The sequence below is a fragment of the Fluctibacter halophilus genome (assembly GCF_020687825.1).
GTDB classification, from domain to species: domain Bacteria; phylum Pseudomonadota; class Gammaproteobacteria; order Enterobacterales; family Alteromonadaceae; genus Fluctibacter; species Fluctibacter halophilus.
The window spans coordinates 633,449-683,788 of record NZ_JAJEWP010000001.1; the positions used below are offsets into that span (position 1 = coordinate 633,449).

The 50,340-nt window shown below is 53.2% G+C and carries 42 protein-coding genes and 6 tRNA genes (1 of these 48 running past the window's edge); 29 read left to right on the top strand and 19 right to left on the bottom strand.

Features of this window, described 5'->3' with window-relative positions; all coding sequences use genetic code 11:
* Positions 1–266 carry the 5' portion of a stress response translation initiation inhibitor YciH gene (yciH, locus tag LJ739_RS02940; RefSeq protein WP_229157108.1) on the bottom strand. Its footprint begins 55 nt before the window's first position, so only the first 266 of its 321 coding nucleotides appear in the window; its start codon is at positions 264–266; its stop codon lies beyond the left edge, outside the window.
* A 172-nt stretch (positions 267–438) separates the two neighbouring features.
* Here yciH and LJ739_RS02945 point away from each other — a divergent pair, with 172 nt between their 5' ends.
* The 6 genes from LJ739_RS02945 to LJ739_RS02970 are packed head-to-tail and all read left to right on the top strand — an operon-like array spanning position 439 to position 6,647.
* A complete protein-coding gene (locus LJ739_RS02945) occupies positions 439–744 on the top strand; it encodes an STAS domain-containing protein (RefSeq protein ID WP_229157109.1) in 306 nt (101 codons plus the stop codon).
* Between the two features lie 12 nt (positions 745–756).
* Positions 757–2,400, top strand: a complete 1,644-nt coding sequence (locus LJ739_RS02950; RefSeq protein WP_229157110.1) for an ATP-binding SpoIIE family protein phosphatase — start codon at positions 757–759, stop codon at positions 2,398–2,400.
* Between the two features lie 46 nt (positions 2,401–2,446).
* Entirely contained in the window at positions 2,447–2,899 is a 453-nt protein-coding gene (locus LJ739_RS02955; protein ID WP_229157111.1) for a GNAT family N-acetyltransferase, read from the top strand.
* A gap of 57 nt (positions 2,900–2,956) precedes the next feature.
* Positions 2,957–3,958: a Fe(3+) ABC transporter substrate-binding protein gene (locus tag LJ739_RS02960; protein ID WP_229157112.1), complete on the top strand. Its 1,002-nt coding sequence runs from the start codon at positions 2,957–2,959 to the stop codon at positions 3,956–3,958.
* A 6-nt stretch (positions 3,959–3,964) separates the two neighbouring features.
* Complete coding sequence (locus LJ739_RS02965; RefSeq protein ID WP_229157113.1) at positions 3,965–5,620, top strand: ABC transporter permease; 1,656 nt, start codon at positions 3,965–3,967, stop codon at positions 5,618–5,620.
* Position 5,621: 1 nt separating this feature from the next.
* Positions 5,622–6,647, top strand: coding sequence for an ABC transporter ATP-binding protein (locus tag LJ739_RS02970; RefSeq protein ID WP_229157114.1), 1,026 nt, complete (start codon positions 5,622–5,624; stop codon positions 6,645–6,647).
* A 53-nt stretch (positions 6,648–6,700) separates the two neighbouring features.
* Here LJ739_RS02970 and LJ739_RS02975 read toward each other — a convergent pair whose 3' ends face one another.
* Positions 6,701–9,361 carry a TonB-dependent receptor gene (locus LJ739_RS02975; protein WP_229157115.1) on the bottom strand — a complete coding sequence of 887 codons (2,661 nt, stop codon included), beginning with the start codon at positions 9,359–9,361 and terminating at the stop codon, positions 6,701–6,703.
* A 391-nt stretch (positions 9,362–9,752) separates the two neighbouring features.
* Here LJ739_RS02975 and LJ739_RS02980 point away from each other — a divergent pair, with 391 nt between their 5' ends.
* From LJ739_RS02980 to LJ739_RS02995, 4 genes are all read left to right on the top strand, one after another.
* The gene (locus LJ739_RS02980) at positions 9,753–10,967 is read left to right on the top strand and encodes an acyl-CoA dehydrogenase family protein (protein WP_229157116.1); all 1,215 of its coding nucleotides are present in this window, start codon (positions 9,753–9,755) and stop codon (positions 10,965–10,967) included.
* A gap of 45 nt (positions 10,968–11,012) precedes the next feature.
* Positions 11,013–11,987 (top strand): NADPH:quinone oxidoreductase family protein, encoded by a 975-nt coding sequence (locus LJ739_RS02985; RefSeq protein WP_229159385.1) that lies wholly within the window; start codon positions 11,013–11,015, stop codon positions 11,985–11,987.
* An 81-nt stretch (positions 11,988–12,068) separates the two neighbouring features.
* Entirely contained in the window at positions 12,069–13,007 is a 939-nt protein-coding gene (locus LJ739_RS02990; protein ID WP_229157117.1) for a hypothetical protein, read from the top strand.
* A gap of 19 nt (positions 13,008–13,026) precedes the next feature.
* Positions 13,027–13,458, top strand: a complete 432-nt coding sequence (locus tag LJ739_RS02995; protein WP_229157118.1) for a hypothetical protein — start codon at positions 13,027–13,029, stop codon at positions 13,456–13,458.
* A gap of 126 nt (positions 13,459–13,584) precedes the next feature.
* Here the strand turns inward: LJ739_RS02995 and LJ739_RS03000 are convergent, their stop codons facing one another.
* The 3 genes from LJ739_RS03000 to LJ739_RS03010 all read right to left on the bottom strand — a co-directional run bounded on the left by LJ739_RS03000 (position 13,585) and on the right by LJ739_RS03010 (position 16,635).
* Positions 13,585–13,980, bottom strand: a complete 396-nt coding sequence (locus tag LJ739_RS03000) for a DUF3718 domain-containing protein (RefSeq protein WP_229157119.1) — start codon at positions 13,978–13,980, stop codon at positions 13,585–13,587.
* 208 nt (positions 13,981–14,188) lie between these two features.
* Entirely contained in the window at positions 14,189–15,844 is a 1,656-nt protein-coding gene (locus tag LJ739_RS03005) for a long-chain-fatty-acid--CoA ligase (protein ID WP_229157120.1), read from the bottom strand.
* Between the two features lie 26 nt (positions 15,845–15,870).
* Entirely contained in the window at positions 15,871–16,635 is a 765-nt protein-coding gene (locus LJ739_RS03010; protein WP_229157121.1) for an SDR family NAD(P)-dependent oxidoreductase, read from the bottom strand.
* A gap of 298 nt (positions 16,636–16,933) precedes the next feature.
* Between LJ739_RS03010 and LJ739_RS03015 the strand changes: the two genes are divergently transcribed.
* The 4 genes from LJ739_RS03015 to LJ739_RS03030 are packed head-to-tail and all read left to right on the top strand — an operon-like array spanning position 16,934 to position 23,017.
* The gene (locus tag LJ739_RS03015; protein ID WP_229157122.1) at positions 16,934–19,057 is read left to right on the top strand and encodes a 3-hydroxyacyl-CoA dehydrogenase NAD-binding domain-containing protein; all 2,124 of its coding nucleotides are present in this window, start codon (positions 16,934–16,936) and stop codon (positions 19,055–19,057) included.
* Positions 19,054–20,235, top strand: coding sequence for an acetyl-CoA C-acyltransferase (locus tag LJ739_RS03020; protein WP_229157123.1), 1,182 nt, complete (start codon positions 19,054–19,056; stop codon positions 20,233–20,235). The genes LJ739_RS03015 and LJ739_RS03020 overlap by 4 nt, the downstream gene beginning before the upstream one ends.
* A 42-nt stretch (positions 20,236–20,277) precedes the next feature.
* On the top strand, positions 20,278–22,077 hold the full coding sequence (locus tag LJ739_RS03025; RefSeq protein WP_229157124.1) for an acyl-CoA dehydrogenase C-terminal domain-containing protein: 1,800 nt from the start codon (positions 20,278–20,280) through the stop codon (positions 22,075–22,077).
* 43 nt (positions 22,078–22,120) lie between these two features.
* Positions 22,121–23,017: an alpha/beta fold hydrolase gene (locus LJ739_RS03030; RefSeq protein WP_229157125.1), complete on the top strand. Its 897-nt coding sequence runs from the start codon at positions 22,121–22,123 to the stop codon at positions 23,015–23,017.
* Between the two features lie 74 nt (positions 23,018–23,091).
* Here LJ739_RS03030 and LJ739_RS03035 read toward each other — a convergent pair whose 3' ends face one another.
* Positions 23,092–23,487: a DUF3718 domain-containing protein gene (locus tag LJ739_RS03035; RefSeq protein ID WP_229157126.1), complete on the bottom strand. Its 396-nt coding sequence runs from the start codon at positions 23,485–23,487 to the stop codon at positions 23,092–23,094.
* Between the two features lie 309 nt (positions 23,488–23,796).
* Positions 23,797–24,699, bottom strand: coding sequence for a LysR family transcriptional regulator (locus LJ739_RS03040; RefSeq protein ID WP_229157127.1), 903 nt, complete (start codon positions 24,697–24,699; stop codon positions 23,797–23,799).
* 163 nt (positions 24,700–24,862) lie between these two features.
* On the opposite strand from LJ739_RS03040, the gene LJ739_RS03045 reads away from it, so the two are divergent.
* The 5 genes from LJ739_RS03045 (at position 24,863) to LJ739_RS03065 (ending at position 29,598) form a co-directional block, all read left to right on the top strand.
* On the top strand, positions 24,863–25,318 hold the full coding sequence (locus tag LJ739_RS03045; RefSeq protein WP_229157128.1) for a MaoC family dehydratase: 456 nt from the start codon (positions 24,863–24,865) through the stop codon (positions 25,316–25,318).
* A 343-nt stretch (positions 25,319–25,661) separates the two neighbouring features.
* Positions 25,662–28,337: a TonB-dependent receptor plug domain-containing protein gene (locus LJ739_RS03050; RefSeq protein WP_229157129.1), complete on the top strand. Its 2,676-nt coding sequence runs from the start codon at positions 25,662–25,664 to the stop codon at positions 28,335–28,337.
* A gap of 145 nt (positions 28,338–28,482) precedes the next feature.
* Entirely contained in the window at positions 28,483–28,788 is a 306-nt protein-coding gene (locus LJ739_RS03055; RefSeq protein WP_229157130.1) for a 4a-hydroxytetrahydrobiopterin dehydratase, read from the top strand.
* Positions 28,789–28,966: 178 nt separating this feature from the next.
* Positions 28,967–29,043, top strand: a tRNA-Met gene (locus LJ739_RS03060).
* Between the two features lie 300 nt (positions 29,044–29,343).
* Positions 29,344–29,598, top strand: a complete 255-nt coding sequence (locus LJ739_RS03065) for a hypothetical protein (RefSeq protein WP_229157131.1) — start codon at positions 29,344–29,346, stop codon at positions 29,596–29,598.
* A 107-nt stretch (positions 29,599–29,705) separates the two neighbouring features.
* Here the strand turns inward: LJ739_RS03065 and LJ739_RS03070 are convergent, their stop codons facing one another.
* Positions 29,706–31,103: a M20/M25/M40 family metallo-hydrolase gene (locus LJ739_RS03070; RefSeq protein ID WP_229157132.1), complete on the bottom strand. Its 1,398-nt coding sequence runs from the start codon at positions 31,101–31,103 to the stop codon at positions 29,706–29,708.
* 114 nt (positions 31,104–31,217) lie between these two features.
* Positions 31,218–32,120 (bottom strand): alpha/beta hydrolase, encoded by a 903-nt coding sequence (locus tag LJ739_RS03075; protein ID WP_229157133.1) that lies wholly within the window; start codon positions 32,118–32,120, stop codon positions 31,218–31,220.
* A 408-nt stretch (positions 32,121–32,528) separates the two neighbouring features.
* Here LJ739_RS03075 and rimP point away from each other — a divergent pair, with 408 nt between their 5' ends.
* The 6 genes from rimP to rpsO all read left to right on the top strand — a co-directional run bounded on the left by rimP (position 32,529) and on the right by rpsO (position 38,997).
* A complete protein-coding gene (rimP, locus tag LJ739_RS03080) occupies positions 32,529–32,987 on the top strand; it encodes a ribosome maturation factor RimP (protein ID WP_229157134.1) in 459 nt (152 codons plus the stop codon).
* A gap of 58 nt (positions 32,988–33,045) precedes the next feature.
* Positions 33,046–34,539, top strand: a complete 1,494-nt coding sequence (gene nusA / locus LJ739_RS03085; RefSeq protein ID WP_229157135.1) for a transcription termination factor NusA — start codon at positions 33,046–33,048, stop codon at positions 34,537–34,539.
* 28 nt (positions 34,540–34,567) lie between these two features.
* Positions 34,568–37,177: a translation initiation factor IF-2 gene (gene infB, locus LJ739_RS03090; RefSeq protein WP_229157136.1), complete on the top strand. Its 2,610-nt coding sequence runs from the start codon at positions 34,568–34,570 to the stop codon at positions 37,175–37,177.
* 69 nt (positions 37,178–37,246) lie between these two features.
* A complete protein-coding gene (gene rbfA / locus LJ739_RS03095) occupies positions 37,247–37,663 on the top strand; it encodes a 30S ribosome-binding factor RbfA (RefSeq protein ID WP_229157137.1) in 417 nt (138 codons plus the stop codon).
* 4 nt (positions 37,664–37,667) lie between these two features.
* Positions 37,668–38,612 (top strand): tRNA pseudouridine(55) synthase TruB, encoded by a 945-nt coding sequence (gene truB, locus LJ739_RS03100; protein WP_229157138.1) that lies wholly within the window; start codon positions 37,668–37,670, stop codon positions 38,610–38,612.
* Between the two features lie 115 nt (positions 38,613–38,727).
* On the top strand, positions 38,728–38,997 hold the full coding sequence (gene rpsO / locus LJ739_RS03105) for a 30S ribosomal protein S15 (protein WP_229157139.1): 270 nt from the start codon (positions 38,728–38,730) through the stop codon (positions 38,995–38,997).
* Positions 38,998–39,052: 55 nt separating this feature from the next.
* Here rpsO and LJ739_RS03110 read toward each other — a convergent pair whose 3' ends face one another.
* The 10 genes from LJ739_RS03110 to LJ739_RS03155 all read right to left on the bottom strand — a co-directional run bounded on the left by LJ739_RS03110 (position 39,053) and on the right by LJ739_RS03155 (position 47,584).
* Entirely contained in the window at positions 39,053–39,397 is a 345-nt protein-coding gene (locus LJ739_RS03110) for a hypothetical protein (RefSeq protein WP_229157140.1), read from the bottom strand.
* Positions 39,398–39,524: 127 nt separating this feature from the next.
* Positions 39,525–41,831 carry a PilZ domain-containing protein gene (locus tag LJ739_RS03115; protein ID WP_229157141.1) on the bottom strand — a complete coding sequence of 769 codons (2,307 nt, stop codon included), beginning with the start codon at positions 41,829–41,831 and terminating at the stop codon, positions 39,525–39,527.
* A gap of 208 nt (positions 41,832–42,039) precedes the next feature.
* Entirely contained in the window at positions 42,040–42,255 is a 216-nt protein-coding gene (locus tag LJ739_RS03120) for a DUF3820 family protein (RefSeq protein WP_229157142.1), read from the bottom strand.
* A gap of 1 nt (position 42,256) precedes the next feature.
* Complete coding sequence (locus tag LJ739_RS03125; RefSeq protein WP_229157143.1) at positions 42,257–44,050, bottom strand: ABCB family ABC transporter ATP-binding protein/permease; 1,794 nt, start codon at positions 44,048–44,050, stop codon at positions 42,257–42,259.
* A gap of 23 nt (positions 44,051–44,073) precedes the next feature.
* On the bottom strand, positions 44,074–44,472 hold the full coding sequence (locus tag LJ739_RS03130) for a VOC family protein (RefSeq protein WP_229157144.1): 399 nt from the start codon (positions 44,470–44,472) through the stop codon (positions 44,074–44,076).
* The gene (locus LJ739_RS03135; RefSeq protein ID WP_229157145.1) at positions 44,469–46,103 is read right to left on the bottom strand and encodes a tetratricopeptide repeat-containing response regulator; all 1,635 of its coding nucleotides are present in this window, start codon (positions 46,101–46,103) and stop codon (positions 44,469–44,471) included. The genes LJ739_RS03130 and LJ739_RS03135 overlap by 4 nt, the downstream gene beginning before the upstream one ends.
* Positions 46,104–46,214: 111 nt before the next feature.
* Positions 46,215–46,290, bottom strand: a tRNA-Val gene (locus LJ739_RS03140).
* A 22-nt stretch (positions 46,291–46,312) separates the two neighbouring features.
* A tRNA-Val gene (locus tag LJ739_RS03145) sits at positions 46,313–46,388 on the bottom strand.
* A 159-nt stretch (positions 46,389–46,547) separates the two neighbouring features.
* Positions 46,548–46,874, bottom strand: coding sequence for an AzlD domain-containing protein (locus LJ739_RS03150; RefSeq protein WP_229157146.1), 327 nt, complete (start codon positions 46,872–46,874; stop codon positions 46,548–46,550).
* Positions 46,871–47,584: an AzlC family ABC transporter permease gene (locus LJ739_RS03155; RefSeq protein WP_229157147.1), complete on the bottom strand. Its 714-nt coding sequence runs from the start codon at positions 47,582–47,584 to the stop codon at positions 46,871–46,873. Before LJ739_RS03155 ends, LJ739_RS03150 begins: the two co-directional genes overlap by 4 nt.
* Before the next feature lie 144 nt (positions 47,585–47,728).
* On the opposite strand from LJ739_RS03155, the gene gltX reads away from it, so the two are divergent.
* The 4 genes from gltX (at position 47,729) to LJ739_RS03175 (ending at position 49,860) form a co-directional block, all read left to right on the top strand.
* Positions 47,729–49,138: a glutamate--tRNA ligase gene (gene gltX / locus LJ739_RS03160; protein ID WP_229157148.1), complete on the top strand. Its 1,410-nt coding sequence runs from the start codon at positions 47,729–47,731 to the stop codon at positions 49,136–49,138.
* A 91-nt stretch (positions 49,139–49,229) separates the two neighbouring features.
* A tRNA-Ala gene (locus LJ739_RS03165) sits at positions 49,230–49,305 on the top strand.
* Positions 49,306–49,381: 76 nt separating this feature from the next.
* A tRNA-Glu gene (locus LJ739_RS03170) sits at positions 49,382–49,457 on the top strand.
* Between the two features lie 327 nt (positions 49,458–49,784).
* Positions 49,785–49,860, top strand: a tRNA-Glu gene (locus LJ739_RS03175).
* The last annotated feature ends 480 nt before the right edge of the window (positions 49,861–50,340 follow it).

Below are 50,340 nucleotides of genomic sequence, written 5' to 3' on the forward strand. Positions count from 1 at the left end.
ACCTCGCGATGGTCACCTTGAATTTCGATGATATTTTGTTTCAATGCACCACCGGTCCCACAACGTTGCTTCAGGGCTTTGGCCAGTGCTTTTAATTCCTCGCCTTGCAGTGGAACGCCGGAAATGGTGGTGACACCTTTGCCTTTACGGCCTTTGGTTTCTCGACGAATACGAACGATACCGTCTGTTTCAGGCGCTTGCGCTTGCGGTGTTGTGGGCTTTATCCGCCCGCCATCGGTACTGAATACCAGGGGATTGTCAGACATAATACTTCTTTTGTTGTGTCCAAGAATGCTGATTGTAGACAAAAAAAATGCAGACATAAAAGCCTTTCAGCGGGATCTGCGCGTTGTCTGTTTCAGGCAAAAGTATAATTTGCGAAATTTACCCACTGTGCCACATTATAGAAGCGAACAAAGGCCGACGAGGAACGTATCAATGAGTTTGGAAACCCGCTACAACGATGACCAGTCGCACCTGACCATTTTCATGGATGAAAAATTCGATTTTGGTAAAGTGCAGGACTTTCGACAAAGCTACGGCGACTTGCCAGCTTCGGTGAAAACCATAACCGTTGACCTTGCCAATACCGAATACATGGACAGCTCGGCGCTCGGCATGTTACTCAATATGCAAAAGAGCCTGCAAGGGAAGGTCAGTAACTTTGCCATCAGCCATTGCCGTCCTCAAGTGGCAAAAATCCTCAAAATCTCCCGCTTCGATAAAAAATTCTCTATTTCCTGAGGTCGCGTCGCCGTGCGCATACTGATCGTTGACGATGAACCGCTGAACCGTTTCCTGCTGCTGCACATGTTGGAGGAAACCGGCTATACCGATTGTTACGAAGCTGAATCGGGGCGGGAAGCCATCCAGTTGGCGCAGCGTATTGACCCAGACCTCGTGCTGCTCGATGTTGTAATGCCCGACATCAGCGGTCTGGACGTGGCACCCCAATTAAAAGAATTGGCCGGTGATCTGTATCTGCCAATCATTTTTATCACCGCTTTGGACGATCAGGAAAGTCTGGCCCGTTGTCTGGAAGCCGGTGGTGATGATTTTGTGTCGAAACCCTTCGATAAAACCATACTCACCGCCAAGATACGCGCCCACGCCCGCACCCGGCAATTGAGTCGGAAAGCCACAGAGCAGAACCGTGAGCTGACGTATTTTCGCAATGGCGTGGAACGGGAACATGCCATTGTTGAGCACATATTTGCCAACGCGTTAAGCCTTGATCCGACGGTGACCCGTTTTATCGATTACCGACTGGCACCGGCCAGCAGCTTCAATGGCGATTTGTTGCTGGCCGAACCGAGTCCCAGTGGCGGACTCTACGTGCTGATGGGCGATTTTACCGGTCATGGTCTGGCATCGGCAATCGGCGCGTTGCCGGTGGCTAGAGCATTTCAGGCCATGGCGTCAAAAGGTGTGCCGGTCGGCGAAATGGCCAGTACCATTAACCACACGCTGCTGCCATTGCTGCCTGATGACATGTTTTTCGCCGCGGTGATCCTGGAAATCAATCAACAGGGTAACCAGATAACCCTGTGGAATGGCGGGATGCCGGATGTGCTGCTGATAGAACCAAGCGGTCGGGTAAAACGCCGGTTTGAGTCGCAGCATATGGCGTTGGGAATTTTGTCGGTCAGTGAGTTTGCCGATGATGTCAGTTTTTGTGAAGCGCAGACCGGTGACCGTTTGCTGGGCTATTCCGACGGTGTGGTCGAGTCGGTCAATCAGGCTGACAGGATGCTTGGTGAGGAAGCGCTGATTGGATGGTTGTCACGTCAGCCGGACCTGTCGGTACAAGCGCTATCTGAGCGACTGGAGTCTTTCCGTGGTGAAGCAGAGCAGCAGGATGACATCACCTTGTTGTCCATCCCGTTGGCCCCGATTGAGGGCCTGAGGCGCGAGCAACAATCGGCAGTTACGCCTTTTCAGGTCTCGGTGGTGCTTAACGCCCGCGAACTAAAATCGATCGATCCGATCCAGGACATTGTGCGCATGGTCGTTAGTCAACTGGGGATGGAACGGATTCGTTCAGATCTCTCCACAGTACTCAGCGAACTGTTTAACAATGCACTGGACCACGGTGTGTTAAAACTGTCGTCGGGGTTAAAGCAAACCACCGACGGTTTTTTTGCCTACTTTGAGCAGCGGATGCAACGGCTTGAGGAGCTGGTAGTCGGGCAGGTAACCATCGATGTCATTTTCAACCCAGACGCACGGGAGCTGCGACTGGTGGTGTTTGACAGCGGAGACGGGTTTGACTGGCAATCATTACATGCCCAATCCGACAGCCAGACCTTTGGTCGGGGGGTGCCACTGATCCGGGAAATCTGTCAATCCCTCGAATATTCCCACGGCGGTCGTTGTGCCACTGTGATCTTCAGGGTATAAACCGCACACACCTTTTATACATTTTCAAGACTGACGGGAAAAACCGATGCACATTCGCAAGGCTGTCTCAGCCGATCTTAACGCTCTTGTTCAATTCAATCAGGCCATGGCCCTGGAAACGGAAAATAAGCAGCTTGATAATGCCTGCCTGACCGCGGGCGTCAGGGCGGTGTTGGACAGTCAGGATAAAGGTTTCTATTTGGTCGCTGAAGTGGCGGGGGAGATCGTTGGCAGTCTGATGGTAACGTTCGAATGGAGTGATTGGCGCAATGGCACATTCTGGTGGGTGCAGAGTGTCTACATCGTGCCAGAACATCGCCGCAAGGGCATCTACTCAGCGCTTTATCGTGAAGTGCAGACCCTGTCAGAGGATCAACCAAACGTCTGTGGCTACCGCCTGTACGTTGAAAAGGACAATCTCACCGCACAGCGCACCTATCAGGCACTGGGGATGGAAGAGACCCATTATTTGATGTTTGAAGCGTCGAAAAGCAATTGAGAACGATTTGCGTTTGAAGTAAGCTCTGCGCCTGACGATTGAATCGATGGAGTAATCATGAAATACGCGCTGTTGCTGTTGATGTTAGTCACTCATTCCGTGCTGGCACAAGAGGTCAATGTCTATTCAGCCCGCAAAGAAGCATTGATAAAACCGCTGTTGGACGAGTTTTCCGCCCAGACCGGCATTAAGGTCAATCTTGTCACCGGTAAAGCGGATGCGTTGTTGAGCCGTATTCAGAATGAAGGGGAGTTCAGCCCCGCTGATTTGCTGCTGACCACCGATGTTGGCCGTCTGGTGCGCGCCAAAGCGCTGGGCTTGACCCAGGCCACAGATATCCCCGAAGTGGCAGCGGTTGTACCCGCCAATCTGCGCGATGAACAAGGCCACTGGGTGAGCCTGACATTGCGCGCCCGGCCAATCATGTATGCTGCAGATCGGGTTGATCCGGCAGCATTGTCGCGCATGGAAGATTTGGCCAAGCCTGAATGGAAAGGACGGGTCTGTGTGCGTTCATCCAACAATATCTACAATCAATCACTGGTGGCGGCAATGCTAAGCCAGGTGGGTGAACAGCAGACGTTGCAGTGGGCCAAAGGGCTGGTGAGTAATTTTGCCCGTGACCCCAAAGGCGGCGATCGGGACCAAATTAAGGCGGTTGCTGCAGGGCAGTGTGATGTGGCAATTGCCAATACCTATTACCTCGCCGGTATGCTGACGAGTAGCGACAGTACTGCCCGTGAACTGGCCCAGCAGGTCAAGGTCCTGTGGCCAAACCAACAGGATCGTGGTGCACACATTAACGTGTCGGGTGCCACGGTGCTGAAACACGCACCCAATGCAGCGCTGGCCCATCAACTGCTGGCCTTTATGCTGACCGAAAACAGTCAGGCCTGGTATGCCACCGCCAATCACGAATACCCGGTGCGCGAGGGCGTCGAGTGGAGTGATGTACTGCAGTCTTTTGGCACCTTCAAAGGCGAAGAGATTGCCTTGCCAGAGGTAGGAGAGCGCAACGCTCAGGCGGTTACCTTGATGGACAAGGCCGGTTGGAGATAAGCCCCGTTGTCTAGCACGCCTTCGCGTGCCCTTGTTAGGTTAAATCCATGGCGGCTGCTGCTGCAGCTGCTGTGCGTCGTACTGTGCCTGCCGTTTGTGACATTGCTGCTCAGTTGGGCAGTTCCTCAATGGTCGCTTTGGCAACACCTCAGTGAACATGTGTTGTGGGACTACATCAGTACCACACTGTTGCTGGGCTTTGGGGTAGGGATCGGTAGCCTCACGTTGGGTGGTGCGGCTGCCTGGTGTATTGCCCGCTACCGGTTTGTTGGCCACGGCGTGTTGTCGTGGTTATTGCTGTTACCGCTGGCCATGCCAGCGTACATTATTGCCTATACCTATACAGGCATGTTGGATGTCGCAGGGCCTGTGCAAGCGGCATTGCGAAATCTTACCGGTTGGCAGCTGGGCGGTTATTGGTTCCCGGATATACGTTCTCTCAGCGGTGCAGTCATCATGCTGTCACTGGTGCTGTATCCCTATGTTTACCTGCTGGCCCGCAACGCGTTTGCCGATCAGGCCGCCTCCCTTGCTGAGGTAAGCCGCAGTCTGGGTTTATCCCAGTGGCAGACCTTCTGGCGGGTAACCGTCCCTCTGGCCCGACCGGCGTTGCTGGCGGGTACAGCGCTGGCCATGATGGAAGCCTTTGCTGACTACGGCACTGTTCAATACTTTGGCCTCAACACCTTTACTACCGGTATTTTTCGCACCTGGTTTGGGATGGGCAATACCTGGGGGGCAGCGCAACTGTCGTCGCTGCTCGGTGTGTTCGTGTTATTGCTGCTGCTGTGGGAGCGTCATTCCCGACGTCACCTGACCGTCTATCAGAGTCGCGCCACCGGGCGCAAAGTGGCACCGCTGGTATTGTCGGGCTGGCGAGGGGTTGGGGTTGCCTGTCTGTGTGCATTGTTACCCGCAGTTGGCTTTCTGATCCCCGCCGTACAACTGGCCAGTTGGGTGTGGCAGTCCCATCAACAATGGCAATGGCAGGACTTTACAACGCTGGCGTTGAACAGCGTCATGCTGGCCCTGGCCAGTGCGATGCTGATTGTCACTCTGGCGCTGGCATTGGCCTACGGACGGCGACTGTTCGCGACCAAGGTGTATCGGGCGCAACTGCAACTGACCGTGTTAGGGTATGCGTTGCCCGGCACCGTGTTGGCCGTTGGCGCCTTGTTGCCATTGGGCATGGCGGATCGGGGCATCAATCACATCTGGCGTTATGTCACCGGCGATACTGTGGGCTTGGTATTATCCGGTACGCTGTTTGCGCTGATATTGGTGTATACCGTGCGTTTTATTACCGTGGCGTTCCACAATGTTGACACCGGCTTAAATCGTATCACGCCGGACATGGACAGAGCGGCCCGTTCCCTCGGTCATGGTCCGTTGTCGGTGCTGCGCAGGATCCACTTACCGTTGTTGCGCAACAGTGTATTGGCCGCCTTACTGTTGGTGTTTGTGGATGTACTCAAAGAGCTGCCTGCCACCCTGATCCTGCGCCCGTTTAATTTTAATACCCTGGCGGTGAAGGCCTATGAACTGGCCTCTGATGAGCGTCTGACCCAGGCTGCACTGCCGGCTTTGACGATCGTATTAGTGGGATTAGTTCCTGTCGTACTGTTAACCCGGGCAATGAAGCCATCCAAGGAGAATCGTTGATATGCTGGAGCTGGAGCAGGTCTGCCTGGCCTACAATAACAACACGGTGGTAGAGGACGTCAGTTTTACACTGCCCAGAGGCAGCATCGGCTGTTTGCTGGGGTCATCAGGCAGCGGTAAATCCACCTTGCTGCGCGGTATTGCTGGCTTTGAATCCTTAACCTCTGGCCGAATAGTCCTCAATCAGCGGGTAGTGAGTCACGGTACAACCCACATTGCGCCGGAGCATCGCCGGGTAGCAATGGTGTTTCAGGACTTTGCCTTGTTTCCCCATCTGACCTGCCTGCAGAATGTAACGTTTGGATTGCAGGCAATGGCTGAGCAAGAGCGCATTGCCATTGCCCAACGTCAACTGGCAATGGTGGGCTTGCAAGCCTATGCAGAAGCTTATCCTCACGCCCTTTCCGGCGGACAACAGCAACGGGTCGCACTGGCCCGTGCACTGGCCACATCACCGGATGTGCTGCTGCTGGATGAGCCTTTTTCCAGCCTGGATGCCGGGTTAAGGGACTCGCTGGCGCGAGAGGTCAGGCAGCTGATCAAAGACGCCGGTATTACGGCGTTGCTGGTTACCCATGATCAACAGGAAGCGTTTGCCTTTGCTGATCACATCGGTGTCATGCATCAGGGACAATTGCAGCAGTGGGCCACAGCTTATGAGTTGTACCACCGACCCGCCACGGCGTTTGTGGCTAACTTTGTCGGTCAGGGCGTGTTTATCCCGGGCAGTGCCCAGGGTGGTTCGGTCAATACGGTGCTGGGCACATTCCGACTGGCCCATCCTCATGAAGAGCAAGGCCCTGTGCGGGTTTTGATCCGTCCTGATGATATCGTACATGATGACCACAGCCCTTATCAGGCGAGGGTCGTGCGGCGAGCCTTTCGTGGTGCCCATATCCAATATGAACTGGCACTGGATGATCAGACCCGGGTGTTGTGTCTGGCGCCCAGCCACCATGATCACCCGGTGGATGCCCGGTTTGGGATCCGGGTGGACCTGGAACATGTGGTGGTGTTCAAGCCGTAATTCAGCGCAAAAAAAAGCCAGTCTAGAGACTGGCTTTTTTACGTTAGCAGGGTTTAAAAGCGCTTTTTCACCGTAATGCCGAAGGTTGCAGGCTCGGCAACATAGGCGTTCATCTTGCCCTCCTGGATGGGGGTATTGAAGTTGGTACGGTTGATGTAGTCCTCATCCGTGACATTGCGACCCCACAGGATCACGTCGGTGTCATAATCCGAGAAGTTCATGTAGAAGCGCAGGTTAAGCACGTTATAGGAGTCCTGAACCGCGTAAGGATCATTACTGCCATCCAGTATGACTTCACCGGTGTGACTGTATTCCGCCAACACGTACGCGTAAATGTCGTCGCTCAGCTCGAAATGCTGTTTAACACTCAGTACGGCGTAGTTCTTCGGCTCACCGCCGGGGCGATCACCGGAGCGGTTACAGTAAGGGTTAGGATTGGCCGGATCGGTGCTTTCCTGACCAGGATCCACGATCCCGGTGTGCCATGTGTAGGCAACCCAGCAGTTGCCTCGCTCGAAACGCTTATACTCTGCATCTACCAGGGCATAGCTCAACTTCACTTCAAGGTTGTCGGTGGGTAACCACACGGTTTCCAGTTCGAAACCATTGATCTCATAGTCACCGGCGTTTTGCAGGTTGAAACCGTTACCGGTAAAGGTATTGGCCTGGAAGTCATCAACCGTGGTGTGATGGGCGGCAAAGTTGACCCGCACGTCTTGTTCCGGGAAGTCTTTCTTCAGACCCAGTTCATAGGAGGTTGAGGTTTCAGCATCGAAAATGGGTTCAAACCCGTTTGCGATACGGTCGGTATTGGTACCACCGGATTTATAGCCTGTGCCGACGGAGGCGTACCATAAGGTGTTGTTGTCCGGTTGGTAGCTGAGTTTCAACGTGCCGGTGATTTGATCATCCGGCAGTGTTGCGTTGATATCCGGGCGAGTGGCGGTGGTGGCACCCAGCGCCTGGAATCCCCAGCCCGGCGTTTGGAAGGGCACCAGCGCCTGCAAGGCTTGCTGACCTTCCGGCGTCATGATGTCTATCTGACCCAGCGCGATACCTTGCAGAACAGCGCCTGCCACACCTGCGCCATAGATCAGGGTACCGGGGACAATGCTTTCAGGCACCGTCGGGTCGCCGATACTGTTGAAGAAGGTCGGGAAGGGTGTGCCGCCAGGCAGGTTTTCTTCAAATACCGTGCTCAGCTCTTTGTCTTCATCGGTGTAACGCAATCCCGCCGTGAGTGTCCATTGATCATTGAGCTGATAGTCAAACTGGCCAAAAATGGCGTAGCTCTTATGTTCCTGTTCGGCGCGATGATCGAAACCCGTGCCGGCCGGTGCTGCATCGGCAACCGGTGCAATCAGGCCACCGGTAGCAGCACTGAGGCCGTTGATTCCATTGAACAAATCATCCAATGCGCCCTGGAAGTTGGCAAGGTAGAATTCGTTGAAATAGGTGTCGGTGAACAGGCTGTAGTCCAGATCCAGATCCTGGGTGAAATAGTAGGCACCGATGATGGCATTCAGGTTTTCACTGGTGTAGTCGATGCGCAGTTCCTGGGAAAAGGATTCCTGCGAGGCATCATTGGTGGTTCCGAACAGCTCCGCCTGGGTGAAGTCACTGTCGATGGTGTCGTAGGAATCGAACTTACGCAGCGCTGAAATCGATACCAGGGTGTAGTTGTCATTGATGTCATAGGTCAGCTCAGCCGACAGACCGCGATCCTTCATGCGTGATTCAGGCAGAAACGATACCGCAGTCACCCGGTCGAAGAAGTCATCACCACCGTTCAATACCGTGGCGTTAAAGGGAGGGCCTGCCAGGAACGCATCGGACCCAAATTTTCCAGGGATTTCACGGGCCATGAAGTTACTGACCTGCACCGGTGCACCGCAACAGATTTCATCGATTTCGGCATAGTCGGCAATCACACGTAGCGTGAGATCGTCGTTGGGCGTATACAACGCCTGCAGGCGGGCGCCCCAACGGTCACGATCGTTGATCACATCATCGCCGAAAGTTACATCGCTGATGATGCCGTCGCGCTGACTGCTAAACGCGGTTACCCGAAAGGCCAGTACATCTTCAATCGCTGAAAAAGACGTGGCGCCGGATAAATTCAACAGGCCATAGTTGCCAACCGTTGCTTCAACGAAACTGTCGTCGCCGTCATGGCTGGGTTTTACGGTACGTATCAGTACCGCACCGGATGGCGTATTTTTGCCGAACAATGTGCCTTGCGGGCCGCGCAGTACTTCAACGGCTTCGACATCGACCAGATTGTTGATCATTGAGTTCTGGCGTGCACGATACACCCCGTCAACGTACAGACCGACAGAAGATTCCAGACCAAAGTTCTGTGATGACGTGCCGACGCCGCGAATTGAGAAACTGGAATTGGTAGCGCTCTGGCTCTGGAACGCACCGAGGCCGGGCACATTGGTCTGCAAATCGTAGATATCTTTAATTACCGACTCGCTCATTTCATCACCGGTAAACGCGGTGACTGCAACCGGCACTTCCTGCAGGTTTTGGGCGCGCTTCTGGGCGGTGATTACGATGGTTTCAAGGCCTTCTTTGGCAGGTTTGCTGTCGGGGGCTTGCGCGTCATCGGCTTGTTGGGCCAACCCTTGGGGTACCGCTGCGGCAAAGCTCAGCGCGATGGTCGCCGCCAGCAGGGAAGGGCGTAGGGTACGGGGACTCGACTTGATCATGGCGTGTTCTCTTATTGTTATCCTGTTGGGTCATTCTGTGCGACAGTTATGACCGGCATGTGTCAGTACGTGATTGTTTTTCTGATGTATTTTTAACTCATCGTACCAATAGAAACCTAAAGGGTTTGGGGCTAAAAGTAAATTCAATGTTAATGGCCTGTTAATCTGCGAGTGGCTTCATCACTACGGCTGGTAGTTTCCTAACATATTGAAAAATAATGATAAATGTCGGTTGATGAGGGTGAGTGGTATAGCCATTTTTAATACTAATGAAAATCTATTATTACAATTAATTCCACTTATAGTTGTGGAATGTCTAAGATGCTTCCATGCTGTTTGATACGGTTTTACCGGACGACACCGGCTCGGTTTGTCCACCCTGGAGAACGCCATGGATTTTGAATACAGTGCCGCAACACAACAACGGCTCGAAGCCCTGAAAGGCTTTATGCAAGCCCACATTTACCCTAACGAACAAACCTACCACCAGGCGTTACAGGACAGTAGCGATCCCTGGCAAACCCCAACGCTGATGGAAACCCTCAAACAGGCGGCGCGGGATGCGGGATTGTGGAATCTGTTCCTTCCCGAGGAATACAAGCCTTACGGCGCCGGGTTAACCAACCTGGAATATGCCCCATTGTGCGAAGAAATGGGACGGGTGTTGTGGAGCAGCGAAGTGTTTAATTGCAGTGCGCCGGACACTGGGAATATGGAAGTGCTGGCGCGCTATGGTTCAGAGCAGCACAAACAGCAGTGGCTGGAACCGCTGCTAAACGGTCAAATCCGCTCAGCATTCGCGATGACAGAGCCCGCCGTTGCTTCCAGTGATGCAACCAACATTGAAACGCGCATTGAACGGGACGGTGAACACTATGTGATCAATGGTCGTAAGTGGTACACCAGCGGTGCCATGAACCGCAACTGCAGGATCATGATTGTGATGGGCAAAACTGACCCTTCGGCGCCGCGCCATCGTCAGCAATCGCAGATTCTGGTGCCGATGGATACGCCCGGCGTTACCGTTGTCAGGCCAATGGAGGCAATGGGCTTTTTGGACAAGCCTGTGGGCCACGCGGAGGTCCTGTTTGAAAATGTGCGCGTGCCGGTCAGCAATTTGCTGGTGGGCGAGGGTGAAGGCTTTGCCATCGCGCAAGGGCGCCTCGGACCCGGTCGCATTCACCATTGCATGCGTTTGATCGGCTGTGCGCAGCGGGCCCTTGAAATGGCCTGTGATCGTGCCAACGAACGGGTTGCCTTCGGCGTGCCGTTGGCCAAGCAACAATCGGTACGCGAGTCGATAGCCCGCATGTATTGCGACATCGAACAGGCCCGTTTGCTGACCCTCAAAGCGGCGGACAAAATGGACAAACACGGCAACAAAGTTGCCCGGGATATCATTGCCGCGATTAAAATCGTGGCGCCACAAATGGCCTGCAATGTGATTGATCAGGCGATTCAAATTCACGGTGCCGCCGGCACCAGCCAGGACACGGTGTTGTCTGCGACCTATGCCTACGCCAGAACCATCCGCCTGGCCGATGGTCCTGATCAGGTGCACATGATGCAACTGGGGCGGAACCTTATGGCGGATCGTCTGGGCTGAACCAATGACGGGTAAGATTAAACCTATGATGACAGGAGAACAATGATGCGAGCAGTGGTATGTCATGAATTTGCCCCGGTAGAGAATCTTCGGGTCGAAGAGGTGCCGGATCCGGTCGCCGGCAAAGGACAGGTTGTGGTGGACATTGCCGCCAGCGGGGTCAACTTCCCTGACGGGTTGTTGGTGCAGGGCTTGTATCAGATGAAACCGGACTTCCCGTTTATTCCAGGCGGCGAAGTCAGTGGCGTGATTTCGTCCGTGGGCGAGGGCGTTACCCATGTTCAGGTGGGGCAGCGGGTTATCGCACTGTGCATGTTGGGCGGCTACGCCGAAAAGGTCAGTGTGCCAGCGACCCATGTGCTGCCGCTACCGGATGCCATCAGTGATGAGGAGGCGGCAGCGTTGGTTACCGCCCATGCAACTGCCCACCATGCGCTTAAACAGCGGGCGCAGATCCAACCGGGCGAAACCCTGTTGGTGACCGGTGCAGCCGGCGGGACCGGGTTAGCCGCTGTGCAGATTGGTAAAGCCATGGGCGCCACGGTAATTGCGGTGTGTTCAACCGACGAGAAGCTGGCCCTTGCCAAGCAAAACGGCGCAGACATTCTGATCAATTACACCGACCAGGATCTGAAAACGGCGATAAAAGAGGCGACCAAGGGTAAGGGCGTGGACGTGGTGTATGAATGTGTTGGGGGCGATACATTCCATGCCTGTTCACGCAGTATGGCCTGGAATGGACGCCTGCTGGTGGTAGGATTTGCCGGCGGAGAAATTCCGGAATTCCCGGTTAACCTGGCGCTGGTAAAAGGCTATTCGGTGGTAGGGGTATTCTGGGGCTCATTTACCCAACATCAGCCACAGGATTTTGCGGCTAACATGCAGGAACTGCTTGGTTGGTATCTGCAGGGCAAGGTCAAGGTGGTGGTGGATGAGGCATTGCCGCTGGAACAGTCGACCCAGGCTCTGAACAAAGTCATGCAGCGACAGGTGCGGGGCAAAATGGTGTTGCGCCCATAATTGTGTTGAATCGGGCCAGTGTTACACGTAAACTGGCTCGTCATTTTTTAACCAGTTTTCGGGTGGGGCGTGGTCGCAAGATTGTTTAAACATCGCTGTGTCGGTATAGCTGCTGCCCTGCTATCTCTGAGTGTTTCTGCTCAACCTGCCAACGGCCCTGAGCCGGCGGAATTGTTTCTCGACGCTGAAGCCTTCGTGCAAGCCCAGTTATACCCGGCAATGATCCAGGTTTGGGGCGGTGATCGCCGCGCCTGGAATCAACTCCTGCATGTACATGCCTGCGGTGTCGAATCTCCCCAAGAACGTCTGGCTCTGTCCTATGAAGCGGGTCGGGGGCAATTTGAACGTGCGATTCGGGATATGGCGGCAGAACTGCAAATGTTTGACGGCGAACAGGCGCAGGCGGCGCTGAGTGACGTTGCTCAGTTGGCCTATCGGCTGTTCAGTGCCAGTTACGCCCACGGATATGCCAGACAAGTCAAGCTGCTGAACGACCTGGATGACGGTATCCAGGAAGAATTGTGTGGTGACAAAGTCACCCATGCCAGCGAGCAATGGGTGTTGTACAGTGACGCCATTGAATGGCAAACCGTGTCAACACCAACGCCTGAGCCCCTGCAACGGGTGAACATCCACGCACTGTTAGGCGCCCAGGCGTTTGAACAGTTGATGAGTGAGCAACAGGCACGCTTTGATGCGCTGGTTTATAGTCATGCTTATCAAAATACCGAAGCCTATGATTCACTGTTTTTCAGCGTCAATGGATTCGACAATGTGGTGCGCTACCAGCAGCAGCTTGACCGTCTACGAGGGCAAAGCTCTGTTGCGGACGAACCTCCGCCACACACAGATTTCGCCTACCTGCTACTTACCTCTGGCTATCATTGGGGAACGTTGTCAGTCCTCGCCATGCTGGAAGAAGAGTATCCACGCCTGAGTGAAAAAGCCCGGCTTGCGGCCTCTGAGCTGGTATCGCAAGTCACTGCCAGTCTGCCCAAGCAAGACGATCAGTCTGGTTAAGGCCAGCGTGCCATAAACCTTGAAAAGTCGCGCCCCGGGATACACGCCAATCTACATCACTGCGTTGCTGTGTGTGTTGTCGATGGGATGTTATCTGTTCTACATGCTTTATCGATTGTCAGTACTGACAAATCGTCACACCGAGCATCGCATATCAATCCCGTTTATGTTGACTGTCACGACCTTGTTCGGCTTGTCATTGGCCTCACTGTGCTGGGCCGTCGTTGTATATCCTGACTTATCGGCTTTGCAGGCGCATTTACCCTTACATGTCGTATCGTCTTTTCTCGACATGCTGTGGATTTTGCGGGTGCGTAAAGGCTTGCAAAGCCTATGGCAAAATCAGCGGGGTGACGATGGGGGGCTGAGTCCGGTGCTATCCTCTATGTTTCATGTGGTGTATTTCCAACACAAAATTAATCAACGCCCGTTGGCATTGGATGAACAGTGACCGGAGAGGAGATCCGTTGGTGACTTATTTGCTATTCGCTGGGGCGGGGTTGAAGGTTGCCAACAACGGCCTCAGATGAGGCCGAGTTGGCGGGCGTGGGCCGACTTACCCACAACCATGTTGAAACTAGATGCGATCAGCCAGTTCTTTGGCGATCGGCGAGTCCGACAAACCATTTTCAGCAGCCCAGGCTTGCAACGTTTTACCGTCATGCTCGGGTGATGACAGGTCACCACGTGGCATTTTCTTGACCATTAATGTCCCGGTTTCCACGGCGTTGTTCAGCATGGCGGTACGGATCAGGCTCTGGCCGCCACAAGTGATACCGGTGTAATAATCACGCAGCTTAAGGCGATAGTCCGATTGAACCTTACGCATTTTCTTCCGCAGTTGCCCTTTGTCATCGGTTTTCACGATGGTGCAGATGTTCTGCAATGCCGAATTAATGTCGGCATGGGCTGCGGGTGTGATCAGAAACGCAGTGGTTGCAATGGCGATTGAGGATTTAACAATTTTCAACATGGTTAGCTCCTTTGCTTGAGAACGATTAATTACTGTACGAATTATTAAAGCGTACAAAATTCAAGCGATAAAGCGCTCTCCTGATACATACGTATACAGAATAATACCATAATGGCCTTATTTTATTGGGGTTTGTGGTGTGGGGCAGGTTTTTTGGGGAGGTGGCTCCTCCCCGAATTGGATGCGTTTATTGATAGAGTAATAGCTATTAATGGTTTTGAGATTCTGGGAATGCGTAATCTTCAAACTGTTTACGCAGTGCCAGTTTGTTGAGTTTGCCGGTTGCGGTATGGGGTAAGCTGTCGACAAACACCACGTCATCGGGCACTGACCATTTGTGCAGGTGTTCGGCAAGGAAAGCACGCAAGGTCTGCGCGTCGATATCCGTGTTCGGTTGTTTCACGGCAATCAATAGGGGCCGCTCGGTCCACTTGGGGTGATAGCGCCCGATTGCTGCAGCCTCGGCAATTTCAGGGTGATTGGTGGCGGCGTTTTCGATTTCAATCGAACTGACCCATTCTCCGCCGGTTTTGATCACATCCTTGGTACGATCGGTGATGCGCATGTAGCCCTGTGGATCAATGGTGGCCACATCGCCGGTATTCAGCCAGCCATCTTCATCCACCGGACAGTCAGCGTCACCGGGGGTTTGTGACAGGCCATAGTAACCACTGGCGATCCAGGGGCCTCGCACTTTCAGGGCGCCAAAGGCTTCACCGTCCCAGGGCAATTCCTGATTGTTGTCATCCACGATTTTGATTTCAACGCCGAACACGGTACGTCCCTGGGATGCCTGGATGTCAGTCAGCGCGTCGCCTTGCAAGTCCTCCATGCCGGCTTTGAGACTGACCAAGGTGCCCAAGGGGCTCATTTCGGTCATGCCCCAGCCCTGTTTGACCCAGGTACCGTGATCGTTGCGGAATCGTTCGATGATACTGCGCGGACAGGCAGCGCCGCCGACGGTGACGGTTTTCAGGCTGGGAATGGTCTTATTGCTATTCTGCAAGTAATCCAGCAGCGCCAACCAGATGGTGGGTACGCCAGAGCTGTAGGTCACACCTTCGGTTTCAATCAAATCGTGCAGGGTTTCACCGTCCGCCATTTTGGGACCCGGCATAACCAACTTGGCACCGACCATCACCGAACCATAGGGTATACCCCAGGCGTTGACATGAAACATGGGGACCACCGGCATGCAGACATCCCTTGTGGAGGCATTGGTGTGATCGGGCAGGGAGCCGGACAATGCGTGCAGCAAGGTGGAGCGGTGGCTGTACACAACGCCTTTCGGATTACCGGTGGTGCCCGAGGTGTAGCACATACCACAGGCAGTGTTTTCGTCAAATTCCGGCCAGGTGTAATTGTCGTCCTGTTCGGCCAGCAGGGTTTCATAACAATGCACGTTGGGCAGAGACGTCTGCGGCATGTTGGCCTCATCGGTCAGCACAATGATCCCTTCAACATTCTGTAACTGGGACTGCAACGCTTCCAGCAGTGGCACCACCAGAACGTCAACAAACAAAAACCGATCCTGCGCATGATTGATGATGTACGCCACCTGTTCGGGAAACAGCTTCGGATTGATCATGTGGCACACACGGCCACTGCCGGAAACGCCGTAGTACAATTCCAGGTGGCGATAATCATTCCACGCCAGGGTTGCAATTCTGTCACCAAACTCTGCGCCCAGTTGGTCGAGCAGGTTGGCCAGCTTTCTGGCCCGCGCGGCGAAGTCGCGATAGGTGTAGCGATGGCGCGGATTGTCAGCGGTAACCGAGACAATGGTCTGGTCTGGATAGTTCTTTTCGGCATGGATCAGGATCGAAGAAATCATCAACTGCCGGTTCATCATCATTGCTTGCATAGGAAAGCCCTTTGTTTTTGGCGTGATTACCAGGCACTGACACCGCCATCGATGGCGATGGCCTGGCCGGTCATGTAGGTGTTTGCGGGTGACAGCATCAACACCATCGCAGATACGATTTCTTCAGGCCGTCCGATACGTTTCATCGGACACCCCTGCGACATGCGCGCGATGCTATCCGCTGAGTCCAAACCATCGGTCTTAAGGATGTTGGTCTGGGTGAAGTAGGGACAGATGGCATTGACCTGAATACCGGCTTTGGCATACTCGACTGCAGCAGTGCGGGTCAAACCAACCACACCATGTTTCACCGCAGCATAAGCGCCACCTTTTGGCGCTCCCCCGAGACCGGCCATCGAGGCTACATTCATAATATGTCCCCGACCTTGGGTCAGCATTTGTTGTAACTGGTATTTCATGCCAAACAACACGCCGTTGAGGTTGACATCAACCTGACGCTGCATGGTTTGTGCATCGAGTTGGTGAATCGGCTTCATGCTGTGGGCGATGCCGGCATTGTTGATGGCGATATCCAGTTGTCCAAACTCACTGACCCCTTTTTGCACCAGGGTCTGACTCAATGCCTCTTCAGCAATATCGCCCACACAGGAAACATATCGGGTGGACGCGGGCAGGGCCTGGCAGGTCGCCGCCAGTCCGTCAGCATCAATATCGTTGAGGATGAGATTAGCGCCGCGTTCGGCAAAAGCGATGGCGAGGCCTCGGCCAAACCCGTTTGCGGCCCCTGTGATCAATACGCTCTTACCGTTGAAATCCAACAATGTGTCCATGTTTGCCTCTCCACGGGGACGGTGCACGTTGCGGCCAACGCCCTCCCGTGCATGTAAAGTGATTGTAAAAATACTGTGGTAAAGATGTAGACAATCAGACCCGCTAAAGTTTGTCAATTGCGTTCTCAGGTCCTGGTTTGTAAGGTCTGACAGCAATTCGAGGCCGCTTGTGGTCGTCCATCCGGTTATAGATTTTGGTTATTTAAGCCTATAAAACCAATAAATTTGGCTGATTGAGTCGCCTGACCTAGTATCTACGGTTATTTGGGGCGAAAAGCCCATTAGCAGAGGAATGCGTATGAGCCAACCAATGTCCGCCGCCGTTTCGACTGATACCCAAGGGCGTATTGGAATTATTACCCTGCACAACCCGCCGGTGAATGCACTGTCCAAGGCTGTGCGCACCGGTGTGCGCGATGCGATGACACATCTGTTGCAAGATGCCGCGATTGATGCGGTTGTGATCAGCTCTGACATCGGACTGTTTTCCGGCGGTGCTGATATCAGTGAATTCGCTACCGGTGATGTGGAGCCGCCATTACCCGATGTGCTTGAGTTAATTGAACAAGCCGACAAACCTGTGGTGGCAGCGATCAATGGACCGGCCTTCGGTGGAGGCCTGGAGCTGGCATTGGCCTGCCATTATCGCGTCGCCGTAACGGGCGTAAAAGTTGGTTTACCTGAGGTCCATCTGGGTATTCTGCCAGGCGCTGGCGGTACCCAACGGTTGCCCCGTCTGACCAATGTGGAAACGGCGCTGAACATGATTGTGTCCGGACAACCTGCCGCAGTACAGTCACTGTCGGGGCTGACCGATGCGCTTGTCGACACCCCAGAAGCACTGCTCGAGACTGCCTGCAACCTGGCTCAGGCCGCGGTGGGTAAGCCTATTCCACGTACGTCGGATAAATCCGTTGCAGCGGTACCCGACGGCTTTTTCGAGGGTTTTCGCAAGTCTGTGGCGCGCCAGACCCGTGGTTTCTATGCACCGGAGCGTTGCATCAGGGCGGTGGAAGCATCGTTGGAATTGCCCTTTGAGCAAGGGTTGGAACGTGAAGGGGCGCTGTTCATGGAATGCATGAAGTCCCCTCAGGCTCGCGCACAGCAACACTTTTTCTTTGCTGAACGGGCCGCTGGCCACGTCGCCGATTATGACCGTGATACACCGACCCGTCCCATTGCCCGCGTTGGGATCATCGGAGCGGGTACCATGGGTGGTGGCATCGCAATGAACTTTGCCAATGCCGGTATCCCGGTGCGTTTGCTGGAAATTAAACCCGAGGCGCTGGAAAAAGGCCTGGCGGTGATCCGTCGCAACTACGAGAACAGTGCACGCAAAGGCAAGTTGACCGAAGCCCAGGTTGAGCAGCGCATGGCGTTGCTTCAGGGCACTACCGAGTATGCAGATCTGGCCGATGTGGATTTGGTGATCGAAGCGGTGTTCGAGAAAATGGCGGTCAAAAAGGCGGTGTTTGAACAACTGGATGCAGTGTGTAAGCCCGGGGCTATTCTGGCCACCAACACGTCTACGTTGGATGTCAATGAAATCGCCCGTGCCACGTCCCGCCCAGGTGATGTGATTGGTATGCATTTCTTCAGTCCTGCCAATGTGATGAAACTGTTGGAAGTGGTCAAAGCGGATGATACGCAGCCTGATGTGATCAAAACGGTCATGCAACTGGCAAAAACCATCAAGAAAGTGGCCGTGCTGGTCGGTGTGTGTTTCGGTTTTGTCGGTAATCGCATGATTGAACCCTATTCCCGCGAAGCAAACCGCTTGTTGCTGGAGGGGGCCAGTCCACAGGACATCGACCGTGTATTGTATGAGTTTGGTCTACCGATGGGGCCGTTCACCATGGGGGACATGGCCGGTTTGGACATTGGCTACTTTGTGCGTGAATCCCGTCGTGACGCCATTGCCCACGATCCCAGCTACTGCGTGGTGGCGGATAAGCTGGTGGAAGCCGGGCGCGTTGGTCTGAAAGCCGGACGAGGGGCTTATCGTTATGAAGAGGGTAACCGTACGCCGATCCCTGACCCGGAGGTTCTCGACATCGCCCGCCAGGAGGCCGAGCGCCTCGGTGTCCAGCAACGGGACATCAGCGAGCAGGAAATTCTTGAACGGATTCTTTATCCCCTGATCAACGAAGGCTGCAAAATCCTCGAAGAGGGTATTGCCAGTAAAGCCAGTGACATTGACGTCATTTATGTTTATGGCTATGGATTCCCGATCTATCGGGGCGGACCGATGCACTATGCTGAAACCATCGGACTCGACAACATTCTAACCGCGCTGAAGGGCTACCAGAAGCAACTGGGTCAATACGGACAGGACTGGTTTACCCCTGCGCCCCTATTGGAAAACCTGGCCGCGTCGGGACAAACCTTTGCCCAGTGGGCAAAACAAAGGAGTCAATCATGAAAGAAGCGGTGATTGTGTCAACAGCACGCACCCCCATAGGTCGTGCATACCGTGGTGCGTTTAATGATTTGGAAGCGCCATCCTTAGGTGGGCACGCCATCAGTGCCGCCGTTGAACGAGCGGGAATTGCCGGCGAAGACGTTGGCGATGTGATCATGGGGAGCGCCCTGACCCAGGGGAGCGGTGGCATGAATATCGGACGGCTGGCAGCGTTGGCTGGCGGGTTGCCGGTATCGGTTGCCGGAATGACCGTTGATCGTCAATGCAGTTCCGGCATGTATGCCATTGCGACTGCAGCCAAGCAGATCATGGTCGACGGTGTGGATATCATGGTGGCCGGTGGGCTGGATTCTATCTCACTGGTGCAGAACGATAAGATGAACACCTATCGGATGGTCGACCCTGCGTTGGTGGCCAAACACAAAGACATCTACATGCCGATGCTGCAAACCGCGGAAGTGGTGGCTAAACGCTACGGTATTGATCGTGACCAGCAGGATGCTTATGCGCTGCAGAGTCAACAGCGCACCGCCGCTGCACAGCAAGCGGGCAAATTTGATGACGAGATTGTGCCCGTGACCGCGCGCAAAGTGGTGTTCGATAAAGCCACCGGTGAGCAACACCACGAGACGGTTACGCTGAACAAAGATGAAGGCAACCGCGCCGATACAACCGCTGAAGGGCTGGCCAGTTTGAAGCCGGTGATTGAAGGCGGCTGTATCACGGCCGGTAACGCCAGTCAGTTGTCTGACGGTGCCAGTGCCAGTGTGCTGATGGACGCTGCAGTGGCAGAAAAACGCGGATTGAACCCCCTTGGCGCTTACCGGGGTATTGCGGTGGCTGGCTGTGAACCGGATGAAATGGGGATTGGGCCGGTATTCGCTATCCCCAAACTGCTCAAGCAGCACGGTTTGCGTATCGAAGACATCGGTTTGTGGGAATTGAACGAGGCGTTTGCAGTGCAGGTATTGTATTGCCAGCAGAAACTCGGCATTCCGATGGAATTGATGAATGTTAACGGTGGTGCCATTTCCATCGGCCACCCTTATGGCATGAGTGGTGCGCGAATGGTGGGCCATGCCCTGCTGGAAGGCAAACGCCGCGGTGCTCGCTATGTGGTGTGCACCATGTGTATCGGCGGTGGTATGGGTGCCGCCGGGCTTTTTGAAGTGTATTGAAGTAAAACACACGCTGTAAACAGCGAGTAAGGTAGAAATAACATGCAAAATTATAAATCCCCGGTACGGGACACTCTGTTCGTGATGAATGAACTGTGCAACTTTGAGGCGCACTATGCCGCGCTGGGGTTTGACGACGCCAGTCCGGACATGGTCGAAGCCATCGCCAATGAAGCCGCCAAATTCACCGATAATGTGCTGGCGCCCATCAATGCCAGTGGTGATGAGGAAGGCTGCCAGTTTGTCGATGGGGAAGTCACTACGCCCAGTGGATTCAAACAAGCTTATCAACAATATGTTGAGGGTGGCTGGCCATCCATGGCGCACCCCGAAGCGTTTGGTGGACAGGGGTTGCCGTATTCGCTGTCGTCGGCGATCGCAGAGTGGTTTTCGGGTGCCAATCACAGTTGGGCGATGTACCCCGGGTTGAGTCAGGGCTGTATGTCGACCATCAAGGCCCACGGCACCCCTGAGCAACAGAAGATGTTTCTGCCCAAGCTGATTGAAGGTACGTGGACGGGCACCATGTGTCTGACCGAAGCCCACTGTGGCTCTGATCTGGGCATGTTAAAAACCCGCGCCGAGCCAAATCCCGATGGAACCTATTCTTTAACCGGTACCAAGATTTTTATCTCTGCCGGTGAGCATGATCTGTCTGACAATATTGTCCACATCGTACTGGCCCGTTTACCGGACGCCCCCAGTGGTACCAAGGGGATCTCACTGTTTATCGTGCCCAAGTTCAATGTCACTGATGACGGCGAGAAAGCCGAGCGTAACGGTGTCAGTTGCGGTTCGATTGAGCATAAGATGGGCATCAAAGCCAGTGCTACTTGTGTGATTAACTTTGACGGTGCGAAAGGTTATTTGATCGGGCCGCCGAACCGTGGCCTGAACTGCATGTTTACCTTCATGAACATGGCGCGGATTGGCACCGGTCTGGAAGGTCTGGCGGGCTCTGAAGCGGCCTTCCAGGGCGCGCTGGCGTACGCCAAGGATCGTCTGCAGTTCCGTTCAATGACCGGGGTTAAAAACCCTGATGGCCCGGCCGACCCCATCATCGTACACCCGGATGTGCGGCGTATGTTGCTGACCCAAAAAGCTTTTGCCGAAGGAAATCGGGCACTGGCAATCTACTGCATGCAACTGGTGGACATTACCCAGTACTGTGACGATGAACAGCAGCGCCAACAGGCTGAGGCCAAGCTGGCGTTACTGACGCCTATTGTGAAAGCCTTTCTGACCGAAACGGCCCAGGAAGCGACCAGTTACGGTATGCAGGTCTACGGCGGGCATGGCTACATCAAAGAGTGGGGCATGGAACAACTGGCGCGGGATACCCGCATCTGTACCATGTATGAAGGCACCACAGGCATTCAGGCGATTGATTTGCTGGCCCGTAAAGTGCTGGGCTCGAATGGCAAGCTGCTCCAGGTATTCACCCAGGAGGTGCGTGACTATTGCGTCAGTTTGCGTGATAAGCCGCAATTCAACCAGTGGTCTAACGCGCTGGAAAGTCACCTCGATGAGTGGCTGTCGGTGACGGAAGAGCTGGGCAAAAATGCCGCCTCTAATCCGAATGAAATTGGTGCTGCATCAGTCGATTACCTGATGTACAGCGGCTATGTGACGGTCGGCTACTTCTGGCTGAAAATGGCTGTCGTGGCGCAACAGAAGTTGGATGAGGGTCACCCAGAACAGGACTTTTATCAAGCCAAGTTGCACACGGCGAAGTTTTACTTTGATCGCTTGCTAACCCGCACCCGCTCGTTGTTGTTCGCGATGCAGTCCGGCTCGGACAACCTCATGCAAATGACTGAAAGCCAGTTTATGCCTGAGTAAACCGACAAGGAGGAAGGCGGCCCGAGGGCCGCCTTTTTTGTCAATGACAGACATTCAGTCACATTACCTTGAAATACAGGGCCTGCGTTTGCATACCCTATGTGCAGGCGACGCGGACAATCCGGTGGTGCTGTTTTTACACGGCTTCCCGGAAGCAAGCTTTGCCTGGGATCCCTATCTGCAAACATTGTCCGATCACTTTTGTGTCTATGCGTTTGACTTGCCGGGCTACAACGACAGTGATGCGCTGGCAACGCCGCAGGAATACCAGATCCCATCGTTGCTGGAAATTCTGGCTCGGTTCATTGAGCATATCGGTCGCGGCAAGCCCATCTACCTGGTGGCCCACGACTGGGGAGGAGCACTGGCGTGGCCATTGGCGGCGTTTTACCCGCAGCTGATTGCCCGACTGCTGATCCTGAACGCACCGCACCCCGCCGGATTCACCCGTGCACTGCGCGATAATCCCCGGCAACGACAGCAAAGTGCCTATATCCATCAGCTTGTGGCAGCAGATATGCCCGACATTTTGGTGGCATCTGATTTTGCTCTGTTGCGCGAGATGTTGTTTGAAGGGCGCCTCGACAAGGGGTTCAGTGACGCTCAACAGCAACGTTATCTTGACAGCTGGCGTAAGCCGGGTCGTGTGCAGGGGATGTTGCAGTATTACCATCAGATGCCTCAGATGCCGCCGGCTGAAAACGATCCAAATCTGCACTACTACCTCGAGCAGATGCGTATACCGTCATTGCGGGTGCAGGTACCCACCCTGGTTTTGTGGGGGATGCAGGATAAAGCGTTTGTACCTGAGGTACTCGATACTCTGGAGGATTGGGTCGCGGAAGTGGACGTCATGCGCGTCAATAATGCGAGTCATTGGATCCACCACGAACAACCGGACATTGTTATCGAGCAGATAAGGCGCTTTTTTAGTCCTTGAAAAAGAAAAAACGGCCTCAAAGAGGCCGTTTTAGCGCCGGGGGCCGACTAATTCCCCCAACCATGTTGAACCTTTTAGATGCGGTCCATCAATTCCTTGGTGATTGGGCTGTCAGCCAACCCATTCTCAGCTGCCCAGGCTTGCAGTGTCTTGCCGTCTTTTTCAGGGGCAGACAGATCACTTTTTGGCATTTTCTTGACCATCAGGGTGCCGGTTTCTACTGCATTGTTCAGCATTGCAGTGCGGATCAGGCTCTGGCCGCCACATGAAATACCGTTATAGTAGTCACGCAACTTCAAACGGTAGTCTGACTGGACTTTCTTCATTTTCTTACGCAGCTCACCTTTATCGTCTGTTTTAACAATGGTGCAAATGTTTTGCAGTGCATCGTTGATGTCAGCGTGGGCAGTGCCAGCGAAAACAAAAGACAATGAAGCGATAGCGACAGAAGTTTTAACAATTTTCAACATGGTTAATTCCTCAGCAAGTTCACGATTAATTCGAACGAGAGGTATTAAAGCCAATTTATACTGGTTAAAAAATCGTCGCCTTGATACATGGGTATGTGGAGTAATACCTAACGGTTTGCGTCGATAACCATGCCACAGTCATTAAATTCTTTTAATACAGTGGGTTATCTTTATTCTCAATATTTCGGGTTGCCGTCAACAAACCGCAGGTAAATGTTGATGAATTGTAAATAATGCATCGTATCGTAGCTAATGTGAGGGGGTTGGAGACCGAATTCATTGTGCCTTCAGGGTAATTTTCAATCAACCTTAGCCAGGACTGAACGCTTTGGCCACATCAGCAATCAATTCACGCATCCAGATGTGGGCGTGGTCGTGATCGGCGCTGACGTGCCAATACAAGAAGTAATCAATGGCCGGCACATCAAAGGGCATTTCATAAATGGCCAGATCATAATGCTTGGCCAGGTGATAAGGGATGCAGGCGATCAAATCGGTTTTCACAATCGTGGGTGGCACGGTCAGGAAATGTTGGCCTCGCATCACGATGGTACGGCGTTTGCCAATTTTATCCAACGCGATGTCGATAGGACCGATACCACCGCGACGGTGCGACACATTGATTTGGCCGAGTCGAAGGAAGGTGTCCAAATCAATGCCGTTGCGCAAATCAGGATGATTTTTGCGCGCCATCACCACAAATCGATCACTGGCGATCCATTGCTTCTTCAGGTGAGGATCAGTATAGGAAGAGGCATCTGCATAGAAATCGAGGCTGCCACTGGCCATTGCCGAGACCACTTCATTGCGATCAATTTCGTAATTGGTTACCGAAACATGCGGCGCACGGTTCTGTAATTTGGCCAACAAACGCGGCATCACACTGGCTTCAAACAGATCCCGGGTAGCAAAGTGAAAGGTTTTTTCCGCCGAAGCTGGTTCAAAGGTATGGCTGTTCTGGACACTTTTTCGCAGTAGCGACAAAGCTTCCCTGGCCGGGCCAATGATATTTTGTGCCACGGGCGTAGGCGTCATGCAGTGCCCGGTGCGCACAAACAGTGGATCGTTAAGCATGTCACGCAGCCGAGCCAGTGAGTTGCTGACAGCAGGTTGGGTAATGCACAACACATCGGCTGCCTTGGTCAGGCTGCCGGCCGTGTAGATCGCGTCAAATACCGCAAACAGGTTCAGGTCAATTCGGTTCAGGTTCATGCTACGTTCCTCACAGCGAAATGTCTGAGTGACTGGGTCGCTGCCCGATATAATTAATTTGTCTGATAGATTTATATAGATAACATTCATTTCATTGATAGTAAATAGCCCGCTATGGTGTATTCTCAGATCGTTGGATATGTCTCAGACTCAAGGAATTGCCATGACCCAAGCCATACCCTTGCTTGAATTGCAGCCTGACCAGCCTTTACCCCCCTCACCATGGGTCACCATTGATCAGGCGATGATTGATCAATTTGCCCAGGTCACCGGTGACCATCAGTGGATCCACGTCGATGAGCAGCGCTGTGCCAAGGAAAGCCCTTTGGGGTGTACGATTGCCCATGGCTTGCTGACTACCGCACTGATGCCGGGTTTGTTCTATCAGCAAGTTTTTATCGATGAGAAGCGGGACAGTGTGTTGAATTACGGCATGGACAATGTTCGCTATCTTGAACCGGTGCGGGTGAATGACCGGATCCGTTATCACAGTTGTCTGAAAGCCACCGAAAATAAACCGCGGGGCGTGTTGTTTCGGTTTACCACCACGGTGGAAATTGATTGGCGTGACAAGCCGGCCATGATTGGCGAGTTCCTGCTGCTTCGTCTGACCACTTAAGCCACCACCTTCTTTATTCTGGTATGCCTCAGAGGTGGCCCCGTTTGTGGCCGGTATTTTTTGCGACTGGCCGTTCAGGGCCCTATTTACCGCCCTTTCACTAGTATGACCATATCGTAAACTAATTGTTAAGAATAAATAACAACCTGTTTACATATGGGCCTTTCACTCCTACTCTTTTTATGGAGGGAAGAAACCACCGGGTTTCAACCCTTTACACAATAACGAAGACAGATCAAAACCAATGATGTCGGGCGAATGTGTTGTGCTGAGAGATGCGATGTGTCAATGCAACATGCGGTTTCGCAAAGCCATTGTGGTTTTGATGTAGGGGACACACACCATGAAACTAAATACCCGGCTCAGCACGGTTGCCAGCGTAGTTGCTGCCAGCCTGATGGCGTCTGCCAGCCCGGCAATAGCGCAAGAAGCAGAGGCACAGCAAGAAAGCGTTGAACTGATACTGGTCACAGGCAGTTATGTACGGCGCAGTGAGAACTTTGAATCACCTTCGCCGTTGGCGGTGGTCGACAGCGTTGCTATCGAGGCCATCGGCGCTAAAAACATCAGTGACATCACCCAAACCCTGACCATTAATACCGGGGCTCAGAATAATCCCGATGCCTTTACCCAGAATGCCACCGCAGGTACCTCCAACATTAACCTGCGCGGATTGGGGGTCGCCTCAACACTGGTATTGTTAAACAATAAACGCCAGGTCGTGACAGCGCAGCCTACCAATGAAGGTTACAACTTTGTCGATACCAGCTCACTGGTGCCGATGATCGCCATTGGACGCATGGAAGTGGTTAAAGACGGTGCTTCCGCCTTATACGGCTCAGACGCGGTTGCCGGCGTGGTTAACTTCATTACCCGCCGTGACTATGAAGGCGCGATGATGAGTTTCGATTACCAGGACGGTGCGCACGGTGACAACAAAGAGTTTGTCATTCAGGGATTGTGGGGAGCCAGTTGGGACAAAGGCAATGTGATGGGGGCGGTTAGCTATACCAACCGTTCGCCCTTGTACACCGGCGATCGACGTTTGAGTCGCATTCAGGATGACACCAGTGCACTGGGTAATCCGGGCGCTTACTTCCTTGGTTCAACGCCGTTCATTGACCCGACCGGCTGTGTCGAATTCGGTGGTTATCCGCAGTTGCTGGCACCGTCTGGTACGGTACCAGGCCTTGAGATTGGTTTCTGTGGGTTTGATTTCGGCGATCTTTACTCCTTCGTACCCGACGAATCTCGCGTGTCTTCGTATTTTAAAGCTGAATATGAGATGACGGATGACATCCGTTGGATCAACGAGATTTCCTATGCCCGAAACCGTGCTAAGCGCGGTGGGTCACCGACCTTTCCTATCCTGACCCAGCCGGTAGTGCCGGCTAACCATCCGTCCAACCCTTTTGGTGCGCCGGTGGCCTTTTTCGGTCGTGCGATAGGCAACGGTGGGGAAGGCGACCCGGCCTATACTGAGTCGGACACCTTCCGCTTCAGCACCATGTTACAGGGTGAGCTGGCCAGCGGCTTCTGGGAGGCCAGTTATACGGTTGCCCGCAACGACTTTTTGTTCCGGGTAAATGATACCCTGGATCGGGAATTTAATCTGGCGCTGAACGGTTTGGGTGGAGCGGATTGTAATCCCATCAGTGGTACACCCGGCGTTGGCCCGTGTGAATACTACAACCCGTTCGCCACTTCTTACTCGGTCATGCCGAATTCCCAGTACGTGATCGATTCCTTTACCGCGACCGAGACCATTGATTCTAAATCGGACCTGCAGGTGATTGAGGCGTTTGCCTCCACCGAGCTGTTTGAAATGGACGGTGGTTATGCCAGTGTGGCCTTTGGTGGTCAATGGCGCGAGCAGAAACTGGTGCAGGATTACGATGACCTGGCCAATCAGGATGCCTTTACCTTTGTTATCGGTAACCCCGACATCAAAGGCGACCAGGATGTTATCGCTGCGTTTGCGGAACTGGCGATGCCGGTATCCGAAACCCTCGATGTTCAGTTGGCGCTGCGCTATGAGGACTACGGTGGCTCAATCGGCAATACGCTGGATCCCAAACTGGCTGCGTCATGGCGGGTGAGCGAGAACTTCTCGTTGCGGGGCTCGATTTCGACTTCCTTCCGCGCACCATCCATCTTCCAACAGGCCGGTGGCTCAACGTCGCTTAACCAGGTGGTTGATCCGTTGACCGGCGCAGTAGCCTTTGCGGCAGTGCGTTCCAGTGGTAATGAGGATCTGACGCCGGAAGAATCAACCGCTTACAATATCGGTTTTTCTTTCGAGCCGTTGGATGACTGGTCGATTGAAGTGGATTACTGGAACTTCGAATTCGAAGACCTGATCATTCAGGAAGCCTTCCAGGCCATTCTGAATGCTGAACCGCAGAACCCTGACCGGGTTGTACGTGCCGGTGACCCGTTGACCGGTCCGGTGTTACAGATTAACACCACCTTCGTTAACGCCAACTCGCTGGAAACATCAGGTCTGGATTTGGTCACCAGCTACAAGTTCGAAACCGACATGGGGACCTTTACGCCCAGTCTGACGGCGACCTACATCACCAAGTATGATCTGGCCGATCCACAGGCCGGTAACATCGATGGTGCAGGGCGACGTAACTTCACCAATATTGGTGTGTCCTCACCGGAGTTGCGCTACAACATCGGCTTGAACTGGCAGAATGAGTTCCATTCCGCCAACCTGTTTGTGCGTTACATTGACAGCTACGATGACGACCAGAACTGTGCAGACGGTACCGCGTTCTCTGCTGCCTGTACTCAAGGGTTCAAATCGATTGACAGCCATGTGACCGTCGATGCCCAATATAACATTGATATTGGTGGCATCATGGAAACAGACAGCAGCTATGTACTGACCATCGGCGGGATCAACCTGACGGATGAAGATCCACCGCAGGTATTTACCAACAGTGGCTTTGATTCCAAGGTTCACGACCCCCGCGGCCGTCAGATCTATGCCCGGTTGGCAGTGGAGTTCTGATAAGCAGGGTATAGCAGGGACTGACCCTGCTGCTTAACGTAAAGCCCGGCTGCCATTTGGCGCCGGGCTTTTTTGTTATTGCGGCTGTCCTTTGACAAAAAATTTGCCATCATAGCGCCATCACAATCCTGAGGAGAGAACGCCAATGGCAAGCAAAATGAATGATCTGGATATCAGCAATGCACTGGCAAGCCTGAATGAAGGCAAAGAAGAGGCCGATTGCTGGCAACGTAAAGGCGACAAGATCGTTAAGACCTTCAAGTTCAAGAGCTTTATCCGTGCGTTTGGTTGGATGTCACAAATGGCCATCTGGGCTGAGAAGCTTAACCATCACCCGGAATGGTTTAATGTCTATAATAAAGTAGAGGTGACATTGACCACCCACGATGTAGACGGGCTCAGTGAACTGGACTTTAAAATGGCGGAAAAAATGGAGCGCTTCTACAGCTAAGGTGAACGAATCGTTGATTATTTGGTCTTATTGGTGAAAGGCTGAGCAGTTGGCGCGATTTTTGAAAGAATTTCGCAATTAATTCAAAATCCGCCTTGCGTGGCAGCATTCACTATGTATAATACGCACCACTTGAGCGAGACAGGTCAGCAACGACCCTCCTCAAACCAGTTTCAGACGCGGGATGGAGCAGTCTGGTAGCTCGTCGGGCTCATAACCCGAAGGTCGTAGGTTCAAATCCTGCTCCCGCAACCAAACAAAAAGCCTCGGCATTTGCCGGGGCTTTTTTGTTTCCGACCCCCGTTTGACCTGCGGACGACGACCGTGCCGTACGGTGGCCTTGCCATCAGTGACCATTAGTGTTGGCTACTGGCGAGATTGGCATTTCTTCTCACTGTTTTAGCGCGAAAAAACGGAAGCTTCACCAGGCCTTTTTAAGCTGCTGTTAAAGCTCTGCTGATCTGACACTGCGTTGACACCCTGGATTTCCGATACCAAGCTATAATGGTGCAACATTGTGTGCTGAAAAAGTAGGGTATGTCGTGGAGACAGAAGATGACAGCTAAATCCAGAGGTAACAACAAACCCAGAATAACCATACCATCCTCGCCGTTAACCGTGTTTGGGCCGTGCGATGGTGAGGGAGAAGAAGATTACATCGTAGCAGGTGCGAGACGACACGAACATAATCCACCCGATGATTCATGTATCTCTTTTGATGATATGACGGAAGAGCAATATTTAGGAACAGACAACACTGTTGATGAGGAAGATATCTCCGTTTTGGGTAACGTCGCTGCTGACAAGTAGACGTTGATTGATTTTTGACAATGTGAACGTACTCCTGGCACCTCAACGGCGAATCACAGCACAAAAAAGCCCGGCAATGCCGGGCTTTTTATTGTGCTTACCGTCAGCTACTGTCGGAAGTCCACACCGCTTTGCGCTGCGAAGTAGGCAAACAAAGTGTACACCGTGGTGTTGTTGACCAACGCTTCACGGTTAACTTTGTCCAGGGTGTCATTTTCGGTGTGGTGGTAGTCGAAATAATCGCTGCCATCGGGCTCGAAATTCACCGCAGGCATACCCGCTTCACCGAGCAGACTCATGTCCGACTGACCTTTGGCGTCGTTCGTGCTGGCCAGTGATATACCCATCGGGGTGAGGTAGGCGGCAAAGTCGCGGATGGCATTGAGGGACGACGGGCCCACGCCGGGTGCCAATTCATAAATATTGCCGTTACCGAAGTCCCATTCTGCGCCAATTACATGGTTTTTCAGGTCACCGTGACGGGCCACATAGTCTTTGGCACCAATGAGGCCAATTTCCTCGGCTGCAAATAACAGAACACGCACAGAGCGCGCCGGGCGTTGTTTCAACTGACCAATATGATGGGCTGCGGCCATCACCATACCGACGCCAATGCCGTCGTCAATTGCGCCGGTGCCTACGTCCCAACTGTCCAGGTGGGCGCCAAGCAGGACAAATTCATCTGGATTGGTTGTGCCGGTGATTTCACCCAGGACATTGGCGATACGCACGGTTTTGCCCGTGGGACCACTGGCGCCCAGTTGCAGCGAAAAGGTCACCGGTTGGCCGCGCTTCAGCGCATTGTCCATCAGGTCGGCATCAGGATTGGAAACCGCCACCGCCGGAATTTTTCGGATGCCGTCCTTGTAGCGCATCACGCCGGTATGGGCCAGACGGTTGTCATCCGTACCGACCGAGCGCATGACAAAGGCGATAGCGCCTTTTTCAGCAGCGACAGCGGCACCGGATACCCGGGCACCCACGGCTTTTCCATAGCCGTGACCGTCGATGTGTCGCTCCATCCGGTAGGCCACATAAGCGATTTTACCGTTCAGTGAACCGGGCGCAGCGGCTTTCAGATCATCCAGCGTTTCGAAGCGCACAATATCGCCTGTCAGTGTCTTACCGTCAGTGCCCACGCTGCCGCCAAGGGCCAGCGCAACCAGCTTGTGCGGGTAGGGTGCGGTCAGTTGTGCATTGGTGTCGCCACGGGTCCACAGATCGGCCTGGCTCTCTTCAATCCATACCTTGTCGAAGCCCAGGGTTTTCATTTTCGCCACGGCCCAGTCAATGGCTTTATCGCTGCCGGGCGTACCCACCATGCGTGGACCTACCTCGGTGGTCAGGGATTCGGTCAGCTCATAAGCCAGCTCCGAGGCGGTGCTGGTGGCTTTGAGTTGATCCAGGGTGTCGCGCATGTCGGCCACCGATGTGGCTGCCAATGACAGTGGGCTGTGCAGTAATCCCACCATCAAGAGGGTGGAGAGGGCGTGTAAACGTTGCATGTACTTCTCTTATCCGTTGGCCAGTAAACTGCGCATCACAGCATGTCGACGGATGAGGGTAAAGGCTTTTTCGTTCAACGCCCCCCTACGTTCGATAAACCCCGTCCCTAAGGTCTAGAGGTGGTAGCAATTGCGATCGGCGTCATAGTCCAGATCGCCGGTCTGTACTTTGCTGCCACTGAACACTTGTTGAAAGAATGTCTTGGCCCTTGCGTGAGCGACGACGTCGTCAATCCACAGCCGGTGTTTGTTGACCGCGTGAGGTACACGGCCAAAATTAAAATAATGCATTACCGAAGAATTGAGATTACCCAGCGTATTGCCCAGGCGGTCGGGGTTCAGGATATCCGAAAAGTCGAGCACATCATCGGTTTCATTGACTGTCGCCATGACCCGGGAGTGACGGGCTAAATCGTCTGCCCAGTGCTGATGGCCCAGGCTATCCACATCGGCCTGATGCAGTAAGATGTTATCCAGAAAGGCCGTCTGCTGAGCAAACCCCATCCCGGCCACAAAACTTTGCATCAGGTAATTGCCCATACTGTGAACGACCAGACTGCGAATGTTCTGCAAATGCCCGTGGGTTTCGCGGTATTCATTGAACTTGTCGAAGAAGCGCTCCAGCGCAACGGCAGAGCGGCGGGCGTTTTGCCGCGCCCTGCGGTATTCCTTTATTTTCCAGAAAATGCTTTGTGGTCCAGGGTTCGACGGCCAGGAAAAGGCAATGACATTCACGCCGAAGCGTTCGATTTCCTGGCATTTGCCGAGGTTCTTGGCCAGGTCCTGATTAAAGCCATGAATGAATAGGCAACAGGGTTTGTTATCTAGTTCCAGTTGGGTGAATACCTGTTCAGATGGCAGTGGCAGATCAGGATCCTCTGTCAGGAATTCCAGCGATAGCTGCTCGCCGGTAACCAGACGGGCAACCCGCAGGTATTCATTGCCCATGGGGTTAAAATCATCTCCGAGCCATTGCTCATTGTTGGTGACATTACGGTTGGAAAACACATATATCATGGTGAGGCCTCGGTTGCCGCGACACCCCGTCGGGTAACAAGGTGGGGTGGGTGTATACGTGCAAGTATAGTGCGTTTTACATGGCTCGCCTCTCACCGCACCGGGCAAAGGAATTGTTCCTGCCAGCACCGCACAGGTTGAATAAACACCATTCCCCCTATATAATGCGACCAGATTTTACGAAGGTGGACTCCCTCATTGAGCACAGTAACGCCTTCATTATGCCTCGATGCGTAAGAATCGAGGCGTAACCACGAGTCGTTGACAGTATGCAACGACGTTGTATGTGGACCAGGGTCCAGACACAACAAGCCCCGCCAGTACGGGGCTTTTTGTTATCCTGCTGGTAGACAGTATCACGATCTTTGTCTGGGCTTATTGCCCTTTTTTTGTTTTTGGAGCAAGCATTTGTCGCAACTTGAGCAAAAGCTGACCGACATGTTAACCGCCCCGGTAGAAGCCCTTGGCTTTGAGTTACTGGGTGTCGAGTTTGTCAGAGCCGGTAAGCATTCAACCTTGCGGGTGTACATCGATCATCCTGACGGGATCACGGTGGATCATTGTGCGGATGTCAGTTACCAGGTCAGTTCGGTATTGGATGTGGAAGATCCCATCAATACTGAATACAACCTGGAAGTGTCGTCACCCGGCATGGACCGACCGTTGTTCAGAGAAGATCACTACAAGGCCATTGTAGGGGAAGTGGTGTCCGTCAGGTTACGGGTACCGATGGACAACCGTCGTAATTTCAAAGGCCAGTTGCTGGCCTGTGATAATGGCAACATTGACGTTGAAGTTGATGGGCAGCGCTATGTGCTGGCGATCAATAACATTGAGAAAGGTAATCTTGTCCCATCGTTTGATTAACGGTGGTGTATAGGCACAGGGCCCTTTGGAGCTAAAAAGGGTAATCAGTGAGGCAACAATGAACAAAGAAATTCTGTTAGTGGCGGAAGCCGTATCCAACGAAAAACAAGTTCCGCGGGAAAAAATCTTCGAAGCACTGGAGTTTGCCATTGCCAGCGCCACCAAAAAGAAAAATGAAGGCGAGATTGAAGTCCGTGTGAGCATCGACCGTGAAACCGGTGATTTTGACACCTTCCGTCGCTGGCTGGTTATTCCTGATGATCAAGAGCAGGAAAACCCCTATGCGGAAATCACCGTTTCTGCGGCACAGATTGATGAGCCGGAGATTCAGGTTGGTGATTATGTGGAAGAGCAAATCGAGTCAATCGTGTTTGACCGCATCACAACGCAAACGGCCAAGCAGGTCATCGTACAAAAAGTACGTGAAGCTGAACGTGCACAAATGATTGCTGAGTATCAGGATCGCGTGGGTGAACTGATCACCGGTACGGTGAAGAAAGTGAACCGTGACAATGTCATCGTTGATTTGGGTAACAACGCAGAAGGCGTGATTTACCGTGATGACATGCTGCCCCGTGAAACTTTCCGCCCAGGTGACCGTGTACGTGGTTTGTTGTACACCATTCGCCCGGAAGCCCGTGGTGCACAGTTGTACATCAGCCGTACCCATCCAGACATGCTGGTGGAATTGTTCCGCCTGGAAGTGCCTGAAATTGCTGAAGAAACGCTGGAAATTAAATCCGCTGCCCGTGACCCGGGTTCGCGCGCCAAAATTGCTGTGAAAACCAACGACAAGCGTTTGGATCCGGTCGGTGCCTGTGTGGGTATGCGTGGTTCTCGGGTTCAGGCGGTTTCCGGTGAGCTGGGTGGCGAGCGTGTGGACATCGTGCTGTGGGATGAAAATCCGGCGCAGTTTGTTATCAATGCAATGGCGCCTGCCGAAGTGGCCTCTATCGTGGTCGATGAAGACGCGGGCTCGATGGACGTTGCTGTTGAAGCGGACAACCTGGCGCAGGCCATTGGCCGCAGTGGTCAGAACGTGCGTTTGGCCAGCCAGTTGACCAACTGGACGCTGAACGTGATGACCATTGAAGATCTGAACAAGAAGCATGAGGAAGAAAATGCCAAAGTGCTTGGCTTGTTCACTGAAGCACTGGACATCGATGAAGATTTTGCCAGTGTGCTGGTTGACGAAGGGTTCAGTACCCTGGAAGAAGTCGCCTACGTGCCGGTGAATGAATTGCTGGCCATTGATGGGTTGGATGAAGACATGGTCGAAGAGTTGCGTAATCGCGCTCGTGCCGCTTTGACAACCCAGGCGTTGGCCAATGAAGAATCATTGGAAGCGTCTGAACCGAAAGAAGATTTGTTAAACCTGGAAGGATTGGATCGCCATCTGGCGTTCGTGCTTGCCAGTCGTGGTATCACTGATTTGGAAGCCCTTGCTGAGCAAGGCGTCGACGACATCAGCGATATTGAAGAACTGGGTGAAGAAAAGGCCGGTGAATTGATCATGGCGGCCCGTAACATCAAATGGTTTAACGAAGAGTAAACAAGGTCAACAAGAGGAATACGAACACATGGCAGAAGTCTCCATAGAAAAACTCGCCGAAGACATTGGTACTGACCTTGATCGACTGGTTCAGCAGTTCAACGATGCCGGACTGAAAAAGAAAGCCGGTGACGTTGTTAGCGAAGACGAAAAGCGTCAATTGCTGGACCACCTGAACAAAGCACACGGTGGCCAAGGTAACGAGGCCCCCAAGCGCATGACGTTGCAACGCAAAACCACCAGTACATTGAGTGTGGGTAAGTCGAAAGCCGTCAAAGTCGAAGTGCGCAAAAAACGTACCTATGTAAAACGCAGCGATTTGGAAGAAGCCCGTTTGGCCGAAGAAGAAGCCAAGCGCAAAGCAGAAGAAGCGCAAGCCAAGCTGGAAGCCGAGCGTAAGGCCGCTGAGGAAGCCAAGAAAGCAGCCGAAGAGAAAGCCCGCAAAGCAGCAGAAGCCAAGAAGAAAGCGGAAGCTGAGAAAGCGGCTCGTGCCGAGCAAGCGAAGAAAGACGCGGCAGCCCGTCAGGCGGAAGAAGAAAAGCTGACGCCGGAAGAGAAGGCCGAACAGGAAAAGGCCCGCGCCGAAGCTGAGCGCATTCGCAAGCAGCAAGAAGAAGAAGCGCAACGTAAGCTGGAAGAGGAAGCCCAAAAAGCGGCCGAAGAAGCCAAGAAGCTGGCAGAAGAAAACGAGCGTCGCTGGAAAGAAGAAGAAGAGCGTCGTAAAAAAGCCGAGCAGGAAGAAGTGCATTTGCATTCCAACCGTTATGCCCAGGAAGCTGAAGACGAGGAAGACATGCAGGTTGAGCGTGGCACCCGTCGTCGTAAGAAGTCCAAGAAGCATGCCGGTGCCGACCTTAAGCATGGCTTTAACAAGCCTGCACAGCCGGTCGAGCGTGTTGTACGCCTGGGCGAAACCATCACCGTCGGTGAGTTGGCCAACAAAATGGCTGTAAAAGCCACTGCCGTGATCAAAGCCATGATGAAGATGGGCGAAATGGCGACCATCAATCAGGTGCTGGATCAGGATACGGCAGTCTTGGTGGTTGAAGAAATGGGTCACAAATACGAGCTGGTCAATGACAATGCTCTTGAAGACGAGTTGATGGCAGAGGCCGGTACCGGCGAGAAAGCGCCTCGCGCGCCAGTAGTGACCATCATGGGTCACGTTGACCACGGTAAAACGTCACTGCTTGACTACATTCGTCGTACCAAAGTGGCGGCCGGTGAGGCGGGTGGGATCACCCAGCACATTGGTGCCTACAGTGTCGAAACCGACAATGGCCGAATTGCATTTCTGGATACACCGGGGCACGCAGCGTTTACTGCAATGCGTGCACGTGGTGCTAACGCGACCGACATCGTGGTGCTGGTAGTTGCTGCCGATGACGGCGTGATGCCACAGACCAAAGAAGCGGTTCAGCACAGTCGTGCTGCCGGTGTTCCATTGATCATTGCGGTCAACAAAATGGACAAGGAAGCCGCCGATCCGGATCGGGTCAAAACCGAGTTGTCGCAGTTGGAAGTTATTTCCGAAGAGTGGGGCGGTGAGCACCAGTTTGTTAACGTCTCGGCCAAAACCGGTATGGGTGTCGATGAGCTGCTTGAAGCCATCAACCTGCAGGCTGAGGTGCTGGATTTGCAAGCGGTACCCACTGGCCCGGCAAAAGGCATTGTTATCGAATCACGTCTGGACAAAGGTCGTGGCCCTGTGGCCTCGGTACTGGTTCAGGAAGGTGAGCTGAAAACCGGTGATATCCTGTTGTGTGGTATCGAGTATGGCCGCGTACGTGCGATGCGTGACGAAAACGGTCAGCAGGTTGAAAAAGCCGGACCGTCAACGCCAGTGGAAATTCTTGGTTTGTCCGGCGTACCGATAGCCGGTGAAGATGCCTTGGTGGTTCAGGACGAGCGTAAAGCCCGTGAAGTGGCTAACAAGCGTCAGATCAAACAGCGTGAAGTGAAGCTGGCCAAGCAACAGAAAGCCAAGCTGGAGAACATGTTTGCTAACATGGAAGCCGGTGATGTCAGTGAACTGAACGTGGTACTGAAGGCTGATGTACAAGGCTCTGTGGAAGCGATCAGTGAATCATTGCTGAAACTGTCTACCGATGAAGTGAAAGTCAACATCGTTGGTAGCGGTGTCGGTGGTATCACTGAGACCGATGCAAGCCTGGCGGCAGCATCGAGCGCCATCGTGGTTGGTTTTAACGTCCGTGCTGATGCTACCGCCCGTCGCGTGATTGAAGCAGAAGAAATTGATTTGCGCTACTACAGCGTTATCTATGACCTGATTGATGAAGTCAAACAAGCCATGAGCGGTATGTTGGCACCTGAGTTTAAGCAGGAAATCATCGGTCTGGCCGAAGTACGGGATGTGTTTAAGTCGCCTAAGATTGGCGCTATCGCGGGCTGTATGGTGACCGAAGGTGTGGTTAAACGTAACAACCCGATCCGTGTACTGCGTGATAACGTGGTTATCTACGAAGGTGAGTTGGAGTCACTGCGTCGCTTCAAAGACGATGTCCAGGATGTCCGTAACGGGATGGAATGTGGTATCGGCGTGAAGAACTATAATGACGTGAAAGTTGGCGACCAAATCGAAGTCTTCGAAGTGGTTGAGGTGAAGCGCGAAATCTAATGCGCTTGTGACATCATCGCGTATTGTTAAACGGAGGCGCGGGCCTCCGTTTTTGTCTTGGAGCATCTAATGGCAAGAGAGTTTTCCCGTACTGAACGGGTTGGGCAACAGATCCACAAAGAAGTGGCGAGTATTCTGCAGCAGGAAATCAAACACCGTGATCCTCGTCTGGGTATGGTCACCGTGTCTGGCGTGGACGTATCCCGTGACCTGGCTCACGCCAAAGTGTATGTGACGTTCTATGTCAACGATCCGGCCGTGACCAAGCTGTCGATGGAAATCCTCAGCGATAACACCGGTTACGTGCGCTCGCTGCTGGCCCGCCGCATCCGTATGCGAGCCGTGCCCAGTATCAAGTTCGTTGAAGATACGTCAATCACTGAAGGCATGCGTATTTCCAATCTGGTAACCGACACGCTGAACAAAGATCGCGAGCGCGCTGCCAAAGCTGGGCGCAATATCGAAGACGATAGTAACGAGGAATAACTGCGTGGCTCGACGTCGTAAAGGCCGTGCAGTAGACGGCATAGTCCTGCTTGATAAACCCTTGGAGCTGTCTTCCAATGATGCAGTGCAACGGGTAAAGCGCCTGTTTTTTGCCCAAAAGGCCGGGCACACCGGGGCGTTGGATCCTCTCGCCACCGGCATGTTGCCGGTATGCCTTGGCGAAGCAACCAAGTTTTCCCAGTTTTTGCTCGATGCAGACAAGACCTATGAAGTGACCGCTCGCTTGGGTATTCGTACCACGACATCGGATGCCGATGGTGACGTTGTCAGCCGTCAGCCTGTTGAGGTCAGTGAAGCGCAGTTGCTTGACGCCTGTGAGCAATTTCGTGGTGATATTCAGCAGGTGCCTTCGATGTTTTCTGCATTAAAATACCAGGGCAAGCCACTGTACCACTATGCTCGTCAAGGCATTGAGGTGCCGCGTGAAGCCCGTGATATTACGATGTACGCCCTCGACGTGTTGCGTTTCAAGGACGATGAAGTGGACATGCGCGTGCATTGCAGCAAGGGCACCTATATTCGCACCATCGTGGATGATCTGGGGCAGGCATTGGGCTGTGGCGCCTATGTGTCTAAGCTTCACCGTAGTGCTGTCACAGACTACCCCAGCGAACGCATGGTCACCCTGGAAACCCTCGAGTACCTGGTGGATAAAGCCAATGCTGAAGATGTGTCGCCTTCCACCTACCTGGACCCGTTATTGCTGCCGATGGATACCGCAGTGAAACGTCTTCCTGCAGTCATGCTTGATGACATTGCATTGCGCTATTATCGCAATGGCAATCCAGCCCAGTGTGACAGCGAGACGTCGTTGGAGGTAGGGCAGCAGGTTCGGGTGTATGACCGACAGGAACAGCTGTTCTGGGGGGTTGGCGCCATCGAGCCCGATGGCAGGGTTACCCCTAAACGCTCGGTGGTACGTGAATAGTATGAATGCGCGTTGCCAGCCCTTGCTATTTGTGGCGGCATCGCTATAATACGCGCTCTTTTGGCCCAGCTGAATTAGTGATCGGCGGGCTTTGATGTTTATTTTGGAGAACATTATGTCACTAACTAAGCAAGAAACTGCACAAATCATCACAGATTACGCCGTTAAAGAAGGCGATACCGGTTCACCTGAAGTACAGGTTGCACTGTTGACACACAACATCAACAAGCTGCAAGGCCACTTCGCTGATCACAAGAAAGATCACCACTCTCGTCGCGGTCTGTTGCGCATGGTTAGCCAGCGTCGTAAGTTGCTGGACTACCTGAAAGGCAAGAATCTGGATCGTTACACTGACCTGATCAAACGTCTGGGTCTGCGTCGCTAAGCACGCATCCGAGATGTTAAAAAAGGCGCCCTTACGGCGCCTTTTTTTATGCCTTTTAACCGGCGTGCAACGGGTATTGCAGGGCGTCAGGAAAATCGACATTGCCGTGGCTTAAGTCGTCCAATACCCGTGCTCGCTCTGCTTCAGTAAGAATGCCGGTGAACGGTGTCCTGCGTCTTAGCTGTCGCATCCGTGGAGACGGATCGAGCAGACCTTGCATAAATACCTCCGCCTGAGAAATGTGTTCCAGTAACGTGCTCCAGGTCAGGTAAGGGCCGTGACGCAATTGTCCGGCGGCATAGCGCTGTTCTATCTTTGTCTGAACGTCTGCGGCCAATTCCGGTGAACGCAGCAGTTTTTGGCCAATGGCCTGATGCAGGGCCCAGATTTGTCGATCCATGTGCAAGTGGTTGATTGAGCTGCGACGGGGGCGTGGATTGTGACGCATAACGAAGAGTTGGGCGTTCCTAACGGGGGGTATTTATGTTGTGCATTACGCGGCGTTGGGTAGCTCGGATCATTGTCTGCTATCCCTGTGCCGCAGCGCTGGCGCCAGTTTTTTGTTCGAATTGTCCCACTTTTAGCAGGTGTTGGTGCAAGCGGGAGACCGGCAACACAGACAGCATATGTACACATTGGGTTTCCTGTTTGCGGATCCGTGAAATCGCCAATCGATCGACCTGCGCCAGTTTTTGACAGCGTCGCTGGTACCAGGTATCGGTCAGTTGCTGATAGCGGTGCAGGGTCATCGAGTGGGCGACCAGGTAACCCTGTTTTCGCGCCATTGCCGCATACATTTTGCGACGGCTGTCAGCTTTATTGAACAGCTCATCGGAGACGTTGGTGTATTTACCGGCACCACGGTTGATGTAAAACAGTGCCCGTTCAACGATCTCTTTGCCGCTGACCAGGTTGTTCAGCTTGGTGGATGTCATCTGCTCAGGTTCAGCGTCGGCAATCCAGCCATGGGTTGGCAGCTTGTTGTCCTGGATCATGAACGGTGCCAGGCTCTTGCGGTGGCCGTCGGTATGGGCAACGATGAGCTGATCTTTGATGCGTTTGTCTTTGCTCAGCAATATGTGTACGCCGGGCAATGAGTGACAGGCGAACTGCCACAGATAATCAAAAGTCATACGCTGCATTTGCTGCACATTGTGCTGATCAAAGAACGGCCGGTTCATCGCCATGATGGTTTCAATCCGTTCGGCAACCTCATCATTGACCAGGCTGCAACGGGCCAGCCCCTCAGCCGGGTTGTAATACACAACCTCGTAGCTCACCCCCTCCAGGCCCATTTCCTCAATCGAGATCGACAGGCGGTTTTTCAATTTTGCCGGTGGCGAGGTAAATACCAGACTCAGTCCGCGCGGCGATACATCACAGATTCGGGCGTCAGTGCTGGAAAACAGACCGGTTTTGACTTTTGCTTCGACATCAAAGGTGAAGCGGGCTTCCTGGCGCCGTTCTTCTTCCATTGGCGCGCATTGCATCACCGGCACCCGTTTGGCGTTGACGTGATAGTGCAGTGGTAACGGTTTCAATGCGGTCTGACTATCGACCATAAACTGCGCCAGCTCAGCGCTGACATCCTGGCTGTACAACACGAATTTGCAGCGTTGTAGGTAAGTCGGTAACGGCTCGACAACATCCGGCATCGAGCGCATTAACTCGTCTTGTCGGCTAACCAGCGATAAACGCAATACCCGCAAGGAGCCATTTGCCAGGCCGGTGCCGACAAAGCTGGCCAACATTTTGTCTTTGATCAATTCGCCCAGGTGCGCGCAGTATTCCTGCTGTTCACCATTAAGATCCTGTTGCAGGTAAAACTGGTAGGTTTCACGGTCATTGGCGAACTCTTTACTCAATCGGCTGAGCAGGCCAGGATGGAATGTGGGCAGGTTTGGATCCAGGTAATCATCCACGTGACCGGTAGGGGTCAACAGTGCCTGAGGGATCAGGGTGTCTTTTTGCAGACTACAAAGTGTGACCCGTTGCGTGGTATTGGTGATCACCGTGTCTTTGAGCAACTGCAGGCGTGTCCGGGTTTCTTCCTGATCGGCCACCAGTGGTAACTTGTGCAGGTTTTCAGTCACAAACTCTTCCACCGCTTCAAGGCCTTCCTGCTCCGGATCGGCAACAAAAACCGCCGCAAAGCCACCTTTGCCGGGCAGTGCTTCGATACTGGTACATTGATACTGAAACGTCAGTTCGCCGGTCGGCTTATGGCTAAGGGGGGGAAAGGTAAAGGTGAGGACTTCACCGATGGACAATTGGGGTTTCTTGGCGAATTGCAGCGCAACTTCCCGTTTACTCAGGTAGTGGACCGGCAACGTCGGAAACGCCTCCAGCTTTTCGCACTTTAACGAAAAGTTGGGCAGCACTTTGGCCCGTTCGGGAGAAATGTCATTGCTGCCGACCACACAATCCACCGCAAAGGCTTCAATCTTTTTCTTCAGCTCCTCTTTGCCAAGCTCATCCTTATAGCGCGACTCTGAGCTGATCGCTTCGAAAACACCCTGGGTATACTGGCTGTTGTAGCGTTTTAGTTCGGCGTTGAGAATACGCTCACCGACCGAATCCAGATGCACTTCGACATCATCATTAACCCGGATGGGGCGTACCCGTCCACGGGCGAATTTGCGCGAATTGGTCGATTCCATGCAGGGGGCGAGCAGGCGGCTGACCTCGTAGCGAATGGCTTCCAGATCCTTTTTATTGATCCGGGCGCGCAGTTTGTTCAGGCCTTCACTCAGTCGCCCACGGGAGGCGAACGGCATCAGTGCTTTGATGACGCTTTCATACTGCACTGCTACATCTGTAGCCGTCTCGGTCATAACAGCTTAACCGCCTGTACACGTTGGAGAAATTGTCCTTATCTGAAATTATACCCAACCTTATGCATTTGCAAGGGAAAGGGGCTGAGTGGTGGGTACCCGGTTATGAATTCACATATCTGAATGGGTAAGTCTGCAGAGGCGATGGCGTTATTGTAGGTTGTTGATCGATATAGGTTTGTCTGCGTCGGGCCCACTGCCAGGCGGATCAGCGATGCTCCAGCAGGGGGCGCAGCATGCCTTCCAGTCCGTTGCACTTTATTTCATACATGAGCGCCAGTTGTTCTCCCAGAAGGCCGCCCGGAAACCCCTGTTGGTGGAACCACACCAGATAGGGTTCCGGCAATTCCAATAGCCGACGACCGGCGTACTTGCCGAATGGCATTGTGGCATTAACGGCCTGTTTGAGTTGCTGAGGGTCCATGTCAGTTTTCCTGTTTCGCCTGGTGCTGTTTGTGCCATAGGTGTGCGTAGGCGCCGTTATTGGCCAGCAGTTGAGTGTGAGTTCCTTGTTCCACCAGTTTACCTTGTTGCATCACCAGAATGCGATCGGCATCTACGATGGTGGACAGGCGGTGGGCAATGTTCAGGCTGGTATGTCCGCTGGCAATCTCTCGAATGGCAGACAGGATATGATGCTCGGCGTGGCTGTCCAGTGATGATGTTGCTTCATCGAACACCAGGATAGGCGCTCCTTTGAGGATTGCCCGCGCAATCGCAACCCGCTGTTTTTCGCCGCCGGACAGTTTGAGTCCCCGCTCACCCACTTTGGTATTTGCGCCCTCGGGGAGGGACGCGATAAATGGCGCCAAATGCGCCAGTTGAATGGCCCGTTCAACCTCTGCATCACTGGCGTCTGCCCGCCCATAGCGAATATTTTCAAAGATCGTGTCATTAAACAGCACGGTATCCTGGGGAACCATGGCAATCGCCTGTCGTAAGGATTGTTGGGTCACGTCGCGAATGTCCTGTTGATCGATCAGAATGCGGCCCGCGCTGACGTCGTAAAAACGAAACAGCAACTTGACCAGGGTGGATTTGCCCGAGCCACTTTCACCCACCACGGCGACCCGTTCTCCCGGCTGGATCTGAAAGGTGACATCCTGCAAAACAGGACGCTCGGGATGGTAGGCGAAGGACACGTTTTCAAACCGGATTGAACCCGCCTTGGGCGATAACGCTGTAGCGTCAGGCTGATCGGCAACCTTGGGGGTTAACGCCAGAATGTTGAACAGATTTTCGATGTTGGCCAGTGCGCCGCGGATCTCACGATACACAAAGCCGAGAAAATTCAGCGGCATAAACAATTGCATGGTAAATGCATTGATCAACACGAAATCACCGATGGTCATTTCACCGCGGGCAACGCCCATGGCGGCCAATCCCATCATTACGGTCATGGAGATAGCAATGATCAGGGCCTGCCCGCCGTTTAATACGAACAATGATAAGCGGTTTTTGCGTCGTGCTTGTTCCCACTCCGCCAGGTTGTCATCGTAGCGCTGTGCTTCAAAATCTTCGTTATTAAAATACTTGACGGTTTCATAGTTGAGCAGGCTATCGATGGCACGGCTGTTGGTGGTGGAGTCTGCCAGATTCACCTGTCTGACATATCGTGTACGCCAGTCGGTGGCTTTCATGGAGTACACCACGTAGCTGATCACTGACAACAGGATCACCACCGCGAAGGTGTAGCCGTAATGGTAAAAAAGCAGGCTGACGACCAGGGTAATTTCGAACAGGGTAGGGCCAATGTTAAACACCATGAAGCGCATCAGAAAGCCGACCCCGCTGGTACCCCGTTCCATGTCGCGGGACAGACCGCCGGTCTGGCGATTGAGGTGGTAATCAAGCTCCAATGCATGCAGGTGTTTAAACACCTGCAGTCCCAGGCGCCGCATCGCCCGTTCGGTCACCCGGCCGAACAAGGTGTCACGAATTTCACCGAACAGTACGTTGGCAAAGCGTAATACGCCATAGGCGACTACCAATGCCAGCGGTGCGACCAACAGGGCCTGTTGTGTGGTGTCGACATTCAGGGTATCGACGGTGTGCTTGAGTACAAAGGGTAAGCCGACGCTAGCCAGTTTGGCTGCGATGAGACACAGTAAGGCCAGTGCGACTCGCTGGCGGAATTCCAGCAAGTAAGGCAACAGGGCGCGCAACACACGCCAGTTAACAGGGGTATCCTGTGCGACGGGAAAACGGTTGGAACGCATAGCTGTCTCGTAATGAATGACCGTTAGTGGTCGGTTGGCGGGCCTATCAGATCCCAGCGGTTGCCCAGATAATCGGAGAAGATAGCAACAGTGCCATAGGCCTGACTGACCGGTGGCTGTTCAAACTGAACCCCCCGTGATTGCCACTGCTGGTAGGTTTGCTCACAATCCTCACAGTACAGGATGCCAAATACCGCATCACCGGCCTGGCGCCCGAGGCTGGCTTGCTGGGCCGGGCTGACAGCACGGTGCAATACCAGGGCTGTGGTCGCATAGTGGCTAGGCAGTATTTTAACCCAGCGGGAACCATCGGGATTGACCTCGTCCTCGATGCAGACAAAATCCAGCGTTTTACAGTAGTAATCCAACGCGGCCTGGTAATCATCTACCAGTAATTGAATCGCTGACAACGTGGTACTCATGGCAGCGACGCCTGTTGTTGCTCGATGTAGTTACGCACTTTGTGATAACGCTCCACCTGTTCTTCCGTCAAGGGGCTGTTTTCCAGCGTGTGAATGCAATTGTGAATGGTCTGGCGTGCGTTGTCTGGCATTTCCTGCTCCTTCGCCATGGTAGCGATGGATTGCAGTAAATTGAGCGCGATGGCCGGGTTTTTAGGCATTACGGTGTAGGCCTGACGGAATGTTTTGAGGGCTTTGTCCAGATCGCCATGCTCATAGTAACCAACCGCAGCATTGTTGAGTTCCCGCGGTGTCTGCTTGATGGCAGAGCGCTCGACTTTTTCTTTTTGCACATAATGGAGAAACAGGCTGCCTTCCTGTTCGTCCTGCTTACAGCGCTGTTCAATGTGTTCGATGATGTCGTTTGACTGTTCATAGAAGCCCAGTTCATGGAAGGCTTTGGCCTTGTCCAGCAGTGCTTCCATGCTCTCGGTTTCCCAGTTGTGATTGTCCAGTTGCTCCAGCAGTGCCTTGGCGTTTTCTTTTTCATCCTGCAGATACAACAGGCGGGCATTGATGACTTTCATCTGATCGTGCAGTTCGGCCTTGGGAAACGCGGCTTTGAATTGCTTCACGTACTCGTTGGCCTGTTTGATCAGCTTGTCGGTTTCTGAGTCATCAGCGGTCATCGCAAAATCGATGCCTGCACGGGCAACGTTGAGGTAATTCTCTGGCAAATCATGGATCGAGTTTTTGGCAAACTTAACGATTTTTTTTGCCGCCTCAAACTGGGTTTCATAGTCATGGGTGATGCGCGACAAATCCATCGCGGTCTTGTGGCGACGAATGTTGCGTGGCGAAATCTCCGTTGCCATTACCACACACTCCAGGGCTGCATCAAAGTCGTGCTGTTTGATCTGCAATGCAGACAGCAAATCGTAGGCGGCTAGCTGCGAGTCAGGCTTGAAAGCCAGACGCAGTACCAGCTTTTCCGCTGCGTCATCATCGTCCAGATGCAGGTACGCGGTAACCAATCCCAACTGGGCCCAGGTAAAAGGCTGCACATTCAGAATGGCCAGATAGAATTCCTTGGCTTGCTGGTATTGTTTGCAGGCCAGCATAAGCTCGCCTTTGGTTTTCAGCGCCAATGGAAAAAACTCACTGTTTTTGGGCTCGGCGAGAAAATTTTCAACTTCGGTCAGCGCTTTGGCATGTTGCTGTTTTTCCATGTACCGGTACACCGCGCGCAGGGCTTTCTTGCGCGACAAAACTCGGGTCAGGCGCTTGTCCAAATCGTTGACGGTAAAGGGTTTGGCCAGAAAGTCATCGGGCTGCAGCTCGACAATACTGTGAACCAAATCCGAGGTGGTGTCGGCACTGACAAAAATGAATGCGGTGCTGGGGGGAAGTTCGTTGTTGTGCTTGAGTTGCTCATACAAAAAATAGCCATCCTGATCTTTTTTCAGGTTGTAGGAGCACACAATTAAATCGAAATGTTCGTGACGGATTTTGTTCAGCGCCAACTGTGCCTTATCGACATAGGTGATCTTGCTGAAGCCGAGTTCTTCCAGGGAATACTTCATGTATCCCTTGGCAAGTACCTGGTCGTCAACGATCAGAACATTGGTATCTTTGGCAAGTTGCGGATTCATAACACGATTTCATTTTTCGACTTACCTAAGCTTATCGTACTTAGATGAGATTTGATAAGTGAAAATCGCAACTTAATGGGCGAGACGAAGCAATTTGGAATCAAGAGAAGATGGTGGACGCTACTGGGCTTGAACCAGTGACCCTCGCCTTGTAAGGGCGATGCTCTCCCAACTGAGCTAAGCGTCCATCTTTGAGACAAAACAGGAAGTGGTGGACGCTACTGGGCTTGAACCAGTGACCCTCGCCTTGTAAGGGCGATGCTCTCCCAACTGAGCTAAGCGTCCGTCCTGTTTTTGTTACTTGCCGCGCTGGGCAAGTGGGGCGGTATTATAGGGGGGCTTTGTAGACTGTCAACACTAAACTCGCAAAAAAAACGTCAAGCGTTGAAAAAGTGTCCACCCTGTTCAATTTCTGTCAATAATGGTGCAAATATAGACCACTTTTCAGCGTGTCAGTGCAACGACCGCTGCAAAAACGGCAATCCCGGACACAATCGTTACCATCGATCGCTTTTGCACATACGCGGCAATGGCCGCAGCCAACGCGCCCCAGATAAACGGGTTGTCCGCGCTAAAGGCCCGCTCGCCGTGGCGAATCACACACGTCTGCACGATGATGACCGTCAGGGCCGCAATGGGGACATAACTCAGGGCCATATTGAGTAGGCGAGGCAGTCGAATACGGTGCGCATAACCTAACGGCAAAAAGCGCGGTAAATAGGTGATCGCCGCCATGCCGATGATCATCAGCCAGGATTCGGAGGTTGTCATGTGGCTGTCCTCGGTGGTCGACCCTGTTCGGTGATAACCCCAACGGCAACAGCTCCGATAACGGTGACAACGATGCCCAGTTGATGGGGCAGGTCGTAAAACAGTATCGCGCCAATTGCTGCTGTCAGGGCACACAGCCAATGGCTGGGCAGGGTGAGCTGGGGAATAACAATACCGACAAAGGCCACCACCATGGCGATTTCAAGCCCCCAGTCGGCCAGCCCATCGAACCATTGGCCGGCATAGATGCCGACGACGGTGGAGAGAACCCAGGCCAGGTACATGAAGCCGCCACCACCCAGGTAAAAATGAAAGATGGGTTGGCGGGGATGTTGTTGATAGCGTTGATAGGTGACCGCAAAGCTCTCGTCGGTCAGCCAGAACCCCATCAGGCAGCGCTGCAACAAGGTCTGTTCGCGTACCAGCGGTACCATGCTGAGGGCGTACAATAAATGCCGTAGATTCACGATGCCGACGGTTAACACGATAACCGGCCAACTGGCGTCATTTGCCAGTAAGGTCAGCGCGATAAATTGGGAGGCGCCCGCAAACACCATTGCAGACAGTGACAATGCTACCCACTCAGGCATCCCCTGGGCGCTGGCCAATGCGCCAAATACGACACCAAACGGAATCGCGGCGATGACCAGGGGCATAATGGCAGAGACACCGGCCAGTTGTTCTGATGAGTGCACAGAGGTGTACGGCATGCGGATTCCGTTATCGGGGCGAGTGTAGGGTGCTGACAGGGGGCCAGATTCGCACAAATTTCACGGTGAGTGAAGCAACACTTTTTCTTTGGTCGATGGGACTGGTAAAATGCAGCCACTTTTTTCCACAAGGATTGATAAAACATGACAACAGTGACGCGTTTTGCGCCAAGTCCAACCGGGTATCTGCATGTGGGCGGTGCGCGAACTGCACTTTACTCCTGGCTGTATGCCAAGAGCCAGGGCGGCAAATTTGTCCTGCGTATCGAAGACACCGATATTGAACGTTCAACCCAGGAAGCCATTGATGCGATTCTGGAGGGCATGGAATGGTTGGGACTGACCTGGGATGATGGTCCGTACTACCAGACCCAACGGTTTGATCGTTACAAGCAATTGATCCAACAGTTGCTGGAACAGGGTAAAGCGTACAAATGTTTTATGCCGATGAGCGAGTTGGATGCCATTCGCGAAGCGCAGATGGCAAAAGGTGAAAAGCCCCGTTATCCGGGTACCTGGCGTGATCGCACCGATCACCCTGATGACCAACCCTATGTGATCCGGTTTAAGAATCCTCTCGACGGTACGGTGGTTATCAATGACCACATTCGTGGCAAGATTGAAATCGCCAATACTGAGCTGGACGACCTGATCATACAACGCAGTGACGGTACCCCGACGTACAACTTCTGTGTGGTCGTGGATGATTGGGATATGGGTGTCACGCACGTGGTGCGTGGTGAAGACCATATCAATAATACGCCGCGCCAGATCAACATCCTTGAGGCGCTGGGTGCTCCTATCCCTGAGTATGCTCACGTTTCCATGATCCTGGGTGATGACGGTAAGAAGTTGTCTAAGCGCCATGGAGCGGTCAGTGTGATGCAGTACCGTGATGATGGTTACCTGCCACAAGCGTTGCTGAACTATCTGGTGCGTCTAGGCTGGAGCCATGGCGATCAGGAAATCTTTTCCCTCGATGAGATGATTGAGCACTTCGATCTGGATCACATCAGTTCGTCGGCATCGGCATTTAATACCGATAAACTGGTGTGGCTAAACCAACACTATATGAAGTCGTTGCCCGCCGAAGAGGTCGCTCAGCATGCCAAATGGCATTTCGACCAACAGGGAATCGATACCAGCGGTGGACCGGCATTGGAATCGGTGATTGCGATCCAGGCTGATCGGGTTAAAACCCTCAAAGAAATGGCGCAAATCAGTCGCTATTTCTATCAGGAGTACGACGAGTTTGATGCCAATGCGGCGAAAAAACACTTGCGTCCGGTAGCCAAAGAGCCTCTGCAACTGGTTCAGCAAAAGCTGGCAGCACTGTCTGATTGGACGCCGGCCAACATTCAGGCCGCCATCAACGCCACGGCTGAAGAACTTGACGTCGGTATGGGTAAAGTGGGTATGCCATTGCGTGTCGCTGTGACAGGCGCTGGTAACTCACCGTCCCTTGATGTGACCCTGAATTTGCTAAATTCTGAGCAAGTTGCACAACGAATCGACAAAGCGCTCAAATATATAGCAGACAGAGAAAAATCTTAAAAAAAAGCGTTGACATAAAAAAGTCACGTGCCTAGAATGCGCCCCGCTGTCAGGGAACAGCGCGACGGAAACGCCGCGATAGTTTTGACACGGGGCTATAGCTCAGCTGGGAGAGCGCTTGCATGGCATGCAAGAGGTCGGCGGTTCGATCCCGCCTAGCTCCACCACGTTTTACTTTGTTCGGTTAAGCCTAGTTAACCGGTACACAACGAAGTCATCGTGGGTCGGACAGAAGAAGGTTTTGTCCCCTTCGTCTAGAGGCCTAGGACACCGCCCTTTCACGGCGGTAACAGGGGTTCGAATCCCCTAGGGGACGCCATTTTTGCACAAGTTTAGACAGGATGTTTAAACGCCGCTAACCCGGCAGTGCTTACAAGGAACGCAATACACTATGCCTAGATAGTGCATTGCAGTCGAGACAATCTTTGTCTCATCAGAAGGAAGAGGTTGCTCAGCAAGCGCCATTCTCACCATTAGGTAAGAATAAAGTCGCTCGATTCGACGCCGTTCTCACCATAAGGTAAGAATAAGGTCGCTCGATTCGACGCCGTTCTCACCATTGGGTAAGAATAAGGTCGCTCGATTCGCTGGCTCATCTCGCCTTACTGAAAATCTGCGAAGCAGTGCTTCGCAAGGAAGATTTTCAGTCCCCTTCGTCTAGAGGCCTAGGACACCGCCCTTTCACGGCGGTAACAGGGGTTCGAATCCCCTAGGGGACGCCAAATAAAAAAGCCCTGCTCGCAAGAGCGGGGCTTTTTTATTTGTGGTCTTCCCTGCGAAATGAGAACCCCTCGGTTCGACAAAAATGCCAGGAGCATTTTTGGACGCACTTCAGTGCGGCCGCGCAGCGGCAAAGTACAGGAAGTACTTTGCAATCCCTGTTGGGATGTCATCGCAAAGTCTATTCAGTTAGCCCTGCTCGCAAGAGCGGGGCTTTTTTATTTGTGGTCTTCCCTGCGAAATGAGAACCCCTCGGTTCGACAAAAATGCCGGGAGCATTTTTGGACGCACTTCAGTGCGGCCGCGTAGCGGCAAAGTACAGGAAGTACTTTGCAATCCCTGTTGGGATGTCATCGCAAGGTCTATTCAGTTAGCCCTGCTCGCAAGAGCGGGGCTTTTTTATTTGTGGTCTTCCCTGCGAAATGAGAACCCCTCGGTTCGACAAAAATGCCGGGAGCATTTTTGGACGCACTTCAGTGCGG

Bases quoted from the DNA above. Each gene is read 5' to 3' on its own strand.
- LJ739_RS02945 (WP_229157109.1), top strand. From the start codon at position 439: ATGAGTTTGGAAACCCGCTACAACGATGACCAGTCGCACCTGACCATT.
- LJ739_RS02955 (WP_229157111.1), top strand. From the start codon at position 2,447: ATGCACATTCGCAAGGCTGTCTCAGCCGATCTTAACGCTCTTGTTCAA.
- LJ739_RS02960 (WP_229157112.1), top strand. From the start codon at position 2,957: ATGAAATACGCGCTGTTGCTGTTGATGTTAGTCACTCATTCCGTGCTG.
- LJ739_RS02970 (WP_229157114.1), top strand. From the start codon at position 5,622: ATGCTGGAGCTGGAGCAGGTCTGCCTGGCCTACAATAACAACACGGTG.
- LJ739_RS02975 (WP_229157115.1), bottom strand. From the start codon at position 9,361: ATGATCAAGTCGAGTCCCCGTACCCTACGCCCTTCCCTGCTGGCGGCG.
- LJ739_RS02980 (WP_229157116.1), top strand. From the start codon at position 9,753: ATGGATTTTGAATACAGTGCCGCAACACAACAACGGCTCGAAGCCCTG.
- LJ739_RS02985 (WP_229159385.1), top strand. From the start codon at position 11,013: ATGCGAGCAGTGGTATGTCATGAATTTGCCCCGGTAGAGAATCTTCGG.
- LJ739_RS03000 (WP_229157119.1), bottom strand. From the start codon at position 13,980: ATGTTGAAAATTGTTAAATCCTCAATCGCCATTGCAACCACTGCGTTT.
- LJ739_RS03005 (WP_229157120.1), bottom strand. From the start codon at position 15,844: ATGCAAGCAATGATGATGAACCGGCAGTTGATGATTTCTTCGATCCTG.
- LJ739_RS03010 (WP_229157121.1), bottom strand. From the start codon at position 16,635: ATGGACACATTGTTGGATTTCAACGGTAAGAGCGTATTGATCACAGGG.
- LJ739_RS03015 (WP_229157122.1), top strand. From the start codon at position 16,934: ATGAGCCAACCAATGTCCGCCGCCGTTTCGACTGATACCCAAGGGCGT.
- LJ739_RS03020 (WP_229157123.1), top strand. From the start codon at position 19,054: ATGAAAGAAGCGGTGATTGTGTCAACAGCACGCACCCCCATAGGTCGT.
- LJ739_RS03025 (WP_229157124.1), top strand. From the start codon at position 20,278: ATGCAAAATTATAAATCCCCGGTACGGGACACTCTGTTCGTGATGAAT.
- LJ739_RS03030 (WP_229157125.1), top strand. From the start codon at position 22,121: ATGACAGACATTCAGTCACATTACCTTGAAATACAGGGCCTGCGTTTG.
- LJ739_RS03035 (WP_229157126.1), bottom strand. From the start codon at position 23,487: ATGTTGAAAATTGTTAAAACTTCTGTCGCTATCGCTTCATTGTCTTTT.
- LJ739_RS03040 (WP_229157127.1), bottom strand. From the start codon at position 24,699: ATGAACCTGAACCGAATTGACCTGAACCTGTTTGCGGTATTTGACGCG.
- LJ739_RS03045 (WP_229157128.1), top strand. From the start codon at position 24,863: ATGACCCAAGCCATACCCTTGCTTGAATTGCAGCCTGACCAGCCTTTA.
- LJ739_RS03050 (WP_229157129.1), top strand. From the start codon at position 25,662: ATGAAACTAAATACCCGGCTCAGCACGGTTGCCAGCGTAGTTGCTGCC.
- LJ739_RS03055 (WP_229157130.1), top strand. From the start codon at position 28,483: ATGGCAAGCAAAATGAATGATCTGGATATCAGCAATGCACTGGCAAGC.
- LJ739_RS03065 (WP_229157131.1), top strand. From the start codon at position 29,344: ATGACAGCTAAATCCAGAGGTAACAACAAACCCAGAATAACCATACCA.
- LJ739_RS03070 (WP_229157132.1), bottom strand. From the start codon at position 31,103: ATGCAACGTTTACACGCCCTCTCCACCCTCTTGATGGTGGGATTACTG.
- LJ739_RS03075 (WP_229157133.1), bottom strand. From the start codon at position 32,120: ATGATATATGTGTTTTCCAACCGTAATGTCACCAACAATGAGCAATGG.
- nusA (WP_229157135.1), top strand. From the start codon at position 33,046: ATGAACAAAGAAATTCTGTTAGTGGCGGAAGCCGTATCCAACGAAAAA.
- infB (WP_229157136.1), top strand. From the start codon at position 34,568: ATGGCAGAAGTCTCCATAGAAAAACTCGCCGAAGACATTGGTACTGAC.
- rbfA (WP_229157137.1), top strand. From the start codon at position 37,247: ATGGCAAGAGAGTTTTCCCGTACTGAACGGGTTGGGCAACAGATCCAC.
- rpsO (WP_229157139.1), top strand. From the start codon at position 38,728: ATGTCACTAACTAAGCAAGAAACTGCACAAATCATCACAGATTACGCC.
- LJ739_RS03110 (WP_229157140.1), bottom strand. From the start codon at position 39,397: ATGGATCGACAAATCTGGGCCCTGCATCAGGCCATTGGCCAAAAACTG.
- LJ739_RS03115 (WP_229157141.1), bottom strand. From the start codon at position 41,831: ATGACCGAGACGGCTACAGATGTAGCAGTGCAGTATGAAAGCGTCATC.
- LJ739_RS03120 (WP_229157142.1), bottom strand. From the start codon at position 42,255: ATGGACCCTCAGCAACTCAAACAGGCCGTTAATGCCACAATGCCATTC.
- LJ739_RS03125 (WP_229157143.1), bottom strand. From the start codon at position 44,050: ATGCGTTCCAACCGTTTTCCCGTCGCACAGGATACCCCTGTTAACTGG.
- LJ739_RS03130 (WP_229157144.1), bottom strand. From the start codon at position 44,472: ATGAGTACCACGTTGTCAGCGATTCAATTACTGGTAGATGATTACCAG.
- LJ739_RS03135 (WP_229157145.1), bottom strand. From the start codon at position 46,103: ATGAATCCGCAACTTGCCAAAGATACCAATGTTCTGATCGTTGACGAC.
- LJ739_RS03150 (WP_229157146.1), bottom strand. From the start codon at position 46,874: ATGACAACCTCCGAATCCTGGCTGATGATCATCGGCATGGCGGCGATC.
- LJ739_RS03155 (WP_229157147.1), bottom strand. From the start codon at position 47,584: ATGCCGTACACCTCTGTGCACTCATCAGAACAACTGGCCGGTGTCTCT.
- gltX (WP_229157148.1), top strand. From the start codon at position 47,729: ATGACAACAGTGACGCGTTTTGCGCCAAGTCCAACCGGGTATCTGCAT.